Origin of the sequence: Chlorogloeopsis fritschii PCC 6912 (assembly GCF_000317285.1) — a bacterium.
Classification (GTDB): Bacteria; Cyanobacteriota; Cyanobacteriia; order Cyanobacteriales; family Nostocaceae; genus Chlorogloeopsis; species Chlorogloeopsis fritschii.
On record NZ_AJLN01000098.1, the window covers coordinates 1 to 54,703 of the forward strand.

The following is a 54,703-nucleotide window of genomic DNA, read 5'->3' on the forward strand; positions in this document are numbered from 1 at the left end:
TTAAACACAAGAATCTAACAATAAAAAAGCTTTTGCTTGCTTGTCATCTCTGCAAATGGCATAAAACACCTCTGACACCAACCATCAACCCATAAAGCCGGAACCTTAAACCTAGCTCCACAATTAGGACACTCCGACAATAACCTTAACTGATGCTGCTTACACCCCTGCGTTACCTTCAACTGCCATTCAATTTTGTCACAAGGCGACTCGGCATAACAAGCAGCACATAACCGAATTGGCTCCATCTTCATCCCCACCCCAGCAGGTGGTAACATCTGCTCTAACGTATTGGCCTCAACTCCCACTACAATAACCAACGCTTCCAACTGCTGACGTGAGGGAGGCGGATTAAACCGAAACTTTTCCCAACGAGCGATCGCACCCCCAAGTTGCGCCGCTTTACCCAGTTTTACTGCTGCTTATTTGCGCTTGAATAAATTCCTCTATTTCTGGTTTGAGTGTGATATTCATAACTATTACCTCAGCTAAAAGAAAGTAGTTTTGTAGGCTATATTATGCCGCAGGTGCGTTAAAACTAAAGTTTATAACGCACCCTACAAAAACTCAAACTCAAAAATTTATTCATCCTCTTCCTGACCCTCACGGGCTTTTTGAAATCTGTCGAGTATTTGCATCACTACAGTTTCACCATCTAAACCTTCCCCGCGCTCAAGTTCTGCAATTGCGACATCAACTTTTTGCCGAGTTTCTTCTACCCATTCCTGATACTCTTTATCCTGTTCTTCCAGCAATTTCAATGCTTTACTAATCACTTCCTCAGCATTTGCATATCTACCTGTAGCAATTTGCGCTTGAATAAATTGCTCTATTTCTGGCTTGAGTGTGATATTCATAACTTGTACCTCAACTAAAAAATAGGACAGTTTGTGTTTGTTAGCACTCGCGATCTACCAACTTGAGCAGGAATCAGTGAGATAATTACACCTTGGACAAAAAATGGACGATCGCCTTTTTTGATTTTAGGCAGAATGATATTGTGTGCAATGTGCGATCGCTAGCTTCAAATTTCACAAGTTGTTTTGAAAAAGCTCTAGAACGCGTTGCCAAGCATCAGGAGCCGCTTCGGGGTTGTAACTTGGGTGCTGGGCGATGAATGGGTACTCCTCTACAAATAATCCGTGAAAGAATCCGTGTCCTGCATCATATCGGAATACGCGATGATTTATTTGGTGTTTCTTTAATTCTGCTTCAATGTGCTCGTTTTCTTCCTGGGAAACTAATGCATCTCTTGTCCCAAAAAACACATAAATAGTACCTTTAATTTCAGAGGTGCGATCAATGGTTGGAGTATCTTCACCATAACTAGAAGTGGTAATCCCACCACCGTAAAACGAAGCTGTTGCTTTAATATCGGGTAAAGTTGCAGTTATGTAAGCCACATGACCGCCAAAACAAAAACCAATCACCCCGATCGCATTATCATTGACATTGGGTAGAGTTTTTAAGTAGGCGATCATAGCTTGAATATCGCTGAATATTTCTTGATACTTTACTTGTTGATAGTATTCCAAGCCAAGCCGATAGCCTTCTGGACTATAGCCAACATCTTCTGAGCTAAACTCAACCTCAAAACCGGGTGCAATACGTTGATAAAGCGTGGGTGCTACTGCTACATAACCTTGTTTAGCTATGAGTTCGGTGACTTCTCGAATGTGATTGTTGACTCCAAAAATTTCTTGAAAAACTATAACAGCGCCAAATATTCCCTGATGTGCTGGTTGAGCTAGGTAAACATCAATTTCTAACCCGTTGTTAGGGATTTTGACTTTTGTAGTGTTAATTTCAATATTTGGTGTTTGCAGCATCTTTGTTTTGGCTGAACTCGGTGCCATCCCACTGTAGAAAAAATGCTACTTAGAACTCTAGAAAAAATTTGCTGGATTTTAGTAAATTATTGCCATCAGATTTGTAGGAGTTGTTTTGGTGTAACGCCGACAATCCGTTTGAAATATCGAGTCAAGTGACTTTGATCGCAAAAACCTACTCTGACAGCAATATCTGCAATGCTAAGTTGGCTATGTCGCAACAGATATTTGGCTTTATCAATCCGACATTGCAAAATGTATTGGTGGGGCGTTACACCCATACTTTGCTTAAACAGACGCAAAAAGTGATATTGACTCATTTGAGTGATCGCAGCAATCTCACTTAGTTTTATATCTCGATCCAAATGTTCGTTAATATACTCTCTCACCTGTTGCAGCTTCAGAGCAGATAATCCATCTGCATAGCTAGAAAGCTTAGGTTGGGTGGTGCAATAGTTCCGTAATAGGTGAATGGCTAATGTTGTTTTGATACTATCAATTAGTAAATCACCCCCGATTTTATCAGACTCCAATTCTTCTTTTAAAGCACAGAATATGCCTTGGATCAATACATCTTGCCGAGTCATAAAATGGGGGATAAGTTCAATGCGATCGCAATCAACCCAATCTTGACCAACTTGTTTGAGGAGTGCAGACTCAATTGCCAAAATTATAAACTGGACTGAGGTATTCCAATTACAGCGATGGGAAATACCCGCAGGAATAATTGCAATGTCTCCATGATTGCGCGTCTCTCTTTTAAGCTTTCCATCCAACCATCGTTCTCCTGATAAGTCGGAAGGCGATGAACTGACAACTCCTTGCACAATCACGTGCATGGTGTGTTGATGCTCAGTTATCTCAAACTTTGGCTGTTGATGGAGTTCAAAATGGATACTGTCCCATTTTGAGCTTGAGAGAACAGCGGGTTTAGGCACAAACGGATCTGATGCATTCTCTTGGCGGTAATCAATAACTTTAATCGTTTGCCCTGGCGTTCTCATAATAAGTGCTCAAACAAGTTTTATAGGCGATCGCATTCTTCTCACTAGTGCTTAAGGTTTTCAATTGGGCGATCGCTTCCTAGACAGTTTTCTCCACTCGCTCTTACAGCAGAAGTTGGTATTTGTATGTGAGCGATCCAGGTATTGGGGCAATCGCTGATCTATAGCCTAGCTTTGGTAAACTCTCGGTAACAATCAAAGTCAGCTGCGACAGATGTAGCTAAAACGAAGCTAAATGGCTCTATACGTCCGCTCCACTGCATTTTTGGCAATTCTAAAACAATGTCAGCACACCGACTGTTTCAGTGCGATTTAGCTCCTCAATGTCATTGTAATGACTTCGTAAGATTACCTCAATATCTGCTGTCTTGCAGTTTCCTCGCCGAATCTAGATAATCTTGGGTGGGAAACCACGCAATAGAGACAGATCGCCAAAGTCTGCATCCTTGGTGACAATTAAAAAACCTTCCCTTTTGGCGTATTCCCAAATTTCAATATCTGGAAGCCGATCAAGCCCCAAGCAGTAAACGTGGTTTGAATCAGGATAAAGCTCATGCAGACGATTAATTAGGTTCGGGGACAAATTTTGATCGAAGAGCAACTTCATGCTTTGACAACTAGCGATGCTTTTTCTCGATCAGCCGCATAACTAAGGCAAGCGCGAATGTCATCTTCAGTCAAGTACGGGAAATCCTCAAGAATTTCCTGATGAGACATTCCTGCTGCAAGATACTCCAGAATGTCATAGACCGTAATCCTCATTCCCCGAATACAAGGTTTGCCACCACGCTTACCGGGTTCGATAGTGATAATGTCTCGGTAGCTCATAACTTAAAATTTTATATAGATTATGCAGCCACTCTAATTCTAGTCTACAGACTACCAAGCAATTTTCTTTAAACCGTAACGAAGTTACCACTAGTATCAAATAACACTGCTCACAAAGTAGTGATCGCATTCTTCTCAGCAGTGCTTGGGGTTTTCAATCGGGTGATCGCATATATACAGTTTGCTTCACTCGCTCTTTGGGCAGAAGTTGGTATTTGTATGTGAGCGATCGGGTATTGGAGCGATCACTCATCTGTAGAATAGTTTTGGTAAACTTTCGGTAACAGTGAAGTTAGGTAGCGACTGGAATAGCAGAATTCATGGCTCTGGCTCTAATGAAGGTTTTGGACTGTCTAATTCTGCAAGAGCCACCTTGATACAATCCCGAACTCCTTGCCAATCACTCAGCTAACTCCTCATTTTCTGGATAGCTTGTTACAGCATATTGTAAAGAAAAGGCAACTAAATCAAGTTGATCTTGCTCTGTCCACGTATCACTTTGGTCAACAACACCAACATCATGCTGTACCAGATCGTTGAGAATCAGCGTTGCCAAACGTAATCGCTCTGCTGGCGTCAAAGTACGGATAACCTGGGTACAAATTTCCTGGATAGTGGTTGGCATAGTCAATCCTCCTACGACTCATCCTAATCTAAACCTGTAGCTGCTGCCTCGCAGACACTTTGCAAGTTTTTAACCTTGAATACCTAAAAGTAGCTTCTCTATACTCTTCCCACAGATGATCTCAGCCAGCTAACGGCAAGTAGCCTCAAATTCAACACCAGCAGAACTCAACCATCTGCTGCATTTCTTGGATGAAATCCCCAATTGGGCGAGTTTGTCCAGCATTGAGTTCTTCAAAACCTTGCTGGATGCCTGCAATTGTTTCTAATTGATCGATTAGTTGGCGCAGTTTGCTGGCATCGACTTTGTTGGGTTCAATGAAGGTGACTAGAACTTGAGTGCGATCGCTCAAGTTTTGGGGTAGTTCAGCTAGTTCAATTTGCCCGTTGTGATAAACACCTTCGACAGTTCTTAGCATAAGTTGCCATAGAGTTGATACTCCTCCAATTTTACTAGCTACTAAGCGATCGCCTAAAATACGTCCTCAAAGGCGATCGCTTGCTAGACAATTCCTTGTTCTTTGAGCAGACACTGGTATTGGTATGTGAGCGATGGGTATTGCTGCGATCACTCATCTGTAGAATAGTTTTGGTAAACTTTCGGTAATGGCTCAAATGAGCGGCAGTCAGTATTGGGTTATTAGACTTCGCGCTTCAATGCCTGAAACTCGACGATTTTGGAGTATAAACTTGCTACTGACTCTTGAGCAAAAAGCTCATCTTTGAGCTTAAGGTAATCTCCCTTACCAATATTGCACGCTGCCCAAAACCGAGCAACTTTAGACGGTTCCATGTTGGATAGAAGAACCTGCAACCCTTCCTGTAAGACTTGTTGCTCACTCTTAACCTGGATCATCGTTATTCGCCTCCAACACAAAATCGACTGGATTGACCACTTTCATTGTCAACCCTAAGCAGCGATTTATAAGCCGCTTGTCGCAGGTAATGAAATAGTCGCTGCCAACTGCTTCAGCACACGCAACGTGCAATGCATCAATCGCCTTTAATCCATTATGTTCCAGTTCCTCGGCTCTTTGGCGGATCGATTCATTAGCTTCTTGTCTTAACCCAGCCAACTGAAGATACCGATTCATTGCTTTCTGCTTGATGGGGTATGGATTACGGCTATTTTCATACTCTAGAACTGAGGAACTCACCAACTCAACCACTTGTGCCTCAATCATTTGCAAGATGATGGCTACAGCTTGCGATTCGAGAAAAATCTTAGGCTGAGTTTGATCGTCAAATGGACGATTGTAGGCACTAGTATCTAAATATACTCTTGTCATGCGATCGCTCGAAGCAAGACCAAATCATTGTATCTTGCTGCTTGATTAAGCTAAACGCTGAGTGCCGCAACCAAAAGTTTTCAACAATCACCCTAACCTAGATTTGAAGCAGCCCAACGTTATTGAATACACTTTTCTCCTGTTGCTCTTCCAGTAGAAACTGGGATCTATAGATAGGAGCGATTGCGTATTGCTGCGATCGCTCATCTGTAGAATAGTTTTGGTAAACTTTCGGTAACGTTCCCAATCACCCGCCGCTAGTAAACTTTGCTTGCGAAATGACTTTGTGGCACTTGATTTCATGTTTGTGTTGGGAAGACCTCATCAAGTGGAACCGTTTCATCTTTGGCAATTTCCTGACGTACCATTGCAGCCATCCGATCCCATTGATTATCTGTCGTAGTAGCAAAACGAGCTTCCCATTTTTGCTCATCTTGCAACTCTGCCAACAACCGAGATGCGATCGCATCTTGCTGATCTGGGGGGAGTTGTTGGATTTGGGCGATCGCCTGTTGAAGTAATTCAGTCATGTCTCAATAGCAGAAAACACTGCAATGTCTTATGGTTTCTTAATTTTATCCAAAGCTTTCTAGTTTTGTTCATCTGGCACTCTGCCAGAACCAGAGTTGCGATCGCGCATCTGTCTGGTGCAGTTCCCATTCTTCTTACTAGTGCTTGAGGTTTTTAATCGGGCGATCGCTTCCTAGACAGTTTGCTCCCTTTGCTCTTTGGGCAGAAGTTGGTATTTTTATGTGAGCGATCGGGTATTGGGGCGATCGTTCGTCTGTAGAATAGTTTTGGTAAACTTTCGGTAACGACCAAGCTCAAGGGCGGTAAACAGCTTTAGCATCTCCACCAATATCTCGGTTCCGTCCGTTGCAGCGCAGTGTTAACCTGCTCTAGACTTGGATGTAAATGTAAAAAAACTACTTGATATTATGAGCTATCGCGATATCATTACCATTGAGCCTGATAAGCGTGGGGGTAGACCCTGTATTCGTCGGATGCGGATTACGGTTTACGACGTTCTTGGTTGGCTGGCTGCTGGAATGTCTACGGCTGAAATTATTGATGACTTCCCAGAACTAACAGAAGCAGATATTAAAGCCTGTCTAGAGTTTGCGGCCGATCGCGATCATCGTTTAATTGCTTCGGTGAGTGCTGCTTGAAACTACTATTTGATCAAAACCTGAGCCGAAAATTGGTGACTCACTTGGCTGATATTTTTCCCAATGCTAGCCATGTACAATTTCATGAGTTAGCAGAGAAGACAGATACCGAGATTTGGGAATTTGCCAAGTTGAACGATTTCTGTATCGTGACTCAAGATGCAGATTTTGCCGAAAGAAGTCGACTATATGGATCTCCACCGAAAGTAGTCTGGCTAAGATGTGGGAATGTACCAACTAACCAAGTTGAAACTCTCATTCGTTCTGGGCAAGAAGCAATTCAAGAGCTTTTAGGGAATCCTACTCTTCACTGCTTAGAACTTTACTAATTCATCCTGCCTGATTTTTCAACATTCTATATTGTTTGATTTTGTATATTTTGGTCTGGTAGCGATTTAACTGCCCGACAAAGATCAACAATCGATACGATCGCTATCCAAGTTTTTCCCTTGTTATCTTTACCAGAAAGAATCAGGTCATGAAAAACATCGTTTGCAAAAAATCCAGCCTGAGATGGATTTGCATGAGCAATTTTGTTCAAAACCTCTCTCAATCCAAGTTGCTCAAAATCAGATTTTTTGCTGTAAGGCGATCGCTTCCTAGACAGTTTTCTCCCTTCGCTCTTACAGCAGAAACTGGTATTGGTATGTGAGCGATCGGGTGCTGGGGCGATCGTTCGTCTGTAGAATAGTTTTGGTAAACTTTCGGTAACCATCGTGTTGAGCGTTGCCAAAATACTTTGCAATGCACCAGAGGCTTAAGGAAATCCGCTCCAACACGGTTGTTGGGCTGCTAACTTGCACCTGGGGCTACCACAACACGCACATCAAGTCTGTCGTGTAATCCACTGAGATCATCTTCGATTTCAGCCGGATTCCCGATTCGGAATTCCGGATCATATACAAAACAGACAAGCGTGCTACATCCAGGATGCATTTTGTATCTTCCAATATCAATAATGAGTTGATCTCCTAACTCTTTCACACCCAGAGATGCTCTAGTTTTCTTGATTTCAATGACAATATTCTCTCTTTTTAACAAGAAATCTACACGTGCAGACTTTCCTGCATAGCTTGGAGTCCATTCTTCTTTACGAATATCATCGAAATCAAGTCGGAGAAGACTAGCAAATAAATCCTGTACATCATATTCATCTTCGATTACCAGTGTTGAGCGTCCAGCATGTCTGTCTTGTAACTGTCGGGCAACAAGATGAAATCGCCGACAGATTAGCAAAATCTGCTGAAGAGCTTTTATTGTAGTTTTTTGATATTCTATTTGCTGTTCTGTATCCTCTGATTTTTCAAGAAGCTTTTCTAAATATTCAGGGCTTTCCAGAACACCGATCGCCTCATCGATCATATCTACAATGTCTGGAATAAAGGATATCCCATAATAAGATTCCAAAACATTACCAAATGGATCATAATTTCTTAGCATTAGACCACCTACTGCGGGTGGTGGTGCTGCGGTGATGAGTTTAAGACAATCAGTTTCTACAACTATTTTATGAACACGACGGACGGTTCTATTAATGCGAGAGCGAAGAGCATCTTTCTCTAATTGAGAATATTGTCCATCAAACCAACGGCGAATATCTTCCTTAAATAACGAGAGTGCTTGAATCCTTTCTAAAGCAATCTCCTGTGGTGTCTTTACGTTCATCGATACTCTGCATTTATATTTCTCTGATATTAGCAATTCTTAATTGTGGCTACTCTGATTCACTTTCGACTGATGTACTTTGCCGAATTTGCTCGGTGAGAGTCTCTTCCCAATTATTGTCATTTAAGTCTATGCTAATCATCCGCCCAGCAGCTTTTGAACGATCAACATAAGCTTGAAAAGCGATAATATCTTCTCGATGAGCAAGTACATATTGCCTCAACTCATCAAGGCTCATTGCATCGTAATTAGCGGTTGTCATGGCTCGTATCCTCCGGTAGGTTTGATCTCAAAATCTAAATTCTCTCCAGCTAGCACGTATAACCTGCCTGTTTTCTCGTCTATTCAAACAAGCAAGCTAGTTATAAGCTCGTAGTGAGTGAGGACTTTAGTCCTCTTCCTTTAAAGCAACGACTAAAGTCCTTACTACAAACAATTTTTATATACAGGACTTACGCACAAGTTATAGAATAATAAACCGCAGAGGACACAGAGGACACGGAGGAAAGAGGATTTTAGAGGGATTTTGCGTAAGTCCCAATACATGATGTGAAAACTGAGTTTCTACTACTTTACAGCCTTCATCGACAAACCAATCCGCTTCAATTTCTCGTTAACTTCCAAGACTCGCACTTTCACAACTTGTCCTACCTTTACGACTTTCTTGGGATCGTCTACAAATCTGTCTGCAAGTTGGGAGATATGCACTAAACCATCTTGATGAACGCCAATATCAACGAAAGCGCCAAAATTGGCAACATTGGTAACTATCCCCTCTAGTTCCATCCCCACTTTTAAATCAGAAATTTCTTTGATTCCTTCTTTGAAGGTGGCATACTTAAACTCGGCGCGGGGATCTCTACCTGGTTTTTCCAGTTCTTTGAGAATGTCGCGCAGTGTTGGTTCGCCGACGGTATCGGTGACATATTTTTTCAGGTTCGCTTTTTTGAGTTTCTCGGCAATTTGCGTGACTTGTTGTAGGGGTACATTTAAGTCGGTGGCGATCGCTTCCACTACTGAATAACTCTCTGGATGGACGGCGGTATTATCTAAAGGGTTACTACCACCGCGAATTCGCAGAAAACCTGCTGCCTGTTCAAAGGCTTTTGGCCCCAATTTTGGCACTTTCAGGAGTTCCCGGCGATTTTTAAAGGCTCCGTTTTGGTTGCGGTAGGTAACGATGTTATTGGCAACGGTGGGCGTAATTCCAGAAACGAAAGTCAAAAGTTCTTTAGAGGCAGTGTTCAAATCCACGCCGACGTAGTTGACGCAGCTTTCTACTGTTTCATCTAATTTCTTTTTCAGCAATTTCTGATCTACGTCATGCTGATATTGTCCCACACCGATAGATTTGGGATCGATTTTCACTAGTTCTGCCAAGGGATCTTGCAAGCGGCGACCGATGCTAATTGCTCCGCGCACGGTAACATCTAAGTCGGGGAATTCTTGTGCTGCAACTTTACTAGCACTATATATAGATGCACCAGATTCGTTGACTATTACTTTAATTGGTTTGCGCTCCAAAGTCTGCAATACTTCTGCTACAAACTCATCTGTCTCACGAGATGCTGTACCATTGCCAATCGCAATTAACTCAATCTTGTACTTTTCAATCAAATTTTTCAGAGTTTGTGCAGACTTAGCACGTTGTTCTAGTGCTTGATGTGGAAATACTGCTTGATATTCTAAAAACTTTCCTGTTTGATCGAGAATTGCAACTTTACAGCCAGTTCTAAACCCCGGATCTACCGCCATTGTTGGTTTCATCCCCGCAGGTGCAGATAGCAGCAACTCCCGCAAATTCGCTTCAAATGTCTTAATAGACTCAATATCTGCGTAAAGCTTCTTCTCAGAAATTACTTCGCCAATCAAAGAAGATTTCATCAAGCGGTTAAATGCATCTTTGAGCATTTCTTGATAAAAGCTACGGAGGGGGCGGTGTTTGGAGTGAATTTCTTTTGACTCTAAATAGGAAAGCACCACATCCTCATCGAAGGAAATATCAAAACTTAAAATTCCCTCATTTTCACCGCGACACAGTGCCAGCAGGTTGTGAGGTGCAATATTGTTCACCTTTGCCTGATAGTTACGGTACATCTCGAACTTGGTTGTACCTTCGGGATGTTCATCTTTGATGCGGGAGACAAATACCCCTTCCTCTAGAAGATATTCTCTGAGATATGCACGTAACTCTGCTTTTTCTGCTACTTCTTCCGCAAGAATGTCAGCAGCACCTTTGAGTGCTTCCTGTGCTGTTTTGACTTGCTTTTCTTGCGATATGTATTTTGTTGCTTCTGGTTCTAAAGATACAGCGGCAGCATTTTTAGTATTCAGCGACTTGATGAACTCTGCTAATGGTTCTAGCCCTTTTTCTCTGGCGATGGTAGCACGAGTACGGCGCTTGGGACGGTAAGGTAAATATAAATCTTCTAGTTCTGTTTTTTGTAAACAAACTTCAATTTTGGTTTTCAGTTCCTCAGTGAGTTTACCTTGTTCGGCGATCGCATTCAAAATTACTGATTTACGTTCTTCCAATTCAGTTAAGTAAGAATACCTATCTGCTAGTTCGCGCAGTTGAACTTCATTCATTTCCCCCGTGCGCTCTTTACGGTATCGGGAAATGAAGGGAATTGTTGCACCCTCCGCTAGAAGTTCCAGCGCATTTTGCACCTGATAGGGTTTGAGGTTAAGTTCAGTTGCTAGGAGTTGAGGAATGTTCAGCATCGGGCATCAGTAAGAAAAGCTGGTAATATGCAAGATTGATTGCATGAATACAGAATGTTAAGCTAATATATCAGAACGTTTTGAAATCTTTATGATTTACACTGTTGTTAATGATAACGTGTTGTAAATTTAACAGAAACAATTGTAAAATTAAATACACGATTACTTAGCAATAGCCTTTATCCATTTATTAGACGCTTCTGGTTTTGATTCAGAGGTGAGGGAAAATGCCTTTGTTGTTTTTGATTCCGCTTTTTACTGGTTTAGTAACTGGTTATATTTACAAAACAAGTACCGATGAGATCGGGCAACTAACAGGTGTTGTTGCAGCTATTAGCTTGATTTTAAGTTTAGTTTTAGCGCCTTGGCAGATACAGGTGTTAATGCTAGTCGTTGTTTTGGTAGGTACTCAGAAACTTCTACAACAAAATGAGTACAAACTAAGGCTCGATCAAAATAACCAACAGCCAATGAATGATAGTGGTAGCAACGAAGCCATTAGTTCTCAAAGTTCAACTAAGGCAAACGAAATCACCCACAAGTATCGCGGTGGTAATTATCAAATTAATAATGTCAGGCTGGAATTTTCGGAACGAGAGATTGCTGGCAAATATCGCGGTCTTCCTTTAAAAATTCATCAGATAGCAAAAATTCAGTAGTTTGGAAGTTACTCTAAACAAGTTTTTTGATGAAAGCATTATTCTTGTTCGTACATCTGCTTGTGTTTTGCTAAAAGCTGGAGATATTTATCATTTGTCTTGGCTTGTATCCATTTCTCTTTAAATATTGCTGCCGATTCAGCTTTGAGTGGATCTACTTGATAAGGTAGAATATCTTTACGTGCTTGGATTTGTTCTTCTCTAGAACTTGCTTTTTGCGGATTATTCTTATATTTTCTGCCGCTTTTGTGGTTGGCATAACGGCGTGCTCGCGTATAACCCATTTGTAAAAATTTCCGTGCCATATCTGCCCCAGCAAAATCATCTTGCTCAAGATAGGCAAGAAACAATTCATAAATTTTTTGGCTAGACTCTCTGGCAACATCTGGTGTTTTGAAACGCCAATAGGGAAGAATTTCTGATTTATACGGTTCTACCAAAAGTACACCTTGCTCGCCTTTACCAACACGATATAGTTCAGGATGTTTACGTAAATCGAGGTTCTGAAAATCTAAAGAATAATCAAATGCCATAATCAGGAAGAATTTAAAATAAAGAAAATAGAAGTAGAGCAGACATTCTCTGCCTCCGCTTCTAATGAATAACTGCACCGACAAGAGATGAAATTAAAATAATAATATTTCTTCTATTTATTTGGCTTCGGTACGAAGTATTAAATCAATAATTAACCAATAATCCAAAGTACAGATATATTCTGAGGTTTGATTAATTCTTGATAAAATCATTAGTATGAACAGACATACTATAAAAATTTTTCTTCTATCTTAAGAAAGTAAATTGGTCTATACCATGCAATCTAGCTTCTCATCACTCAGTAACGTTCTTGCTCCTGGCGATTTGCGTCGAGTGCATCACATTGCCTTAAATGTTAAAGATATGCAGGCTTCCCGGCATTTTTACGGCACTATCCTGGGCTTACACGAATTAACAGGTGAGGAAGTTCCTACCACCTTGAAAGAATTAGTAGCACAGGGTAAAGTTGCTAACTTTGTCACGCCGGATGGCACGATCTTAGATTTATTTTGGCAACCAGAATTGTTACCTCCCGATCCCGATCCAGAACGTACTTTTACCAGAGCTTATCATTTAGCCTTTGACATAGATCCACAATTATTTGATGCTGCTGTTGAAGTCATCAAACAAAATCATCTAGAAATTGCCCACGGGCCAGTTACTCGTCCTACCGGGCGCGGTGTGTACTTTTACGATCCCGATGGCTTTATGATCGAAATTCGTTGCGATCCAGAGTAGGGGGAGAGTGGGAGACAAGGGGACAGGGGGACAAGGGGACAAGGAGACAAGGAGAGTAATAAACCAACCAACTACTGTACGGGTTTGAACCGAAAGTTAATCCATAAAACCCGCCCCTACCAACCACTAACCACTAACCACTAACCACTAACTAATGACCAATGACCAATGACCAAAATGCAAATTTATCGAGTGATTGAAGAAGCTATTAAAAAACCTCCAGTTCCTCACGATCCAGCCAAGCAATCATTGAAAGCATGGGCAATGTATTGTCTGCGAGACAGAGGTTTCAAAGTGGTATATGCCCAAAATTCTGACTTTGCAATAGAAACCAAAGGTGGGGACAAGCTGTATTTTAAAGTATCAAATACTGCTGATAATTTAGATAATGAATTTGGTTGGATAGTTTGGGATAGCACCACAAAAACTGCAAGTCTGGTTCCACCTCAAGCTTGAATCTGCTTCTCAAAAACCATAAAATGTTGCTGCGGTAAAAAGTTTTTGGTTTCACGCCAAACTAAACCAACCGCTTGCATTTCTTTTTTCACTTGTCTTTGAGTCATTTTATGTAGAGCTTTAATAAGGATAAACGGATTTTCACCCCGATATTCAACTAAAATAACCCTACCGCCTGGTTTTAATGCTTTACTAATTTCTTGCATTACCTCTTGTGGATATTCAAATTCATGATAAGCATCCACTATTAAAGCTACATCAATACTTGCAGGTTCTAGGTTGGGATTGGTAGCTGTTGCTAAAACAGGCTCAACATTAGTAATATTATTCTCTTTTTTCAAGAAATCAATAATATCCAGCATTTCTGGCTGAATATCTATAGCGAAAACCTTCCCTTGTGGTAGTAGGGAAGCAATGCGAAAACTTAAGTAACCTGTACCCGCGCCAATATCAGCGACTACATCAGTGGGTTTGATGTTGAGGGCTGTGACTATTTTACTTGGCTGTTCTTCTGCCTCGCGGCTAGGACGTTCTAGCCAAGCTGCACCAGTATGACTCATGTATTTAGCTATTTCTCTACCCATGTAGAATTTCCCGATCCCATCAGGGCTGTGGACAAGTCTTTGCTCGTAGATTGTAGAAGTTGTAGTATCTGCAATTGCTGTTTTTATAGGAGAGAGCAAGTAAACCCATAGAATGAGTAGGAAAACAAGGGTAAAGCTCAAACAAGTAGATTTTAGTTGATTTTTCATAATCTAGTCTTAGCCCACACAAGTTAAAATTTTAAACTTTGGCGTTGCCAATCAAAAATATGAATTTGTCTCACGCGAAGTCGCAGAATCGCAGAGAATAAGAGTTTCTAATGCCTAATTTTTAAATTTCATACCTCAATTCAGTAAAGCTAAGATTTAATTACTTTCAAAGCTTGAAGGCTTGTATCTGCACAACCACTAATAAATCCACCCATAGTCTGAATTTTTTGCAAATATTCTAAAGCGGATTTGCTGATAGTTTCTCCGGGCATTAATACAGGAATTCCTGGTGGATAAGGACAGATTATTTCTGCACAGATCCTTCCTGTAGCTTCGGGGATAGGTAATGTTTCTGTTTCTGCAAAGAAAGCTTCTCGTGGCGAAATACGCACAGCATTCCCCATATTAATAAAATCATCCCATAAAAAGCAGGACAATTTGAAGTCTGTCCTCTGCAAATTGATATTGTTGGACTTGGGGGGCAAACTCATCTCAGCAAGAGTAGTAAATGCCCTAACCAACTGCTCAATATCTTTTTGGGTATTGCCAAGGCTGATAATAAACGTGAGATGTTGCTGGGAAGCGAATTCTGCTGTGACACCGAACTGTTGGTCAAGAATTTCTTCGGCGGCAAAGCCAGTTAAACCTAAGCCAGAAACGGTGACTGTTAAACGCGTTTTGTCTAAAGCAACAAAATATGATCTCATGCCCGTCTCTAAAGGGTTGGTGGTGGGGTTAAAAACTGATAATCCTGGTATTTGGTCGATCCGGCTTCTGGCTTCGCTTGCAAGTTGCAGTGTGTGAGACATTAACTGTTGACCGTACAGTGCCATTTGCTGCCGTGCTGCATCGAGGGAAGCTAGGAGTAAATAACTAGGACTAGTAGACTGTACTAGTTGCAATGCTTTACTAATACGATCGCTCTCTATCCTCGTTCCTTGAATGTGCAGTATTGAAGCTTGGGTAAAAGCACCAAGGGTTTTGTGAATGGATTGTACGGTTAAGTCAGCGCCTGCGGCTAAGGCTGTGGTAGGCAGTTCGGGATGAAAGGCGAAATGGGCACCGTGGGCTTCGTCTACAAGTAACGGGATATTGTATTTGTGAGTAATTTGAGCGATCGCGCCCACATCTCCACATACGCCGTAATAAGTGGGATAAACCATCATCACGGCTTTGGCGTCGGGATGTTGTTCTAGGGCTGCTGCTACGGTATCGGGAGTGATGCTGTGGGCAATATCTAAAACAGAGTCATATTCTGGATTGAGAAAAATTGGCATCGCGCCAGAGAGAATTAATCCGGCGATCGCTGAAGAATGAACATTGCGCGGCAAAATAATTTTATCGCCAACACCACAGGTAGCCAGAATTGCCGCCTCAATTCCACAGGTAGAACCATTGACTAAAAACCATGTCTTTTCTGCTCCAAAGGCTTGTGCTGCCAGTTCTTGTGCTTGTTGAATTACACCAGTGGCGGCAAAGAGATTATCTAACTCTGTTAACTCTGGTAAATCGACACGAAAAATAGCTTTGCCAAAAACATCAGCTATTTTTTGGGAAATGCCTTGTCCCCGTTTGTGCCCTGGAGTATAAAAAGGTGCGTGAGGACGTTCTGCACAAGCTTTTAAAGTATCTAATAGAGGTGTTTGATTTTGATCGAGCATTTGGATGTAGCCATTTTGGAAGATGGCAACAGAGTTGCCTGTCATTTAGGTTGGTAAGGTCGAATGATTTTACTACACCGATCATGATTTATCCCACATCAGATCCTCTTCCAAACGAGCCACAAATTCCCGATCCAGAACCAACTTTACCGCGTCCCGAACCCACACCAGGGCCAACTAATCCCCCCCAGCCTACACCAGGGCCTGTTCCTGAACCTATACCCAGCCCTGTACCTGAACCTGTACCAGGGCCTATTCCTGAGCCAGTTCCCAGCCCGATTCCGCAAACAGTTCCTGCACCAATTCCTCAAACAATTCCCAATCCGATGTGATATCCTCCCGGCGCTTGTCCACCCCTGAACCCCCAAAAGCTAAAATTAATTTCGTCTAGTTTGCACTCAAAATCCAAAATTAAAAATGCTAAGAGCCGGGATTGTCGGACTTCCCAACGTTGGAAAATCTACGTTATTCAACGCCTTGGTTGCTAATGCTAAGGCAGAGGCTGCTAACTTCCCTTTTTGTACGATTGAACCAAATGTCGGTGTTGTTGCAGTGCCAGACGAGCGGTTAAATGTTTTAGGTAAGATTTCCAATTCGGCACAAATTGTCCCGGCGCGTGTTGAGTTCGTGGATATTGCCGGGTTGGTTAAAGGCGCAAGTAAAGGAGAGGGATTAGGAAACCAATTTTTGTCTCATATCCGAGAAGTTGATGCGATCGTGCATGTAGTACGTTGTTTTGAAAATGATGACATTATTCACGTTGCTGGTTCTGTCGATCCAGCGCGTGATATTGAAACCATTAATTTGGAACTTGTTTTAGCCGATTTAGCACAAGTCGAACGCCGAATAGAGCGCACCCGCAAGCAAGCACGTGCTAGCAAAGAAGCACAATTTGAATTGACAGTACTGGAAAAATTAGCTGGGGCATTAAACGAAGGGCGATCGGTGCGGCAAGTTAGTTTACCAGAAGAAGAAGCTACGGTAATTCAACCATTGGGATTGCTGACTTCTAAGCCCATAATTTATGCTGCCAATGTTTCTGAAGATGACTTGGCAACAGGTAATGAATATGTAGAACAAGTGCGGCAAATTGCAGCATCAGAAAATGCTCAAGTTGTTGTTGTTTCTGCCCAAGTAGAATCAGAATTAATTGAAATACCAGAGGAAGAAAGAGGTGAGTTTCTTGCTTCTTTGGGTGTAGAAGAAGGCGGTTTAAAATCTTTGATTCGTGCTACTTATACATTATTAGGATTGCGTACTTATTTCACTTCTGGTGAGAAAGAAACTCGTGCTTGGACAATTACCGCTGGGATGTTAGCACCACAAGCTGCGGGAGTAATTCACAGTGATTTTGAACGGGGATTTATTCGGGCTGAAACTGTAGCTTATGATGATTTAGTTGCTGCTGGCTCGATGAATGCTGCAAAGGAAAAGGGCTTAGTTCGTAGTGAAGGAAAAGATTACATTGTCAAGGAAGGCGATGTGATGTTATTCCGATTTAATGTGTAGAGCAACCACAATTACACTAAATTCTTTAGCAATATATTTTTCTCGACACTCCTCAAAAAGGGGTGTTATTTTTATAAAAACATCCGCTTGTAATTTGAGCGATACAAGGATACTTAAAAATGATGGGATGGCTGTTTGGGGAGCTTGATCTCTAAAGCTGATGATTGTAGATTTAGAGCGAAAGGAATCCTAATTTCCTACCAACGGATACGCTACTGTCGCGTCTACTGCCTTCTGCCTTTTTATACTATTCCTCACGATTCTAACTTCACCTTCCGAAAGGCTTGTTCCAAAATACTCTTATAGATAGTAGAACTGAAAAAATTTTTTTGCGACTATATTTCTTTATTCACATAAGTAAATTTAGTAGAGTTGTTTATTCCCTAGCTAGGAGTAAGTGCTAGCTATGCTTGGGCTGCATTTAAGATGAAAGATCAAGAAAAGACAAAAGAACAACTGATAGCTGAATTAGTAGCAATACGCCAACAAGTTGATGTTCTTGAAGCTTTACAAATCCAACATCAGCAGACTGAACAAGCACTGCGAGAAACCAACGATCGCTTTCGCTTATTAGTTGAGAATGTTCAGGATTATGCGATTTTTACGCTAGACTCCAACGGTTACATAGATAGTTGGAACATTGGAGCCGAAAAGATTTTAGGCTATCAAGAAGCGGAAATTCTTGGTCAGCACGCTTCGTGTCTTTTTACGCCTGAAGACAGAGAAAAAGGTAAGGACGATCAGGAACTGCAAAAGGCTATAGAAGAAAGCCGATCGCTTGACGAGCGCTGGCATATACGTAAGGATGGCACACGTTTTTGGGCTTGTGGGATTCTAACCGCTTTACGAGACGAGACTGGTTCTCTACGCGGCTTTGCCAAAATTATGCGCGATATGACCGATCGCAAGCGGGCAGAACAGCAGATCCAACAACAAGCAGCCCTGCTCGATGTCACAACAGATGCGATTTTGGTTCAAGATTCAAGCGATCGCGTTTTATTCTGGAACAAAGGAGCCGAGCGTCTGTACGGCTTGCCAGCAGAATCAGTGCTAGGTTTGAATGTCAACGAACTCCTGTATGGGAAAGTTCCACCACCACTAAGAGATATACGCCAGTCCATAGCCAAAAAAGGCTCCTGGCAAGGAGAGTTACATCAAGTTTGCAACAATGGTCAAAAAATCATTGTGGCTAGCCGCTGGATATTAATATCCGATTTTGAAGGGCATTCTCAATCAATCCTAGTTGTCAATACTGACATCACTGAGAAAAAACAACTTGAAACACAGTTTTTACAAGCCCAACGCCTAGAGAGCTTAGGAACGCTCGCCAGTGGTATGGCTCACGATTTAAACAACGTGTTATCTCCAATTTTGATGGCTGTGCAACTGCTGATGATGAAAAACCCTGATGAGCAGAGCCAACGCCTGCTCCAGAGAGTGGAAAACAATGCTAAACGTGGAGCGGCTTTAGTTAGGCAAGTACTCTCGTTTGCCAGGGGTTTTGAAGGCGAGCACACTATCTTACAACTTAAGTCTCTGATTATAGAAATTGAGCAACTAGTAAAGCAGACATTTCCCAAAAATATAAAAGTTTACACTAGTATTCCTGACGATCTTTATCCAGTTTCTGGTAACGCTACCCAACTGTATCAGGTGCTAATAAATCTGGTACTCAATGCGCGTGATGCAATGCCCAATGGCGGCACTCTTAGCATTTGTGCCAAGAATCTGTTGATTGATGATGAATATGCTCGCAAGCATATTAAAGCTTGTGTGGGTTCCTACATTTTGCTTTGTGTCTCAGATACAGGAAGCGGTATGTCATCAGAAATTTTAGAGAGAATTTTCGAGCCTTTTTTTACCACCAAAGAAGTTGGGCAAGGAACAGGATTGGGGTTATCTACGGTAATGGGAATCGTTAAGAGTCACAGTGGTTTTTTGAAGGTTGAGAGTTCCGTAGGACAAGGAACGCAATTTAAGGTGTACTTAAAAGCAGTAGAACAAACCCAAATGCAACCGATACAAGATATCAAACTACCTAGTGGGCAAGGAGAATGGATTTTAGTTGTTGATGACGAAACGCCAATACTTGAGGTCACTCAAACAGCGCTGGAATTATACAATTACAAAGTCTTGACAACTAGTGATGGCAACAGAGCGATCACACTGTATCTCGAACATCGAGATCAAATTAGTGTGGTATTAGTTGATATGACGATGCCGTCTATGGATGGTTCAACCATTATCCGCACTTTGCAAACTATAAACCCGCAAGTCAAGATTATTGCTACAAGTGGACTATCATCAAATCGACACTTAGCTCAGACAACTGGTAACAACGTCAAAACCTTTTTGTCAAAGCCCTTCACAGCAGATGAATTATTAAATACCATCCATTCGGTTTTGCACATGAACTAGTAATTAATGCTGGATTTAGTAATCTTAAATAGATGGTGCTACTTCCTCTAGCTGTGCAGCTTCAGTTTTACTTTCACTAACAGGATGCCATACAGTCAAGACTGAACAAGGGGCATGGTGCAGGACGTAATTGCTGACACTACCTAAAACTAATTCAGACAGACCAGAGCGACCCCGACGCCCGATTACAATTAAGTCATATCTGCCATTACGGGCAAATTCACAGATGGTACGCCCACAACTACCTGGTGTTTGAGTAAATTCAGTACTGACACCATTAGCAGTTGCTTCATCTGCACGCGATCGCAACATCTCTAGCCCCTGATTGACGAACTGTTCCCACCGTTTTTGCTGCATCTCCAAAATTTCGGTACTCATTCCTAGCCCTACGTAGTATTCTGGACTCGACAGAAAAGAAATATCTGGGCTTCCCTCTTCTTCTGGCGATAGTACGTGCAACAACGTCAGGTTAGCTTGTAAAGCCTTCGCCAAGGCAAGTGCTTCATCAAAGACACTTTTACTGCTAGTAGATGTGTCTAATGCAACCAGTATTTTGTGAAACATATTAGTTTGCCTCCAAACTGTTTTGCTCAAGCTTTTAGCTACTCATGACGGGAGCTGTTGCTAATTGCTGATCGCTTTCACTTATGTTTATAAGAAAACAATTTGAGGAAGTTGTGAAGGCATAGTAGGGAGTTGAGAAAATTATAAATTGCACTGCCCAAAAAAGTGATTCATACTATTTCACAAAAAATCTGATACGAACACAAACCGTGTCCAGATGCGATATGTCGCGTCTGGACAAAAGTCATGTGTATCGTAATTAACGTGAAATGGTATTAGTGGCAGCATCTACATAAAAATAGAGCACGGCGGCAGCTTTCTATATATTTATGACTATTAAGCAATTATACGGTATTTATTTGTATATTTTTATAATTTAAATTGATGCCGTATATTATGAATCATGAGTTTTATTTGTACCAACCTACTTAGGGGTTTGATTGGATGGAACTTGTTCAAATATTAGGGGTTTTCCTTGCGAGTGCATTGGGTACAGGTGCTTTTCTCAATTTTTCTGCTCAAAAGGTAATCGAAACAGGACTTCAAAAAGTTCTGCATAAAGAAAAGCTTCTAACTGAGGCAGATCTTGAGTTCAGAAAACGCCAAATAGAGGAGTTTTATGGGCCAATTTATGCATCTTTAAAGTTATGTTCTGAGATTTATCCACTCTGGATTCAGGGAGCACTTAAGGAAGTCAATCCAGATATCATTGCTTTATTCAAAAGTCACAATGATGAAATCACCACAATTCTAAAAACCAAGGCACATTTAATGGATGGAGGAGAATTTCCACCAGAGTTTATAAAATTTATGACATCGGCTACCATATGGGGAATGTATTGTACGCGACCAGATCAACCTTACATTCCTGAACATATTGCAGATATTGAACAAGTAAAATGGCCGAAAGAATTTGAAAGCCATATTTTTACAAAAACAGAAGAATTAAAGAAAACATTAGATATTTTATTAGTGAAATATAGAGCTAAATAATGCAGCCTCACAAATCGCTGAATGGTTTTATGAATAGCCTTCTTCAACTCACCTGTCCAACCGCTAATACTTGGGCTGCGGTTAAATCCAAGATTGGAAAAGTCGCTGACTTAATAATTTCATTTCCCTGAAACACAGATTCTTCATACAGTCCATCTACCAGAGTCATAAACTCCTGACTACAGGATCACTCTAAATAGAGATTTTATCAAATCTACCAGGCAGTCCCCACCTATACAAATTGTTGAGTGGGGTCTTCCCAGCAAAATGATAAAATTAGAGATAGAGCTAAAAGTATTAAATATGTTATTCCCTACTGCTGCCTGTTGTGCCGTAATTCTCAACCAACGACAGGAGCAAAATTTTCACCATCAACAGCAGTATGCTAATACAGCAGTCAACCACGAGCGATGCCCGTCTTCTCAAAACTGTACTGTTGTTGAAAATGGCCGAGTTGTTGTTAAACCAGCACAGAAGAAGAGGACAGGGGGACACGGAGACACGGAGAATTTTGATTCACCATAATTGTGTGGGAGATTGGAAGCCCCCGTTTTTTAAAGGCAGGAGTGGCTCAGGTTCTTACCTCTGTGCTACCTATTTGTATCAACCTTAAAATCAAAACGATATTACTGACGGTGAATCACATCAATAGCTGTCTTTAACCAATCAATATAAGTTTGTTCTCTTCGTAGCACCAATTCTAGTACGAGCCGCTGCATAATCTGCTCGCGAGTAGCAGACTCGTCATCGAGTGTTGGTAACTCAATCTTTTCACACTCAGTCAGCTTTTCGATACGTGCAACTAACTGCTGTTCTAACAGGTGAATAATGGCTTCATTGGGTAATTGTGCTGCAAAAAATAACTGAATCAGTAACGGTTCTCGTAGCGTCGGCAACGGCTGAGGAGATTGAAGCCACCGGATTAATTCGGCTTTGCCTGCTTCAGTTAGACTATAAACTTTGCGGTTGGGGCGATCGTGCTGAATCTCTATGGTGCAAGTAATCCAACCCTGCTCAACCAGTTTATCAAGTGTTCTGTAAATCTGTGCTTGATCCGCAGACCACAAGTGAGCAATGCATCGATCAAAACAATTTGTTTTTAAATCATAGCCCGTCCTCTCTTCTTGTTGAAGGAGACCAAGAATAGTATGTGCTAACGACATAGACGGTTATCCGAAACTAAAGTAGTGGAAGCTCCATAATTGCTTATATATTACTATGCTAATATATGAATAATCATATATAAAAAGAATTTATTAAAGTAATATAGATGACAGTGTGCTGCAACAAAAAACGTCAAGGCTTAGTTTTGAGTTAAATAAACTACCAGTTACTTGCCACTCGGATTTGATAACTTGAACTATAAATACTTCCATCTCCTGCGAGTACTGGTTAAGACTATCCGTTGTTTTTTGCTTGGTGAAGATCAAGCTGAAAACTAGGGCACTAAGGAGGAAAATCATGAAGACTCACACACGAATGATTCGGACTGTTGCAGGAATTATTAGCAGTGTTGAAACGCTGGAAGGAGAGGGCATGGTTGTTCGTCGTCCATTCCCGAAAAGCAGTTTTTCAGAGTTTGACCCGTTTCTCCTCCTTGATGAATTAGGCCCTGTTGATATTGAACCAGGTCAAGCCAAGGGAGCACCAGATCATCCGCACAGGGGCTTTGAAACAGTATCTTATATCCTTGAAGGATGGATTGAGCACAAAGATTCACAAGGACATACAGGAAAACTTGGCCCTGGTGACGTGCAGTGGATGACGGCGGGAGCAGGTGTGATTCACTCGGAAATGCCAGAGCAGGAATTTGCTCGCAGCGGCGGGCGGCTTCATGCACTTCAACTCTGGGTAAATTTGCCTAGTCGTGACAAGATGATGAAGCCTCGTTATCAGGAGGTTCCAGCCCAACGCATACCAACCGCTCAAACAAATGATGGTTCGGTAAGGGTGAAAGCGATCGCAGGAGAAGCGCTGGGAGCTAAAGCTGTGATTGAAACGCAAACTCCAATTATCTATTTGCATTTCACGCTCCAACCGGGTGCGACTGTATCTCAACCTGTGCCAAAAGAATACAACGCCTTTGCATACGTGCTTGATGGAGAAGGCTTGTTTGGTGCAGACAAAGAGCGTGCAACTCAAGGGCAAATGGTGCTGTTTACCCAAGATGGTGAGGAAGTAGCGATCGCCAATCCATTGGATGCAAAATCACCACTGGATGTGTTGCTGATTGCTGGCATACCACTTAACGAACCAGTTGTTCGCTATGGGCCGTTTGTGATGAATACCGAAGCAGAAATTATTCAAGCTATTGAAGACTATCGTAATGGGAGGATGGGTTCCATTGACTTCTAATATACTTCTACAAAGAATCCGTCAACATCAATATTTGCGTGATTTGAGAAACAAATTGCTGTACCTTCACAAGATGTTGCTGGATGCAGAACGTATTACCTATGAAAAGGTACGTGGACGAGTATCGAGTGAAGAACTCCTTCAACTTGTCATCGATCACGAACAATTTGCTTGGCTGCATCGCATTTCTCAGTTGATTGTACATATCGATGAAATGCTTGAAGCCGATACACCTGTATCGCAGCAAGATGTCCAAAATTTGATTGCCAATACCCGCACCCTGCTCACACCATCTGAGTTAGGCAATGGGTTTGCAAGAAAATACTACGCTGCTCTTCAGCGCGATCCTGGCGTTGTATTAGCCCATGCAGAAGTAACAGAGGTTCTTGCATCTAAATAAAAGGCAGATGGCAGATGGCAGAAGTAAAAGGCTTCTTCCATCTGCTTTCTAGAAGTTGCCATTATGTCCACCTACTTAAATCAGTTGAACTGAAGTAAATATATGCACCGCCAAGCACCTAGCGGTGCATTTTTTATAAGTAACTCTTATTAATACTATCCACTATTATTTGTCAATACTAGTTGACGTTTTGTAACAATATTGTTAAATTTATTTACATAAGTTAACAAGGCAAAGAAAAAAGCTATGTATACAACTACAGATGAAAGAGGCATTTTAAATAACTACGCTAACGAACCCAAGATGTACTATGCTGCTTACCCCTCAGTTGAACAGCAGCGTCGTTATGCTTTTCAGGCTGGGGTTGCAATTTTATTTGTCACCACTATAGTTTTGGTTGCCCTTGGAGTGAGCTAAAGATTTTTAGACAGTTCTATCACTTGTATCAAAATCGTCATTCGTATTCTCCCATCAGCCTCAGCCATCAAGCTGGGGTTTTTTGTTGCTGATAGGTATTGAGTTTTGTCCGCGATGGTGCAGTAATTGTGTAATTAACTTCGTCTACCAGCGCCGCTTAGGATACCAGCACCAATTGAAAACAAAATGATTGCCCAAACTATATAAGTAGGAATTGATTTAATTACACCAATTCCTAGCAAGAAATACACTATGGCAGTTAGCAATAAAGCAAGACCGACAGAAACACCTATAATATACAAAAATTTTCTGGTTTCTGGGTTAGGGGACTGGCTCACAAATATCACTCCTCTAGAATCGTGCTATACATCAATCACTTCCCCACTTTTCCACAGCGCGACGCAGCGGCCCTAGTGGTAAAATATCCAGTGCAAAAGATTCACCCCCACCAACACGCTCTAGAGCTTCAAAAAAAGCCTGCACACCTGCTGCCGCACCATCGGGATGATCCATGATGCCAGTACCAGCGTTAAGGATGACATCTTGTCCGTAATCTGCTAAAGCCTTGGGGACAATACCAGGATGAATACCTGCTGAAGGAACGGGAAAAACACTGCGACTACGCAAAATATCCCGGATCTTGCCTTCTTCAACAGAGTCAAAGGGTAAACTGCCATAGTGAGCGGGATACAACACAGCATCAGCACCAGCATGAGCCATTAGAGTTCCCAGTACCACTGAGTATGCCATACCATAATCAGGAGCAGCACACAGTGCTCCGGCAAGGGCTGGATGAGCGAAAATAGGAACGTTAATTTCTGGATCGGCTGCTAAAGCTTCCAGTACTGAAAATCCATAGGAAAGAACGTTTACCAAAAGCGCATTTGCACCTTGACGCACCAAAAGACGCGCTTTCTCTAACAACTTGTCTGCCCTACCTGTGACGTTGACAGCATATAATATTGTGCGTCCAGTTTTTTGCTTGACCTCTTCAATTACTTTGCGACATTCTTGGAGGCGTTCCAAAGTTGGGGCAATATCGAGATCTCCTAAAATTTCATCATCTTTAATAATATCCAGCCCTGCATAAGCAACTTCTGCTAGAATCGCGGCATGATCGCCTGCTGATAATCCTAGTGCTGGTTTAAAAATAGCCATAACCAAGGGACGCTCAAATACCCCAAGGCGCTCTCGAATCCCAGTAATGCCCAGTTTGGGAAGTCGCCCATAACTTTGTGGCAGGCGTACCTCCACTATCTTTGCCGCACCTGCCATTGAGTATTTGCCAAATATCATAGTTAACAGGCTAGCAATATCATTTTCTACATTAGTTTTAGGAAAGCGAATAGTCGCGATACTGTAATCTGTTTGGGCTTCCGTTTGTACTGATATGACTTCTCCTAGATGAGATTGCAAAGCGGCTTCTCGGTGAGCAAAGCGCGCATCCCAAGTTCCTACAGTTTGCCCAATAGCAATGATTTTGGCTTGTTTATGAGGATCTACACCCGCAGGAAAACGATAATCTACTTCAATAGTCATTGGTTATTGGTCATTGGTCATTTGTTAATGGTTAGTAGTTAGTAGGGGAGCCAGTGCGCCCTTGCGGGTTAAGCGCGTTGTTGTTCCCCGTTCCCTGTCCCCTGTCACCTGTCCCCTGTACCCACCTCTCCCACTCCTTCACCTAGAGCGTCTCCAAGTAGCTGAGAAGATCTGCCATTTCTTGGGGATTGGGCTGGAATTTTGGCATGGGAGGGGTATCACCACTAATCACCTGATGAATCAGCCTATAGGAGGATTTACGTTTAGAAACTCCTTGTAGACTAGGGCCAACACGTCCATCTGCTTGCCATCCATGACAACCAGCACAGTTGATTTGAAAGATGGCGTTTCCTTGCACGGGATTGCCTGTTAGGGATAGAACAGACTTGACGTAAGGGTCTGAAGTTCTAATCGCACGAACAGCAAAAATCCCCAAAATGGATGCTAGCAAAATCGCCAGAGCCACTACGACGATTCGCTGAATCAGAATTTTAGGTTGGGTAATTTGGTTATCCAAACGTTTTTGCTGTTAAATCTGGGTGTACAAAAATTTTTCATTTCATACACATAGCTTAAAATTTCTTTGATGTGTCTGCAAGCACAAATAGTATTTTTCTTTTGTCTAATTATTGCTCAAAACCATTTCTAGGCGCGGGATTGATGCTAAATTTGGTAAGATTGGGAACAGGAAACAAATCTTTAAATAATTGCAAAAAGGAGATTTCAAGTGGTTGAGCCTCTACTAGACGGTATTGTGTTAGGTCTAATCTTCGTGACTCTAGGTGGACTGTTCTATGCTGCTTACAAGCAATATAAGCGCGGAAACCAGTTAGGTATTTAAACTAATGAGGAGGGATGGGAGAAAAGTTAAAAATTATTAATTTTTAATTAATAAATTCTCCTACCTCACTCCTTAATTCTGTAAAATGTGACAGATGTATTGCCGTAAGCTTTTTGTCGGCAAATCTCTAAACTCAGAAATTGTGGTGGTGTCGAACTTTGGGAATTGTGTTCCACTGCTAGCTCGCCGTTAGGATCTAAAATCTGATGGTGAGCGATCGCTTCTAATACTGGCTGGTATAAACCACTGGCATAAGGTGGATCGAAGTAAATTTTGTCAAATTGCTGCCCGGAAAGCTTTGGCAGCCATTGCACTACATCTCCTCGCAGTACTTTCCATTCTTGTTCATCCGCAGCTAGCCGCTGCCAGTTTTGTTCAATAATCCTACAAACACGGCTGGATTTTTCTATTCCTACTACAAGACTGGCTCCCCGACACAAAGCCTCTGCACCCATTGAACCTGTACCAGCACACAAATCTAGCCAACGACAACCCTCCACACTTCCCTGCCAAATATTAAAAATTGCTTCCCTCACCCGCGCACTTGTCGGTCTGGTTTCCTTTCCTGGTAAAGTTTTTAACTGTCGATTGCCAGAAATTCTAAGAGCCATGATTCTAGAACAAAACTAGTGAAGGAACTGTTGGCGAATTTGTGAGACATCTATGCAAAGCTAAAGTTTGCGCTCTTAGTACATGGTAGCTGGATTGGATGTAGTCTCAAAAGGTTGGGATTCATGAAATTATCAATTCAACTGAATAAATCAAGTTTTTTATCATTCAAGCCTGCGCAGGCAGGCTTTGTCTGTGTAACCCCAGACTTTAGTCTGCAGGCACGAGCGCAGTTCAAATCGCCCGTGAAAATTGTTGCTCTCGCGTTTTGAGACGAGCATCAAAGAGAATGGCAATATTTCTAACTAATAATCTACCAATATCTGTAATCGCAATTTCGTCTTTTGATAAGCTAACTAATCCGTCTGCTTCAAGGCGCTTTAACCCTTCTAATTCTTTAGAAAAATATTCATCAAAACAGATGTGATATTTTTTTTCTATCTCTTGTTTATGTAATTTTGCGTGTGACATAATTCGCATGATTGCATCCCGTCTGAGAATATCATCCCAAGTTAAATTGATGCCTTTACCGATAGGTAAACTACCTGCATCAATTGCCTCATAATAATCATTTAATCGCTTGTGGTTTTGGGCATATGCTTCTTCCAACATACTGACGGATGTGGCACCAAAACCAAATAGTTCTGCTTGCGCCCAAGTAGTATAGCCTTGAAAGTTGCGCTTCAGGGTGTAATCCCGTTGAGCGATCGCCAGTTCATCATGAAGTTTGGCAAAGTGATCCATACCAATGAATAGATACTTGCTGTTCGTTAACTCCTCAATAGTCATTTTCAAAATCTCTAACTTTTCCTGTGCTGGCGGCAAGGTATCTTTGGAAATATTTTTCTGCACTGGCTTTAACCACGGTACATAGGCAAAGTTAAAGACGGCGATGCGATCGGGATCTAATTCAATAGTTTTTTTGATTGTCTGTTGAAAAGTCTGGCGAGTTTGATACGGTAAACCATAAATCAAGTCTACATTCACACTTTGAAATCCAACTTCCCTAATCCAGCCCATCACCTCAAACAGCATTTCTTCTGGCTGGATGCGATTTACAGCCGCTTGCACTTGAGGATTAAAATCCTGAATGCCAAAACTAATGCGGTTAAAGCCAATCTCTTTGAGAAAGAAAATGTAGTTTTTATCCACGTAGCGAGGGTTAATCTCAAGTGAGACTTCTGCTACTGAATCAAAACTGAAATGACGAGTGATATTGTTCCATAATTGTTCTATCTGTTGCTGACTCAAGTAGTTTGGGGTTCCGCCACCCCAATGCATCTGCACTACTTTGCGATCGCAGTCTATCAAAGCAGCTGTATTCTGAATTTCTTTACCCAAATACTCTAAGTATAATTTGGCAATATTCTTGTTGTTGGAAATGACTACATTACAGCCACAAAAGTAGCAAGCGCTCTGACAAAAAGGAATATGAAAATACAAAGAAAGAGGGGTTTTTCTTTGATTTGAAGCAGCGATCGCACTTTGAAAATCAGCTTCGGTAAATGCTTCGTTTAGCTCCGTTGCTGGTGGATAGCTGGTGTACCTTGGTGTAGGAATATCGTACTTTTTGATGATATCTAAGTCGAATTTGACTCCGGGAATTTGAAACATAATTGAGTTGCTTTCAATTATTAGAGGTAAGAGTAGGGGTGTGTGGTGTTCAGATCCCCGACTTCTTCGAGAAGTCGGGGATCTTGCAATTGCATTTAGTTTGCTGTAGCGATTTCGGTGCTGCCTGGGTTATGGGAGCGAGTCAGGCTATTAAACAAAACCTTACCGATCGCCTTAATTAAATTTCCTTCTAGCTCTTGCGCCATCTGCATATTAAATCTAAAGGCATTGTTAGCTTCTGCAACAATAGATTCTGTTGTGGCATCATCGATGGCGATTGTATCTAATGCTTGACGATACTTTTCTTTAAAAGCCTTCTTATCGGGAATTTGCTCAAAATTATAAAAAGCTGTGCCTTGATAACCTTCTAACTTCAGGGCTGGTTGAGCAATTTTTTGTAACATCTGTCCACCAGAAAGATCACCCATGTAGCGAGTGTAAGCGTGCCCTATCAGTAATTCTGGTGCTGTAGCAGATACTTCCCGAATACGAGCGATATAACTCTGAGCAGCAGGAGAGGGTTTAACTTGCGATCGCCAGTCTTTCCCGTAATAAAACTCCATGTCTTTTTCTAAGGCAGCTTGGCGATTTAGTTCGGGAAAGTAAATCGCGCTGACTGCGGTATGCTCTCGATGGCGCTCTATTTCTGTTTCTAGTTCGCTGTAGACATAGTACAAGTTACCTAAAAACTTGGCAAAACAGCCTCTGTCTACAACCCCTTTGAGAAAGCATTTCATAAATCCCACATTTTCTGCTGCTGTATGAGATTTTTGAGTTCCTGTACGAAGCTTGATGGCTAAATTGCTACTCATGGTTAGTTCCTTCTTGAAACACAAGCACACAACAAGGGAATGAAAAGTGTCTTCCTACTGCCTACTGCCCTCTGCCTTCTTTCCAAGCTAGAGAAAGCCAAACTCTACAACCTGGCTATTCTCTGTTAATGCCAGTTCTAAAGAATCACAATTGAAGCTTAGGAAAGGATCTGCATCACTACCGTTAGCAATACCACCACCGATGCAGATCCAAGCCATGTTGATTTCTACCATCATCATTTAACTATTAATAACTAAATAACCATAGAGTTATTAATATATTTTCATGTTTCTCGATCAAGATAGGCATTTCTGCTTTTTATGAAAATCATTTTTTAAAATCACTTTAAATAATTTAACAGATTATAGCCTTGGATAACAGATTCATGCTTATATAGCTGTAAAACGATTAAATTAGGTTACCCATGATTAAATCCCTCCCCAATTCAGAGCCAGAGTTGCTCAAGCCAGGTGTGAAAGCGCCAGTCAAGGAAACATTGTTAACACCACGGTTCTACATTACTGACTTTGACGCAGTGGCACAGATGGATATTTCGGCGCATAACACTGAGCTGCAAGCAGTTGTAGAGGAGTTGCGGGCAGACTATAACCGCCATCACTTTGTTCGCGATGAAGAGTTTAAGCAGAGTTGGGATTGCATTGACGGGGAGAAGCGTCTGGCTTTTATCGACTTTTTAGAACGTTCTTGCACTTCAGAATTTTCTGGATTTTTGTTGTTCAAAGAGTTATCGCGTCGCATCAAAGACAGAAATCCGCTCTTAGCAGAAGCCTTTAGTTGTATGGCACGGGATGAGGCACGCCATGCTGGATTTTTGAATAAAGCAATGGCAGATTTTAATCTTTCTCTAGATTTGGGCTATTTGACTAAAAGCCGTACTTACACTTTCTTTCCTCCTGAGTGGATTATTTACACTGTTTATCTCTCAGAGAAAATTGGATATTGGCGCTACATTATTATGTATCGTCACTTAGAGAAACATCCAGAAAACCTGTTTTATCCATTGTTCCGCTACTTCGAGAGTTGGTGTCAGGATGAAAACCGACATGGCGACTTCTTTAAAGCCTTGTTGCGATCGCAACCTCAACTATGGAACGATTGGAAAGCGCGGTTGTGGGCACGTTTCTTTTTGTTATCGGTGTTTGCCACTCACACCTTGACAGTATTTGAGCGGGCAAACTTCTATCAATCCATAGGCATAGATCCGCGAGATTACAATATTCAAGTTATCGATAAGACTAACGAAACTTCTGCACGGGCATTTCCAGTAATTTTGAATGTCAATCACCCAGAATTTTTTGAGAGATTGGAGAAGTGTTCGGAAAATAATCTCAAGCTGAGTGAGATTGCAAATAGCGATCGCCCGCAGGTTGTAAAATTTTTCCAAAAATTACCCCTCATACTTTCCACAGTCGGGCATTTACTGAAGCTTTATATGCTTAAACCCATTGATGCGGAATCAGTGCGAGAAACTGTGAGTTAAGCGGCGATCGTTCTCCAGATACATCAGGTTGTTTCTGTCAAAAGCTATGAGTGTAACTCAGACAATAGTTGCACTTATAGCGCTAACGTTAATTATAAAGATCATCTGGAGAGCAACCTTGCCTAATTTGATTCAAAAAGCACAGCCAGGACTGGAGTTTATTCCCCAACACTTTAACCCAGTTGTACAACAGTTTACCAAGTGGTTGCTGCCGTTTTTGCTACGGTTTCGAGTTCGCCCGTGGTTACCCAGCGGAATTTCACGTATTGAAGTTAAGAATGCAGAAGTATTAGCAGAGCTTTATCAGCAATTCCAAGCCGGAAAAATTCGCTTTTTGATGGCATTTCGCCATCCAGAGGTAGACGATCCTCTATGTATGTTCTACCTGCTTTCTCGCGTAATGCCGAAGGTGGCTCGTCAAAAAGGAATTCGGCTGCAATACCCAATTCACAGCCACTTTATCTACGATCGGGGCATGACACTATGGGTTGGAGACTGGCTTGGTTGGTTTTTCTCCCGATTAGGAGGAATTCCAGTTCGTCGAGGGAAACGATTGGATCTGCATGGTGTACACAATGCACGAGATTTGTTTGCGAATGGAAAAATGCCGATCGCTGTTGCTCCAGAAGGTGCAACTAATGGACACAGTGGTATTGTTAGTCCGTTAGAGCCGGGTGTTGCGCAGTTAGGATTTTGGTGTGTAGAAGATCTAGTCAAAGCTAACCGAAGGGAAGAGGTTTTCATTGTGCCCATTGGTATCCAGTATCGCTATGTTGAGCCACCTTGGTTAAAACTGGATTGGTTGTTAAGTAAATTAGAAGCTGATTGTGGCTTGAGTGTGCAGCCCATTGCTGAATCTGAGATGTCTCAAAAAGAAGAGATTTACTATCAACGCCTCTTGTGTATAGCTGATGCTCTTTTAACAGAAATGGAAGATTTTTATCGACGCTTCTATCATCAAGATTTACCCAAACATATTGTTACTGATGAATCTGTTAGTATAAATCAGGCATTGATAACTAGGTTGCAACGCTTACTTAATACAGCTTTAAAAGTTGCCGAGCAGTATTTTGGACTACAGTCACAGGGTAATTTTATTGATCGCTGTCGTCGTTTAGAAGAAGCTGGCTGGAGTTATATTTACCGAGAAGATTTACGAGACTTAAATGCCTTACCACCCTTGCAACGGGGATTAGCAGACTGGGTTGCCGCGGAAGCAGATATGCGAATGCGTCATATGCGTTTAGTAGAAAGTTTTGTAGCTGTAACAGAAAATTACATTCAAGAAAAACCGACTGCTGAAAGGTTCGCAGAAACAGCTCTACTCATATTTGATGTGGTTGCTCGGATTAAAAGTAACACAAAAATACCTGGGCGTCCTCGATTAGGTTGGCGACTGGCACAGATAACAGTTGGTGAACCTATTTCAGTTACAGAACGTTGGTCAAATTATCAAACTAATCGTAACTCCGCAAGACTTGCAGTAACTCAGCTGACACAAGATTTACATGATGCCCTGGAAAAGTTAATCACTTAACGCTCTTTGACTAGCCTGCCACTCTCCAACCCATATACATCTTTTAGATCTACTTTATAAGTCAGTTCTAATATGCTCGGATAACCAATAAAAACTAAGTATACCCACTATAAGCTAGATGGGGCCTAGCTTACAGTGGGATCTCCCCTAATTGTGTGCGCAAATAGGAGATACTAAATGATTTTGTCGAGCAATTCCGATTATCTTCATCTAAAAAATGATAGAAATATTTTTCAGTCTCTGGATGGTTTACGGATACTTGTAGTTGATGATAGTGCCGATAGCTGCTCATTAGTTAGTTTTATTCTTGAAGGCTACGGTGTGAAAGTAATGACAGCAGCAACCGCCCTAGAAGGGCTAGAGGTGATAGAAAAATTTCAACCAAATCTTCTGATCAGTGATATTGTTATGCCAGAAATTGACGGATATTCATTCATTCGTCAAGTCAGAAGTCTTGGCTCTACTTTGGGAAAAATTCCGGCTATTGCTGTAACAGCCATGTGTAGAGAGGAAGATTTTAATCTTGCTATTGAATGCGGGTTTCAGTCATGTCTGAGTAAGCCCATAGACCCTACAAATTTAGCATTAGAAATTGCAAAACTAAGTCAACTACTCCGACCAGCTTACACTGAGATCGGAGCTTGCATCTGGACTTCACCGCAACTCTAAGAATCTTTGCAGATACTTAGCTTTGGTTTCATCATCCGATACATTAGGGGGATGCTGACAAAATCCCCGTACTCATCCAGTCTTGCCGGATGAGCAACGTTCTAAGTGCAATATTTCTACTTCCCAACAAATCAGCGTGCAACTCATAGCCACAACATTCGCATCGGAGTTTCAATTGAATATAATTATCATTACTTCGCGATATAACTTCTTGAATAATCTCTCCTAATTCTGATAGTAATTTCAGTCTGTGGTTAGATGGCAGATAAGCTTTTTCACCCACTGGATGCAGTTGTACTAGTATTTCTACTTTTTGTTCAGGCAATGGTGCGATCGCTATTGTTTGGTTGTCAATCAAATATCTCGCTAGGGCAGTTGGCTTTGTGGTAGGTATAATGCTTTCGTGTGATCGCTTAACTAAAAAGTGGAAGAACAAGACAAAAGAGGCTCATAAGCGCCTGTGTGAGAATCGCCTTAATCGTAGAAAATGCTGTAGTCCAAGGTTTGCATAGAGTCCCTTGGTAAAATACTTCGACTCATTTGTTAGGAGCCAGCAGGATTGTTAGACCTGCTGGCTTTGTATTCAGGGAAAATACGGTATGATTCGTTATTCCTCCTGTGTACAATTTCCTAACTTGGTACCGCCAGAGCAACCGAGAATCGGTCTATCTCTGTGTGTTACCTAAGACAATACGACTTAATGTCGTATCTCCTGGTACATTTTCAAAAGCATGCAACAATTAATACAGTGCCAGAGAGGTTGAGAAACCACTCTGGTTTTTTCATTTGTGTCGCGATCGCGATCAGATGATCAACAATACTCTCTACTGGCTCTTTTGTCCAGATCGTAGAGTTACCGCGCGATCGCTTCCACTCATAACGTATAGAAAGCTTGCACTATGCCACTGATTAGCTTCATTGGTTAGAGTTGGGTGATATGTTCGGTGCAATCTGCTAGAAATTGGCGGATGTGATTGGTGACGTCTAAAGAAAGACAGAACTTGATTCGCCTTTTGCAACTTATAATCTACTAAATGTTGAAAAACCGAGAGATGAAACTGTGGATGCAGTATTAGAGCGATCGCACGCACTCAAACAAGCCTTAATTGATTTTGTCTTGGATGCAGATGGCGAACTAGCAGAAGCGTTGGAAACCTATGCAGCAGCACAGTTGCGTAACGGTTCAGGAGATGCTATCCGGCAGGAACTGATCGTTGACTCTTTTGTCACAGAGGGCAGAGTCGGGGATCAATCACCGTTGGAATTGTTTATCCAAAGTCATCCTGATTTGTCACAGAGCGATCGCAGCTTACTTAACAGTTGGCATGATAGTTTTACTGGTTTATTTGCGATCGTCAAAATTCTACCTGATGGTTTTGAATTGATGAACTGGCTCACAGCCAAAAATTACATCGTCAAACCCAACAATGCCAAAACTCTACAGGAAATGTCTCGCTTCAAAGAAGGAGAAATTTTACTAACTCGTATTTCTCCCGTTACCGAATCCTACTGGACATTTTCTAGTTCCTACACGCAAATGGGAAAATTGGGCAAACCGAAACTTGCAGTTGCGATTGGTAACTTCAAAGAAAACTACAAAAATCAGCTTTACAGTGATGCTCCCGATTTGCTAGAAGAAGCTTGGCAGTCGGTAGCAAAATATCATCAACAATTTGTAGAGTTTTTTGGTAGCGATGAAGTGACAATGCCCGGTTACCAACTCAACAAAAAAATAGCTGAACTTCAAGAAATAATCACAAAAGAAAGCTTAGAAGCCGCGGGCATTGATTCCTCTAAATCACTAGTAGAAATAGCACAAGAAGCAGGAGTTGACGAAGAAGAAATTCAAGCAGCAGCCGAGGAATTTGGTGCTGACTCAAAAGTAGTGTCTCAAATATTTAAAAATAAAAGTGCCACTGCCAAGATGGTAGCGCCAAAAGTTGATTTGCCTGGCGACTTAAAAAAGGCAGAACAAGTTACAGCACTTTCTCATCCCCGTTGGGGACAGATGTTTTTACCAACTTACAGTAAGGCAAAGGCAATTTTAACAGCAGAAGATTGGCAAAGCATTGAAGGTGCCGAAAAATTAATTCGCCACTATCTAGAAGATAGAAAAATAAATGCCTTCATTTGGCATCGTTTAGCTGCAGAGCATCCAAATCAATTAGAAAAAATCTTGCAAACAGTCTTACAACGCCCGCAATTTAATCTTGAAAGTGACTTGGATGTAATTTTACAAGAATTCAATAAGCCCCTAGAACCAGAATTACCAGAAACTGCAAGCGTACCCTTACATCTACATAACTTATTTCAAGACGCTGTTGCAGAAGTCCACAAATCTAAATCTAAGGATAAAGGGCAAAAGAAAACAGCAAAAGGCTTTCAAAAACTGTGAGAAAATATCCGGTGCTGTAGGCTAAAACCTCAGTCCGGATTTACATTATTGTCCTTTAAGTTCTACTTAAAACATCTGCAATAGTGTTCAATAATTTCTTAATCGTGTAGGGCTTCGATAAAAATGCTTGTACGCAAATATCATTAGTTTCTAAAAGTTTTTGGTTAGATGCAATTCCACTAATGGCAATAATTTTGACAGAAGGATTACTTTTTTGCAGAATGCGAATGGTAGTTAACCCATTCATTGCTGGCATTTGTATATCCATTAATACTATACTAATTTCGTTTTTATACTGGATATAGAGTGCTAATCCATCAATACCATCGTTGGCTGTGAGAACTTTGTAATTGTGATTTTCGAGTGAGGTTTTAGTAGCCTCTCGAATGGATGCTTCGTCATCTACAATTAGAATTAATTCGCCGTTTCCTTCTGAAATCTCAAAGTCATTATTTTCCTCTGTTACTGCTGTTTCGCAAGCTGGCAAATACACCTTAAATTGACTGCCCTTGCCTACTTCACTATACACTTCTACAAAACCACCGAGATTTTTGATAATACCAATAACTGTGGAAAGGCCTAATCCTGTACCTTTTCCTGGTTCTTTAGTTGTGAAAAATGGTTCAAAAATTCGCTCTAATAGCTCTGGTGGAATGCCGCATCCTGTATCCGATACAGTTATAAGAACGTAGTAGCCTTGCTTTGCTTCCAGATTCATCCTGGCATAATTTTCATCAACGCAGAAATTTTCGACAATCATACTTAGAGTGCCACCGTTGGGCATGGCATCACGAGCATTTACGCACAGGTTCATCAACACCTGATGTATTTGGGTAGGTTCTGCGGAGACTACCCAGAGATTTTGCGTTGGTATATGGGTGCGGATTTCGATTGATTTTGGAAAAGTACTTGTGACAATCTGTCTAATTTCCTTGAGCAGGTGTTTGAGTTGTAGAGGAAATTTCTTTACTTCTGCTCCACCAGCAAACGATAAAATTTGCTTGACGAGTTCAGCACCACGTTTAGAGTTGTTTTCTAGTATTGTCAGTAGTTCCCGATTTTGCTCATTCAAATTGGGAAGTTTAAATGGCAGCAGTTGAGCAACTACTAGAATCGGTGAGAGTATGTTATTTAAGTCATGGGCAATACCACTTGCTAGGGTGCCAAGGCTCTCTAGGCGTTGGGCGCGGAGAAACTGGGCTTCGAGTTGTTTCTTCTCGGTGATGTCGGTTGAAATACCACAGACAGCATAAACTTCACCTGCTGTGTTAAAAAGGGGAAACTTAACAGCAATGTAAGTGTGCGTACCGTCGTCTAGTGGAACCATTTCCTCGAAGGTTATGGAAGACTTGGCTGCAATTACTTTTTGATCGTTCGCCCAAAATGCTTCTGCTGCTTTTTGGTTAAAAATTTCGTAATCAGTTTTTCCTTGAATCTGTTCGTTAGTCAGATGGCACAGACTTTCGTACTGGTGATTGACTAACAAATATCGCCCTTGGATATCTTTAAGGTAAATGACGGCTGTAGAGTTATTGATAATTGCCTCAAGCTGCTGTTGATTCTGCCGCAGGGCAGCTTCTGCTTTCTTGAGATCGCTAATTTCCTGCACCATCACGTTCACACCCAGCACTTGCTCGTCAGTCTCTTTAAGTGGGTACAGACTAATCAGCCAGTCACGTTCAATACCTGGTTGGGCGAAAGTTGTACATTGGATTTCATAGTTCAAGATCGGTAATCTTGACTGGATAACTTGATGATAGAGTGGCTCTAATTCTTCGCTACAATCTGGCAACACCTCTCGTAGAGTCCGCCCGATATGCTGCGACACTGACAAACCATTAATCTCGGCTAATTGTTCGTTGATGCGGACAAATCTTAACTCTGTGTCAATAAAACACAATCCAATCGGGGCTGTAGCGTAAATTGCTTCAATTTCTGCAAGTTGCCGTCGTGCCGTTTCCTCACTTTGGCGCAGTGCTGCTTCTGCCTGTTTGCGCTCAGTAATGTCTTGAAAATAAACTGACAACCCATCTACTGTAGGATAAGCGTGTACCTCAACCCAAATATTCAGGGGTGGATAAAATTCCTCAAATTCAACATTTAGCTGTTGTGCTACTGCTCGATGATACTCCCGATAAAATGTCAAAGGGATAGCCTCTGGAAATTCTTCCCAAACGTTTCTACCGATGAGTTGATCTGGCGTTCTTTGTAAGATTCGGGTTGCTTGCTGATTTACATAGGTGAATCGCCACTCGCTATCCAAAGCAAAGAAACAATTGGTGATACTTTCCAAAATATTGAAAATCCGATTTTTTGCTGCCTCTGCCTCCGCACGCGCTACCTGCTCTTGAATGAGGAGTTGTTGGCGCTCTTGTTCTGCTTGCTTGCGATGCTCAATTTCTTGCTGTAACTGGGCGTTGACTTGGCAAAGTTCCGTCGTGCGTTCCTGCACCCGTCTTTCTATATCTTCAGTAGCTTGCCTTAATTCGGCTGTTTGCTGTTCCAACTGTTGCTGCAATGCTGCGATCGCATGATCGGAACTGACGAGTCCTAATAATTTACCTTGATCATCCACAATTGGTAAATGGCGAATCTGCTGCTGACGCATCAGTGATAAAACTGTAAAGACATCTTCAGCTTGGGATTGCTTTAGGATGATGATTTTTTGCGTCATTACCTCAGCAACAGTCGCCCTGCCTAAGTCAACTCCTCTAGCAGTAAGCTTTACTACATCATGTTCTGTGACAATTCCCACTAACTGCGATTCATCCACTACTAAGACACAGCTAGATCGCTCTAAATTCGAGTTGGGGAATAGCTCACTGTTGCCTCCTATTTGACTCATTAAAGCAATGGCATCAACGAGGGGGGTATCTGGGGTAACCGTCAAGGGAAAGCAGTCAATTATATGCTCTAAACCAGGCATCTCAAGAAACAAAGAGTAGGCTGTTGGATTAATTTGTATTTCTGATGCCATACTTTGCTTTAATTTGTATATATAAATATATAGCAATATACAATCTATACAGTGTACTAATCATTGAAATTTTAAATTAATATCAATTGTTTTAGTTAACTCATGAAGGCAGTTTGCATCCACGATCAAGACAAAATAGCAGCTTTTCTCCGCCGTCATCCGTTTCTTCATCTATATTCTCTCGGAGATTTAGATGACTTTTTTTGGCACTACACAACTTGGTATGCCTTCACGCAAAACGAAGTTATTAAACAACTTGCTTTACTCTACACCGGAACATCTTTACCCGTGCTGCTAGGGCTTACCGAAGAACCCACAGATTTGATGAAAGATTTAGTGCGTTCCATTATTTATTTTTTGCCAAGACAGTTTTATGCACACTTAAGTGGGGATGTAGCGACTGTGCTTGCAGATGATTACGAAATCAGAACGCACGGTTTGCATTACAAAATGGCTTTGACTAACTTAGTAAATTTGAATGCCTTTGATACTTCAGATGTTATACCTTTGTCAGTAGCAAACAAGGCTGAATTAGAAGAATTTTATCGTGTCAGCTATCCCGGAAATTGGTTTGAACCGCGAATGCTGGAAACCGGATATTACTACGGTATCCGCCGCAAAGAAACTCTGGTGAGTGTAGCTGGTGTACATATCTACTCTGAGTCTTACAAAGTGGCTGCATTGGGAAACATCGCTACGCACCCACTGTTTCGCGGACAAGGGTTGGCAGGTTTAGTGTGTGCTAAACTCTGTCAAGAACTCTCGCAGACGGTGGATTACATCGGTTTGAATGTTAAGGCTGATAACAGCAAAGCGATCGCCTGCTACACCAAACTGGGTTTTGAGTGCATCGCCACATACGAAGAATATTCCTTGAAGTTAAATAGTCTCACACACGCTTTTGAGCATCTTCCGTAACCAAAGATTTGCCCGATCGCGATCTGTAAGTTTGCTCCACAGCATGGAAATCATCCACGGTTCAGTTTGTACAGGAAGTTCAAAAATTTCTAGTGTACCTTGAGCCGCAAATTGTGTCGCCAGTCGTGATGGAATAGCAGTAACCAAGTCACTGGATGAAATGATTGCTGGCAGCACTAGCAAATGGGCGGTTGTCAGAGCAATTCGACGCTGGAGGTTGTTTTGAGCAAGTACTTTATCGAGTTCACCAACGGCATCTCGTCGGAGAGTGAAAAGAGCATGGGGGAGAGCAGCGAAGGCTTCTGGTGAGATCGCCGAAGACGCGATCGCAGGATGTCCGCGACGACAGATGCCAACAAAGTATTCTTGAAATAATGGTATCTGCATAGTTTGTCTGGGTGAATCTGGGAAGACGCCCAAGGCGATGTCAATCTCTCGTTGCTCTAATAGCTTGCCAACACAACTTTTATCAAAGCCAATGAGTCTAAAATTAATACTCGGTGCCGTCTGAGCGCAGACTGACAAGAGTTTAGGCATAATCACATGGCTGGTGTAGTCAGAACTGCCAATTGCGAAGGTGCGTTGAGAAGTTGCTGGATCAAAGGTTTGGCTAGTCTCCAATGTCTGCCGAATTTGTTGCAGGGCAACTGAGATACCCGGAGCAATCTCAAGTGCTTTTGCTGTAGGCTGCATTTCTCTACCAATACGAATAAATAATTCATCCTCGAATAAGACTCGCAATCGCCCCAATGCCGCACTCATAGCAGGTTGTCCGAGATACAATCGACTTGCTGCTGCGGTGACACTTTGTTCTTCAAAAAGCGCTTCAAAGGCAACTAGCAGGTTTAAGTCAATCGATGCTAAATCAATCGATGGCATTGATAAATACTATCTATACAATCAATTTGATTAATTTAATTTACTCCATTATTGTGTAAATAAAGCTGCTAACGGTAAAGTTTTGTAACATAGGGGTCAATTAGATGACCGCAGTATTGGTTATTGTCGGAATGGGAGATGGCAACGGATTGGCGATCGCCCATCGCTTCGCCCAAGAAGGATTTGCGATCGCAATGATTGCTCGCAATCAGAGTAAATTGCAGGGATATCAAGACATATTGCAGGCACAAGGCTTTGAAGCGCATTACTTTATTGCAGACGCAGGTGATGAAACTGCGATGAAATCTGCGTTTGCCGAACTTCGCGAACAGTTGGGTAACCCAGAAGTGCTAGTTTACAATGCAGCAGTTCCCCGGATGGAGAATGTTCTCAATGAGTCATTTGAAGCGCTGCTCGATGATTTTAAGGTGAATGTGGCTGGTGCATTAGTCGCCGCAAAAGCTGTTTTACCAGGAATGCAGGCACAAGGTAAAGGAACAATTTTGTTTACAGGTGGTGGATTTGCTTTGTATCCTAGTCCTGACTTTGCCTCACTCTCTATTGGTAAGTCTGGTATTCGCAGTCTTGCCAACACCCTGGGAGCAGCTTTAAAAGAACAAAACATTCGTGTTGGAACTATTACGATTTGCGGTACTGTTAATCCTGCCGACTCTAAGTACAATCCTAACCAGATTGCACAAAAATACTGGGAATTTTATACTGCTCCAAATCCCGAAATAGAAGTGATTTATTAGTAAACTATTTCAGCGTAGTCATCCGATGGAAAATTCAGCAGGCTTACCCCCGATTTACGCAGATACACCAATTGATTTAGCACCAGCTCAAGTGATTGCTTCGTTTCCAGTCAATACATTTCTAGAAAATTTGGCGATCGCCCCAGATGGAAACATCTTTGTCACGAATCATGAAGTCGGCAAGATTGTTCGCATTACACCAGATGGCAACCAGCAGATTCATGCCAGTGTTGAAGGTAAAGTGAGTGGTATCGCCTTCACTGCCAACGGCAATCTGGTAGTGACTGGATCGAATAGCGATTCTGTACCCGTGGTTTTTCAAGTTGCCTCAGATGGCACGTTAGAAACATTGCTGACACTGCCAGATGCAGTATTCCTCAACGGTATTACACCACTATCCGGTTCTCTATATTTGACAGCAGATTCATATCGAGGTGCAATTTGGCAGATTGATGTTGCTAAACGCCTTGGATCGATTTGGCTAGAACATCCTTTACTAGCTCGCAGTAATCCAGAAAGCATAATTCCTGCTGCCAATGGCTTGAAGCGTTTTGGTAATGTACTCTACGTTTCAAATACAGAAAAAATGTTGTTGTTACGAGTTCCGATTGGCACAGCACATCAACCAGGTGAGCCGGAAATATTTGTGAAGCAGACTAATATTGACGATTTTGCGTTTGATGTGGAAGGCAATCTTTACGGCGCAACTCACATTTATAACAGCGTAGTGCGAATTACACCAGATGGAAATACAACTATTATTGCTGAGGATGTGACGGGCAGTACCGCAGTTGCTTTTGGTGAACGAGAGAGCGATCACACTGCAATTTATGTCGTGACTAATGGCGGAATGTTTTTGCCGCCTTCCACAGGAGTCGTTCCAGCTACAGTAGTCCGGCTTGAAGTTACAAAAGCTGGGTATCCGTTGAGTTGAAAATCGCTCAACAATGACTAGACAACCGCATCAGTAATAAATATGGAACAGGACGAGGAATTTATAACAGTGGTCATTTCGCAACTTGTCAAACCGGGCTATGAAAAAGCTTATGAGGCTTGGGTGAAAGATATTACAAAGGTTGCAAGAACTTATATGGGTCACTTGGGTACAAATGTGATTCGTCCCCAACCAGGCGTGCGATCGGAATATACAATTATCTTTCGGTTTGACAACTATAAAAATTTAAAAACATGGATGGAGTCGCGCGATCGCGAATACTGGCTGACTCAAGCCAAATCTTTTGTTGATTCTGAGCCTCATGTTCAGCAAATCAGTGGACTAGAAGCTTGGTTTTCTATTCCCAGTCAACCATTGCAGACTCCCCCGCGCTATAAAATGGCATTGCTAACCTGGGCAGTTGTGTACGTGTTAATTAATCTGTTGAATACCTTCCTCACGCCCCTGCTTCGCAGCTTACCTGCCTTGATTGTTTCGCTGATCGTCTCCGGCATTATGGTTGCACTGTTAACCTACGTTGTCATGCCAAGGATGAGCCGTCTGTTTAGCAAGTGGCTATATGCCAAATCGCGAAAAATTTAGAAATAGAAACTAATTTGAGTTTGAGATGATACCGATACCGCTTTAATTTTGACTCCAGATACGTCTATTTAAATTCAAGTCATCAACGATACCAAGCATTAATTGTATGGTTTCAAAATATTCCCGCATCGGCGTGAAGCTTAACATATTATTGTACAGTTTTGGCTCAAACAAATCCTCTGAAGACTCTACGGCAATATAAATCATATTTTCTACAAAAGAAACATAGATATTTTTACCTGCTTTTTTTCTAAACTTAACTAACTTCTCCATTAAATTTGTAGATAAGATATACCGTGCTTCTACTTGGTTATCTCCATATACTGTATATAATTTAGAGAATTCCGGATCTTCTAGCTTAATAGCTTGTCCTTTGCCTATGCTTATAGTGTTAATATTTGCTTTATCTAATTTGGGTAACACTACTGTTTTACCAGGAAAAAATTTATTAAATTTAGCTCTAAAAAATAGTCCTTGAAAAATAGTTTTTCGAGAAAATTCATTATTTAATACTTCTTCTTTAAATCTTTGATAATCAATTTTCTGCCCTTTAATAATTCTGCTTGTCACATAAGGAGTTCCTTTAATAAATTGGAAAAGTAAAACAAGAATGTATATCGGCAACATAAAGATAAAAATACGTCTAATGATAAAGCGAGGAACAAATGAATTTAGGGCTTGAAGTTGTTGCACAAAATTTAGGTATCTTGCCCAACCATGACGTACTTCTACTTGAGCAAAAATTTCAGAAAAGAAGATATTCGTCTCACCAATGTCCCCACAAATACAATCTTCTTGCGATATTTTATTAGGTTTTAGTAAACCTTGAAAAATTTGGCTGTGCAGAAAAGCAGACATCGTATCATATGTTTCAATATCCGAGGAAACACTAGAATATTTTAAATTGTGATTAGTATTAATAAAATCAAAGATTTTTTCAATAATAATAGATTTAAAACCTCTAGCATAAGTTTCTGTAGCTGAAGTGTAAAAAGCAACTAAAATCCAAAAACAGCCTAAAATAACAAGCAAAAAACAAAAGAGAACTAAGAATGATGTTTGTAGTACTATTGGAAAAAATTTAAATAAAAAAATGACTGCAACAAATACAGCTACATTGACAAAAATGATAGACTTAAGAACTTCTTTTCTAGTTGTTTCAATAGCTTTTAAATCCCTGAGTAAAGTCTGCTGACAAAAACTTTTAAATTCATGCAAACTTTTAAGCCTAAATTCAACTTTTGTAGTCGTTTCCGATATTGCTATAGTTTGAGATTGCTCTTGAATATTTGATTCAGTAGATTCTACAGTTATTTGTGTCGCTGCTGTTGGCAATAAATCGGAGATAAATCGCCGCGCCCAAATCTGCGTTACTTCTTGCTCACTGGTGGTAAGTTGTTGACACAGTGCGATCGCCTCCTCTAATTGTCCGTTACCCTGATAAGCTTTCACTAGCCACATCTGGGCTTGCGAGTAATCTTTCGTTCCTGGTTGGGCACTTTGACAATATTGTTCGAGCGCTTGAACTGCATCAGCATAGCGTTTGAATTTTAATGCTTTATGCCCAGCTTGTAGTAGTTGGGCTGCTTCTTCTGGTGTCAGAGTTGGTTTTTCGGGGGTGATTTGGGTTTGTGCTGATTCAGACTTAGCAGATAAAGACGGCAGAACCCGCTGTACCCAAGCTTGTATCTGGGGATTGTCAATCGCTGCTAGTTGTTGACATAATGCGATCGCTTTTGGTTGTTGTCCGGTGTAATGATAGGCTTTTACTAAGCCCATTTGTGCTTGGATGTATTCTTTACAATTTGTCTGGGAATTGACTTGACATTGTTGACAAAAGTTTTCTAACAAGTCAATAGCTTCTACATAGCGTCCAGATTGAACAGCATCTAAACCAGATTGAAAATCTCTAGATTCAGCAAACATATATTTTTGAAAAATTATCTTTTATCTATTGCTCAAATAGATTTTTGACATTTACATTTTGTTTTTCTTCTTCTGTGGCTACAAACACTTTTTTGGGACGATAATTCATCGTAGAAGCTATCAAGTTAGTTGGAAACATTTCTAGAGAATTATTGTAATCAGTTACCGCAGAATTGTAGAATCGTCTAGCTGCTGATATCTGTTCTTCAATTTCATTTAAAGATTGTAATAGCTGGAGAAAATAGCGATCAGTTTTTAACTCTGGATATGCTTCTAGAGATATCAGAATATTGCCCAGTGCTCTAGATATTTCATTTTCCAGATCCATGGCGCTATTTCTATTTCCATTTGCTCGTCCGGATATTGCTCTGGATCTGAGCCTGGTTATTTCTGTGAGTATGCTTTCCTCATATTTCATATAATTTTGAGCTACTGCTACCAGATTGGGAATCAAGTCACTCCTTTTTTTGAGAATTACATCTATGCTGGCAAAAGCATTATCAACTTGATTCTTTTTGGCAACTAAACCGTTATACAGCGATATCATAAATAATACAAATATAATCGGCATTAGCAAAAAAATAATCAGGAATATTATTAAGATGATTTTGAGCATATAAAAAAATGCGTAAAGCTAATAATTAAAAAATGTATATAAACCAAATCTGCATATAATCAGCCTTTGCTAACACAGGCTATTTCTAAAGCAAATTTGGTCTATAATTCGCTATCTTTTATATAGCAACAATAAATTGTTGTTAATAGCATAAATAAAATATTTGACTTTTAAAACAGTAAATGTTCGTAAAAATATCTCGATTAATCTAAGAAAGAATTTTATAAAAAAATATGTATCAGTGATTTCTCTATATTGCACCATACCCTACGAGCACTCTTGCTCTAGTTCTCGTTACCAGGTTCAACCTGGTAACGAGGGTTATGAGGCTTTGCCTCCAGACTATTTACTGTTGTATTCAACCTGGTAACGAGGGTTTCGAGGCTTTGCCTCCAGACTATTTACTGTTGTATTCCACTAGGTAAATTGGCACGATTCAATGTCTGAACTGTGAGCACCTGTGGTGGTGTAGCATCTGGTGGATAAAGAAAGTCTACTTGCACCAACCTTTGATCGCCCGGTTTCATATTTAACTTTACTAAAGGTTCGCCAGGTTGCCCCCGCCTTTGCACCAAATGTACAAACTGGGTTTGCGGCTTGCCTCCATCGTCTTTGTAGCGCACCTGCACTGTGCCACGGAAGAATACTTGCTGTGCTGGTGTATTAAAAAAGCGCAGCCCCGGTTTTACTAATTGGTCTTCTTTTATGGGTGTTTGCATTGATATACTTACCGTTTGGGGCGTTTTAGTATTGTTATACAGTGGTAATTTCAGGCTGTATTGAATACCGTAATTTCCGTGGGCACGATATGCAGTATCAGGATAGCGTGCCAGCATCGGTGCGCTTTGAATTTGATTAGTTCCCAGAGTGCCGCGATGCAAAGTACTCAACGCGTAAGAATAAGCTTGACCAGGTTGGGGAATCGTCAAATACTTTACTTTAGGACTATCTGTAATATTTGCTCGCCAGTGGGTGCCTTGCGCTACTCCAGCAACTCGTCCATAAATTATGGGTTTATCGGTTTTTTCTAAAGGAGTAGGTGTTTTATCTCGCGGGCTGGACAAATCACCATTATTAAGTAAATTTTTCCATTCTTCTAAAGTCGGCGCACGTTCACTACCATCAGTATTTGTAGGTGCAAACATCGCCAGACTAGCTGCATAAACTGTGCCGTTACTCTGGAGGCGGATCAATGTAGATCTACCATTCAACGGTGGTGTGAGTCCTTTAACCGGAATCGGTGCATTCAATACCATCTGACTTTGCCCAGGCGGAATGACGATTTGGGCGGGGAAAATGTCTTGACGACGCCCTCGCAAAACATCACTCATGACGCGATCGCCAGGCCCTGCAAAAACTGTTCCGGAAGGGTTTAGAGTAAAAGATGGCAGCTCAATAAACGGTGCATCCGGTTGGCTCAAATAACTTGCCCCTTGCAAGACACTCACCCTGACTGGTTGCTTGCCTGGGTTATGCAGCATTATCCCCAAATAAAGCGATCGCAAATTATCCGGGGTGGGTGCTTCGGCGACGTGATGAGCAAAAATATCAAATCGTCCCTGAAACGGAAAATTCAGATGGGCAGCTGGCACTTTTTTCCCTTGGGGAGGAAAAGTTGAAAGCAAAATTCCTTCTTTGAGAACCTTTTCTGGGCTATTGCTATTAAAAGTTGGCACCCTATTCAGCTTACCTGGTAGAGGACGCACTTGTTGAGTTTGTACTATCTCCTCTTGGGGCGGCAAAGGAGTTGTTTGAGCAATAGGAAGAATAGGAAAAATAGGAAGAATTAGTAAGAATGGCAACATAATACCTACAGATTTTTTCCTCAATCAGACGCAAACAACTTTACCAAAGTGCCAGCCTGTGAATAATTAATAAAAAATCGCTCAGAATTGATGGTAAATTTTCTTCAGTCAAAATAGGAACGTGGATAAAAATACAAGGAACTTTTAGTTGGCACTGCTGCAGGTAATCTAGTACTGAATAATAAAGACCTTCGCAGACAAATTTACCACAGTCGTGACTGATCTCAACTGCTGCTGTTCCCAGCACCAGCTGCTCTAAATTCACCTTTGTGTGCAACACACTTTCCCCACAACTAGCATTCGATTCCACAGATAATAGCGTTCGCTTTTCGGCCATGCCACAGCAGACGATCCTATCTGGCTTAAGTTCTGTGATTTTTTCAAATACCTGAGCGCTGGCAAGTCGCACATCTACAGGTAACAGTCGCAAAAAACTTAAAGTATGAGATATCGAGTCAAGTTTGGCAAGTTCAATCAATAAATCATCAGCAGAATTTGACTGTTGATGAGGTAGCCAAGTATCAAAGGAAGTTAATAGAAAACTTCTCTTCATAAGAAATATTATTTAAAATATAAATACCCTCCATACTAAATTTACAGGGAGCAGGTAAATGGCAGTGATTGCAGTCATAGACTACGACATGGGAAACTTGCACTCAGTCTGTAAAGGCTTGGAAAAAGCTGGGGCAAATCCGAAAGTGACAGATTCTCACAAGGAATTGGAAAAGGCAGATGCTATAGTTTTGCCTGGGGTTGGTGCATTCGATCCGGCTGTACAACATTTGCGATCGCGTGATTTAGAAGAACCAATCAAAGCAGCGATCGGATCTGGCAAACCCTTTTTGGGTATTTGTTTAGGGTTGCAAATTCTGTTTGAATCCAGTGAAGAAGGCGTCGAACCAGGATTGGGAATTATCAAAGGAAAAGTACGCAGGTTTCGCCCAGAACCTGGCATTACCATTCCCCATATGGGTTGGAATCAACTTGAATTTACTCAACCCAAATGTCTTTTGTGGGAATATTTATCACCTCAACCTTGGGTATATTTTGTTCATTCCTATTATGTCGATCCAGTCGATCCGCAAGTCCGTGCTGCAACTGTTACCCACGGTAGTCAAACTGTCACCGCCGCTATTGCCCACGAAAACCTAATGGCAGTTCAATTCCACCCAGAAAAATCCTCTAATATTGGTTTGCAAATCTTGTCAAATTTTGTTGCTCAAGTACGCGAACAAGTTGCTGCTTAAAAGTTCATTCCTGTAATATTAAATTCTTGTAATATTAATTGCCCGCCCTATTTTAATCCACCGCTACACCTTCAATTAAGGTGAATAAAAATTTCTGCTGAAACTGTGGTGGAGGATTGCTAATTTGGGGAAGGGTGGATGACGTATGTACACAATTTACCGTAATTTCCAGTTCAAAGATAGTATCATTGCTTAAGTTTATACCCTGATTTTTAAGTATAGATTTGACTTAAAAAAGTTTATTAAAATTATCTGGCTGTGTAAACGCCACATAATCAGCCACCGCCCTTCTCAATGTAAGTCTTATACTAGTCTCAAATTTTATACTTATCCCTCTTGTGTAGATTTCTATTGTCAATACTTGTGCCTGCTAAAAATAAGAGGCGATCGCTCAAATAAGAAAACTGAAAAAGGAGAAAGAGGATAAGTACTCAAAATCTAACTCCAGTTCCAGTAATTATAAGCTTGGGTATATATTTGCTGAAATCTACCCGCTTTTACCCATTAATAATTTGACTTGTTACAGTGCGAGAATGACCATTTCGAGCAAACTTTTCTGCTAAAATTTGCTGATAGACAGCTTCATAACCGTCTGCCATACTTTTGACACTAAAGTTTTCCTCCACATGAGTGCGACAAGCATAACGGTCAATTTTTTCTAAACGAGCGATCGCATTGACAAAATCATCGATATCATTACACAAAAAGCCTGTTTTTCCATCCATAATAACTTCTGGCACCGATCCCAACGGTTTAGCAAGCACGGGAGTTCCAGCTGCCATTGACTCAATCATCACTAACCCAAAAGGCTCGCGCCAAGTAATTGGGAACAGCATTGCTAAAGCTCCACCCAAAAGCGCATTCTTTTCAGAGTGACTGGCTTCACCCAGAAACTCTATTTGCTTGCCATCAATGTGAGGCTTAATTTGAGTCTCGAAATAGTCTACATCTACCCTATCTACTTTACCTGCCATTTTCAGTGGCATACCTGAGCGCTTGGCAATTTCTATGGCGATGTGCGTTCCTTTTTCTGGAGATATTCGTCCTAAGAATGCTAGATAAGGAGGATCTTGTGGTTGAGGATAGAAACGATGCTTATTTGTATCTATGCCATTGTAAACTGTGGCGGCATAATTTAGCCCTAATCTAGGCTCCCTTTGAGCATTTGAGATACTGACAAATGGTTGTTTACAACCCGCTATGAAGACTTTTTCATTATCTGGGGTGAAAATACCGTGTAGTGTATGAACGGTAGGAGTTGTAACTAAATCTGCGTAAGTTATAGCTGGATAGCCTACATGAGAATGGATGATGTCAAATTCTCCTGCCAGTTGATATGTGCGGCTTAGTTGTAAAGTTTCGTAGACGTTGTACTCTTTAACATTCGAGTCTAAACGCAAAGCTTGGGGATAAACGGACTCTAATTTTGCTAAAGTGATAGAATCTCCTGATGCAAATAGCGTCACTTCATGACCGCGTCGAACTAATTCATCAGTTAATAAACTAACAACCAACTCAACACCACCATATGCAGGAGGAGGAACTCTCTCCCACAGCGGTGCAATTTGAGCAATTCGCATATCAAACTCCTAATTGGTAAGAAATAGCTCAAGGAATTTACCCGATCTAATCTCCGAATGAAGCATTAAGGTTGTGTCTAATATTTAGCAAAAATATTAATTTAGTTGTAAAGACTAGTAAGTACTACACACTAAGTAGCAAGAACCGTACTCAATGCTAAAAGCAAATTTTGTATAATATTAGATTTTATGTGCTTCAAGATTGAATAGTAAAAATAGCCGTTTTTATAACTTTCAATTTCCAGGTGTGAAAAACACCACCACAAAAGTAGTATTCCCTGTATTTTCACTGTTTTGAAGTTTATAGCAAGATTGTAAGTGTCAGCGATGCTTAGATATTCAAAACTACTGAAACTTAAAAAACAGCAATTCAGTTATCAATGCAGAGGTAAATAATACTATGATGATTCGCTACTACCAACCGCTCCGTGAATTAGAAAACTTACGGCGGCAAATGGATTTAGTGTTTGACGAACTGTCAGCACAAACTACTCAAACTAGCGATGCATCAACAGCTTGGACTCCTGCGGTAGAGTTAATTGATGTGGGTGACAGCTTAGTTTTACAAATACAATTACCTGGTGTGACTGCGAAGAACTTAGATGTGCAAGTAACTCGCGATACTGTAGCGATCGCAGGAGAAAATCAGCGCCAACATCAGTCTGAAAATGCTAATTACCTGCATTCAGAATTCCGCTATGGTAAATTCCAACGAGTTGTAAATCTACCAGTTGCTGTGCAAAATGACAAGGTACAAGCAGACTTCCATGATGGCATTCTTACTCTTGTGCTACCCAAAGTTGAAGAAGTTCGCAATCGAGTTGTGAAAATAAACTTGGGCTAATTTGAAAAACTAGATTCCCGACTTCTTTGAGAAGTCGGGAATCTGTGAATTTAATAAATTCTTAACATCAACCAAAACGCCCACTGACATAATCTGCTGTCTGCTTTTTCGAGGGCTGATTAAAAATCATCTCTGTTTTATCAAATTCAACCAATTCACCTAAATACATAAAAGCTGTATAGTCTGAAACGCGGGCTGCTTGCTGCATACTGTGAGTGACAATTAAAATTGTTACCTGCTGCTTTAACTCCTCGATCAACTCTTCAATGCTAGTGGTAGCGATCGGATCGAGGGCTGATGTCGGCTCATCAAACAATACAATTTCTGGCTCTGTAGCTAAAGCACGAGCAATACATAAGCGCTGTTGTTGTCCGCCAGAGAGGTTAGTACCCAAATCCTGCAAACGGTCTTTAACTTCATCCCACAAGGCAGCACTACGCAAGGCTTTCTCTACCTTATCATCAATAATTCTACGCCTATTTTCACCCCGCACCCTCAAACCATAAGCAACATTTTCGTAAATTGATTTCGGAAAAGGATTTGGTCTTTGAAACACCATCCCTATCCGCATCCGAACTTCTATCGGATCGACTTTCTTATCTAAGAGGTTAATTCCATCAGGTTCTAGGGAAATTTCTCCTCGGTATTTATTGCCTGGATAGAGATCATGCATTCGATTGAAGCAGCGTAGCAATGTAGTTTTACCACATCCAGAAGGGCCTATTAATGCCGTTACTTGTTTTTCGTACACTGGCATCATAATGTCCTTAAGGGCATGGACTTTGCCCCCATAGTAGAAATTAAGATAATTCACCGCAGCTTTGATGCGTTTTTCAAGAGTGGGAGATGTTGTTTCTACCATTTGATGTTCTTACGTAGACGATAACGAAAATAAATTGCTACAGCGTTCATTACTAAAGTCAAGCCAATTAGCACCACTCCTGCTGCGGCTGCATTCACCTGAAATTCTTCTTGAGGACGAGATACCCAATCAAACATTTGGATTGGCAGAACTGTGAATGGTGCTAGTAACCATGCAAAAGAAATGTAGGGAAATTGTGCTTGGATGGGAGGATCTGGTAAAAAGGCGATAAAGGTGAGCGCACCAATGGTAACTAAAGGTGCAGTTTCACCAATAGCTCGTGCCAAAGCGACAATAATGCCAGTTAGAATCGTACCTGTTGAGTAACGTAAGACGTGATCCCAAATCATCTGCCACTTACTTGCTCCACACGCATAAGCAGCTTCACGAATGCTACTAGGAACTGCGCGCAAGGCTTCACGGGTAGCTACAATTACTACTGGTAAAACCAATAGAGCTAAAGTCAATCCAGCAGTGACAATACTTTGTCCTAACTTTAATCCATAGACAAATAAGCCGAGAGCCAAAAGTCCATAAATAATTGATGGCACACCCGCTAAATTGGTGACATTAATTTCGATTAAATCTGACAGCCAATTTTTTTTGGCATATTCTTCTAAGTAAATTCCTGAAGCAACACCGACAGGAATTGCTACTGCAGCTGTTACTAACATTACTAAAATACTTCCCACCCATGCAGAGAAAATGCCTGCTTGTTGTGGTTTGCGACTGGGAAAGGAAGTAAAAAATTGCCAATCTAAACGAGGCAAACCATCGCTAATTAAGTCAACCACCAGTACCATGAGGGCGATAATTCCAATTAGCATCGCCAACAAACCAATGATGCTAAAAATAAATTCTGCTCGCTTGTTGCGATTGATAATATTGCGAATCTTATGAATATTTGCAGATGTCATATCAATAAATTTCTCGATAGCGCTTGGTGAGAAAATGACCAATGATGTTAAAGCTTAAAGTAATCAGCAGTAAGGTTAGTCCGACTGCAAATATAGTTTCGTACTCCAAACTGCCATGGGGTAAGTCACCAAGACTTACAGATACAATATAGGCTGTCATTGTCTGGGCGGGTTCCATGGGGTTCCAAGTTAAATTTGGTTGCCCACCAGCAGCGATCGCTACTACCATTGTTTCACCGACAGCGCGAGAAATCGCTAAAATGTAAGCCGCCGATATGCCAGAAATTGATGCTGGTAGCACTACTCTTAAAGCAGTTTGCAAGCGAGTCGCCCCTGTTGCATAGGAACCCTCGCGCAGATAACTGGGAACTGCACGCATCGCATCTTCACTGAGCGAACTAACATAAGGAATAATCATAATGCCTATGATTATCCCTGCGCTCAACATATTAAAACCAGGTAAATCAGGCAGAAATATTTGTAATAAAGGTGTGACGAACAACAGTGCAAAGTAACCGTACACCACAGTTGGAATGCCTGCCAGTAACTCTAAAGCTGGCTTAACTACTTCTCGTACCACAACAGGTGCGAATTCACTCAGATAAATGGCGGCGATTGTTCCTGTAGGCACTGCAACTAACAATGCCACGACGGTAGTTACCAAAGTTCCCGAAATGAGTGGCAAAATTCCGTAGTGTTTATCGTCAAATAAAGGTGTCCATTGGGTATCTGTAATAAACTTCCACAAGGGTACTTGCCGAAAAAAAAGTATGGATTCGTAAAGCAAGATGGCGAGAATTGCAATTGTAGTCGCCACAGAAGTCAATGCTGCAAGAAACAAGACACTCTCAACTGCTCGTTCTCGCAAATCACGCATTACCTTAGAAGAGGGTTTGGAAAAGAGTAGAGTTTTTTTGGCAACAGTCATGCTGGGCTTGGCGATCGCTATTTCTGAATAGACAAAGAGAGGTGCAACACCTCCCTTGTATTATTTTTAAATTTTGATTGGAGAACTAAGTTGACTATTGTGCTTCACGACTTAGTAGTTCTTCAATTTTCAATCCAACAGCCTCTTTACCACCAAATACTGTACCAAACCTCTTATTATTGAAGTGGTTTAAGGCTGTGTTGTATGCCGAAGGTGGCAAAGCAACATATTTTACCTCTGTTGCAAATTTACCTGCATTCTGCAAGTAATATTGAACAAACTGTTTCACCTCTGGCTTCTCCATGCTCTTGGAACTCACATAAATAAATATGGGGCGAGACAGAGGATTATAAGTGCCATTTTTCACTGTAGTTTCTGATGGCAATACACCGTTAACTGCTACTGCCTTCAGTTTATCTTTATTTTCTTCATAGTAGGCATAACCAAAGTAGCCAAGGGCATTTTTATCACGGCTTACACCCTGTACCAAGACGTTATCATCTTCACTAGCAGTGAAATCACCGCGACTAGATTTTGACTTGCCTACAACGGCTTCAGTAAAATAATCAAAGGTTCCGGAGTTTGTACCAGGGCCAAATAGTTTTAAAGGTGCATTGGGAAAACCTTGGCGAACTTGGCTCCAATTGTTTACTTTGCTTTGTGCTGCTGGTTCCCAAACCTTCTTTAATTCTGCAACTGTTAGATTCTTAGCCCAAGTGTTTTGAGGGTTAACAACTACAGTCAAAGCATCATAAGCTACTGGCAATTCAATATAACGAATACCAGCTGCTTTGCAAGCTTCGATT

Annotated in this window: 66 protein-coding genes (1 of these 66 cut by a window edge); 25 read left to right on the plus strand and 41 right to left on the minus strand. The window is 41.2% G+C overall.

Annotated features, from left to right (window positions below):
• Nucleotides 1-14: 14 nt before the first annotated feature.
• The 11 genes from UYC_RS0118675 to UYC_RS0118725 form a co-directional block, all read right to left on the minus strand.
• On the minus strand, nt 15-308 hold the full coding sequence (locus UYC_RS0118675; RefSeq protein ID WP_235181624.1) for a TniQ family protein: 294 nt from the start codon (nt 306-308) through the stop codon (nt 15-17).
• Nucleotides 309-581: 273 nt separating this feature from the next.
• Nucleotides 582-857, minus strand: a complete 276-nt coding sequence (locus UYC_RS0118680) for a type II toxin-antitoxin system ParD family antitoxin (RefSeq protein ID WP_016875798.1) — start codon at nt 855-857, stop codon at nt 582-584.
• A 174-nt stretch (nt 858-1,031) separates the two neighbouring features.
• Nucleotides 1,032-1,829, minus strand: a complete 798-nt coding sequence (locus UYC_RS0118685; RefSeq protein ID WP_026087532.1) for a dienelactone hydrolase family protein — start codon at nt 1,827-1,829, stop codon at nt 1,032-1,034.
• A gap of 95 nt (nt 1,830-1,924) precedes the next feature.
• Nucleotides 1,925-2,833 (minus strand): helix-turn-helix domain-containing protein, encoded by a 909-nt coding sequence (locus UYC_RS0118690; RefSeq protein ID WP_016875796.1) that lies wholly within the window; start codon nt 2,831-2,833, stop codon nt 1,925-1,927.
• 388 nt (nt 2,834-3,221) lie between these two features.
• Nucleotides 3,222-3,440, minus strand: a complete 219-nt coding sequence (locus UYC_RS0118695; RefSeq protein ID WP_016875795.1) for a DUF5615 family PIN-like protein — start codon at nt 3,438-3,440, stop codon at nt 3,222-3,224.
• On the minus strand, nt 3,437-3,661 hold the full coding sequence (locus UYC_RS0118700) for a DUF433 domain-containing protein (RefSeq protein WP_016875794.1): 225 nt from the start codon (nt 3,659-3,661) through the stop codon (nt 3,437-3,439). Before UYC_RS0118700 ends, UYC_RS0118695 begins: the two co-directional genes overlap by 4 nt.
• A gap of 400 nt (nt 3,662-4,061) precedes the next feature.
• Nucleotides 4,062-4,286, minus strand: a complete 225-nt coding sequence (locus UYC_RS0118705) for a hypothetical protein (RefSeq protein ID WP_016875793.1) — start codon at nt 4,284-4,286, stop codon at nt 4,062-4,064.
• Nucleotides 4,287-4,437: 151 nt separating this feature from the next.
• Nucleotides 4,438-4,704 carry a hypothetical protein gene (locus UYC_RS0118710; RefSeq protein ID WP_016875792.1) on the minus strand — a complete coding sequence of 89 codons (267 nt, stop codon included), beginning with the start codon at nt 4,702-4,704 and terminating at the stop codon, nt 4,438-4,440.
• A 221-nt stretch (nt 4,705-4,925) separates the two neighbouring features.
• Nucleotides 4,926-5,141, minus strand: a complete 216-nt coding sequence (locus UYC_RS0118715) for a hypothetical protein (protein ID WP_016875791.1) — start codon at nt 5,139-5,141, stop codon at nt 4,926-4,928.
• Nucleotides 5,128-5,574: a PIN domain-containing protein gene (locus UYC_RS0118720; RefSeq protein WP_016875790.1), complete on the minus strand. Its 447-nt coding sequence runs from the start codon at nt 5,572-5,574 to the stop codon at nt 5,128-5,130. The genes UYC_RS0118715 and UYC_RS0118720 overlap by 14 nt, the downstream gene beginning before the upstream one ends.
• 299 nt (nt 5,575-5,873) lie before the next feature.
• On the minus strand, nt 5,874-6,104 hold the full coding sequence (locus tag UYC_RS0118725) for a hypothetical protein (RefSeq protein ID WP_016875789.1): 231 nt from the start codon (nt 6,102-6,104) through the stop codon (nt 5,874-5,876).
• Between the two features lie 408 nt (nt 6,105-6,512).
• Between UYC_RS0118725 and UYC_RS0118730 the strand changes: the two genes are divergently transcribed.
• Nucleotides 6,513-6,743 (plus strand): DUF433 domain-containing protein, encoded by a 231-nt coding sequence (locus tag UYC_RS0118730; protein ID WP_016875788.1) that lies wholly within the window; start codon nt 6,513-6,515, stop codon nt 6,741-6,743.
• Complete coding sequence (locus UYC_RS0118735; protein ID WP_016875787.1) at nt 6,740-7,072, plus strand: DUF5615 family PIN-like protein; 333 nt, start codon at nt 6,740-6,742, stop codon at nt 7,070-7,072. The genes UYC_RS0118730 and UYC_RS0118735 overlap by 4 nt, the downstream gene beginning before the upstream one ends.
• Nucleotides 7,073-7,098: 26 nt before the next feature.
• Here UYC_RS0118735 and UYC_RS0118740 read toward each other — a convergent pair whose 3' ends face one another.
• From UYC_RS0118740 to UYC_RS0118755, 5 genes are all read right to left on the minus strand, one after another.
• Entirely contained in the window at nt 7,099-7,476 is a 378-nt protein-coding gene (locus UYC_RS0118740; RefSeq protein WP_235082981.1) for a hypothetical protein, read from the minus strand.
• Nucleotides 7,477-7,535: 59 nt separating this feature from the next.
• Complete coding sequence (locus tag UYC_RS0118745) at nt 7,536-8,408, minus strand: PD-(D/E)XK nuclease domain-containing protein (RefSeq protein WP_016875785.1); 873 nt, start codon at nt 8,406-8,408, stop codon at nt 7,536-7,538.
• Nucleotides 8,409-8,457: 49 nt separating this feature from the next.
• Nucleotides 8,458-8,670, minus strand: coding sequence for a DUF6887 family protein (locus tag UYC_RS0118750; RefSeq protein WP_016875784.1), 213 nt, complete (start codon nt 8,668-8,670; stop codon nt 8,458-8,460).
• Complete coding sequence (locus tag UYC_RS40360; RefSeq protein WP_412093824.1) at nt 8,667-8,753, minus strand: DUF6888 family protein; 87 nt, start codon at nt 8,751-8,753, stop codon at nt 8,667-8,669. Before UYC_RS40360 ends, UYC_RS0118750 begins: the two co-directional genes overlap by 4 nt.
• Nucleotides 8,754-8,975: 222 nt before the next feature.
• Nucleotides 8,976-11,132, minus strand: a complete 2,157-nt coding sequence (locus UYC_RS0118755) for a Tex family protein (protein WP_016875783.1) — start codon at nt 11,130-11,132, stop codon at nt 8,976-8,978.
• Nucleotides 11,133-11,359: 227 nt separating this feature from the next.
• On the opposite strand from UYC_RS0118755, the gene UYC_RS0118760 reads away from it, so the two are divergent.
• Nucleotides 11,360-11,791 carry a DUF4278 domain-containing protein gene (locus UYC_RS0118760; protein ID WP_016875782.1) on the plus strand — a complete coding sequence of 144 codons (432 nt, stop codon included), beginning with the start codon at nt 11,360-11,362 and terminating at the stop codon, nt 11,789-11,791.
• Nucleotides 11,792-11,829: 38 nt separating this feature from the next.
• On the opposite strand, the gene UYC_RS0118765 is transcribed toward UYC_RS0118760, so the two are convergent.
• Complete coding sequence (locus UYC_RS0118765; protein ID WP_016875781.1) at nt 11,830-12,324, minus strand: DUF4385 domain-containing protein; 495 nt, start codon at nt 12,322-12,324, stop codon at nt 11,830-11,832.
• 277 nt (nt 12,325-12,601) lie between these two features.
• Here UYC_RS0118765 and UYC_RS0118770 point away from each other — a divergent pair, with 277 nt between their 5' ends.
• Nucleotides 12,602-13,063, plus strand: coding sequence for a VOC family protein (locus tag UYC_RS0118770; protein ID WP_016875780.1), 462 nt, complete (start codon nt 12,602-12,604; stop codon nt 13,061-13,063).
• A gap of 168 nt (nt 13,064-13,231) precedes the next feature.
• Nucleotides 13,232-13,519: a hypothetical protein gene (locus UYC_RS0118775; RefSeq protein WP_016875779.1), complete on the plus strand. Its 288-nt coding sequence runs from the start codon at nt 13,232-13,234 to the stop codon at nt 13,517-13,519.
• Here the strand turns inward: UYC_RS0118775 and UYC_RS0118780 are convergent.
• Both UYC_RS0118780 and UYC_RS0118785 read right to left on the minus strand, forming a co-directional pair.
• The gene (locus UYC_RS0118780; protein WP_016875778.1) at nt 13,510-14,271 is read right to left on the minus strand and encodes a class I SAM-dependent methyltransferase; all 762 of its coding nucleotides are present in this window, start codon (nt 14,269-14,271) and stop codon (nt 13,510-13,512) included. The genes UYC_RS0118775 and UYC_RS0118780 overlap by 10 nt on opposite strands.
• A gap of 149 nt (nt 14,272-14,420) precedes the next feature.
• The gene (locus tag UYC_RS0118785) at nt 14,421-15,932 is read right to left on the minus strand and encodes an aminotransferase class I/II-fold pyridoxal phosphate-dependent enzyme (protein ID WP_026087531.1); all 1,512 of its coding nucleotides are present in this window, start codon (nt 15,930-15,932) and stop codon (nt 14,421-14,423) included.
• A gap of 83 nt (nt 15,933-16,015) precedes the next feature.
• On the opposite strand from UYC_RS0118785, the gene UYC_RS0118790 reads away from it, so the two are divergent.
• From UYC_RS0118790 to UYC_RS0118800, 3 genes are all read left to right on the plus strand, one after another.
• Nucleotides 16,016-16,264, plus strand: a complete 249-nt coding sequence (locus tag UYC_RS0118790) for a hypothetical protein (RefSeq protein ID WP_016875776.1) — start codon at nt 16,016-16,018, stop codon at nt 16,262-16,264.
• 85 nt (nt 16,265-16,349) lie between these two features.
• Nucleotides 16,350-17,441: a redox-regulated ATPase YchF gene (gene ychF / locus UYC_RS0118795; protein WP_016875775.1), complete on the plus strand. Its 1,092-nt coding sequence runs from the start codon at nt 16,350-16,352 to the stop codon at nt 17,439-17,441.
• 426 nt (nt 17,442-17,867) lie between these two features.
• On the plus strand, nt 17,868-19,859 hold the full coding sequence (locus tag UYC_RS0118800; RefSeq protein ID WP_016875774.1) for a PAS domain-containing hybrid sensor histidine kinase/response regulator: 1,992 nt from the start codon (nt 17,868-17,870) through the stop codon (nt 19,857-19,859).
• Nucleotides 19,860-19,883: 24 nt separating this feature from the next.
• Here UYC_RS0118800 and UYC_RS0118805 read toward each other — a convergent pair whose 3' ends face one another.
• Nucleotides 19,884-20,423 carry a universal stress protein gene (locus tag UYC_RS0118805; RefSeq protein ID WP_016875773.1) on the minus strand — a complete coding sequence of 180 codons (540 nt, stop codon included), beginning with the start codon at nt 20,421-20,423 and terminating at the stop codon, nt 19,884-19,886.
• A 444-nt stretch (nt 20,424-20,867) separates the two neighbouring features.
• Here UYC_RS0118805 and UYC_RS0118810 point away from each other — a divergent pair, with 444 nt between their 5' ends.
• Nucleotides 20,868-21,416: a hypothetical protein gene (locus UYC_RS0118810; RefSeq protein ID WP_016875772.1), complete on the plus strand. Its 549-nt coding sequence runs from the start codon at nt 20,868-20,870 to the stop codon at nt 21,414-21,416.
• A 43-nt stretch (nt 21,417-21,459) separates the two neighbouring features.
• Here UYC_RS0118810 and UYC_RS39950 read toward each other — a convergent pair whose 3' ends face one another.
• Nucleotides 21,460-21,585 (minus strand): hypothetical protein, encoded by a 126-nt coding sequence (locus UYC_RS39950; RefSeq protein WP_016875771.1) that lies wholly within the window; start codon nt 21,583-21,585, stop codon nt 21,460-21,462.
• Nucleotides 21,586-21,719: 134 nt separating this feature from the next.
• Between UYC_RS39950 and UYC_RS0118820 the strand changes: the two genes are divergently transcribed.
• On the plus strand, nt 21,720-21,941 hold the full coding sequence (locus UYC_RS0118820; RefSeq protein WP_235082980.1) for a hypothetical protein: 222 nt from the start codon (nt 21,720-21,722) through the stop codon (nt 21,939-21,941).
• 101 nt (nt 21,942-22,042) lie between these two features.
• On the opposite strand, the gene UYC_RS0118825 is transcribed toward UYC_RS0118820, so the two are convergent.
• A complete protein-coding gene (locus tag UYC_RS0118825; RefSeq protein ID WP_016875769.1) occupies nt 22,043-22,579 on the minus strand; it encodes a PadR family transcriptional regulator in 537 nt (178 codons plus the stop codon).
• A 298-nt stretch (nt 22,580-22,877) separates the two neighbouring features.
• On the opposite strand from UYC_RS0118825, the gene UYC_RS0118830 reads away from it, so the two are divergent.
• The 3 genes from UYC_RS0118830 to psb34 all read left to right on the plus strand — a co-directional run bounded on the left by UYC_RS0118830 (nt 22,878) and on the right by psb34 (nt 24,588).
• Nucleotides 22,878-23,771 (plus strand): pirin family protein, encoded by an 894-nt coding sequence (locus UYC_RS0118830; RefSeq protein ID WP_026087530.1) that lies wholly within the window; start codon nt 22,878-22,880, stop codon nt 23,769-23,771.
• On the plus strand, nt 23,761-24,171 hold the full coding sequence (locus UYC_RS0118835) for a hypothetical protein (protein ID WP_235082979.1): 411 nt from the start codon (nt 23,761-23,763) through the stop codon (nt 24,169-24,171). Before UYC_RS0118830 ends, UYC_RS0118835 begins: the two co-directional genes overlap by 11 nt.
• Before the next feature lie 246 nt (nt 24,172-24,417).
• The gene (gene psb34, locus UYC_RS37915) at nt 24,418-24,588 is read left to right on the plus strand and encodes a photosystem II assembly protein Psb34 (RefSeq protein WP_016875766.1); all 171 of its coding nucleotides are present in this window, start codon (nt 24,418-24,420) and stop codon (nt 24,586-24,588) included.
• A gap of 134 nt (nt 24,589-24,722) precedes the next feature.
• Here psb34 and UYC_RS0118845 read toward each other — a convergent pair whose 3' ends face one another.
• The 3 genes from UYC_RS0118845 to UYC_RS0118855 all read right to left on the minus strand — a co-directional run bounded on the left by UYC_RS0118845 (nt 24,723) and on the right by UYC_RS0118855 (nt 26,644).
• Nucleotides 24,723-24,926 (minus strand): hypothetical protein, encoded by a 204-nt coding sequence (locus tag UYC_RS0118845; RefSeq protein ID WP_016875765.1) that lies wholly within the window; start codon nt 24,924-24,926, stop codon nt 24,723-24,725.
• 31 nt (nt 24,927-24,957) lie between these two features.
• Entirely contained in the window at nt 24,958-26,127 is a 1,170-nt protein-coding gene (locus UYC_RS0118850) for a RuBisCO large subunit C-terminal-like domain-containing protein (RefSeq protein ID WP_016875764.1), read from the minus strand.
• Between the two features lie 142 nt (nt 26,128-26,269).
• Nucleotides 26,270-26,644 carry a c-type cytochrome gene (locus UYC_RS0118855; RefSeq protein WP_016875763.1) on the minus strand — a complete coding sequence of 125 codons (375 nt, stop codon included), beginning with the start codon at nt 26,642-26,644 and terminating at the stop codon, nt 26,270-26,272.
• A 210-nt stretch (nt 26,645-26,854) separates the two neighbouring features.
• Between UYC_RS0118855 and petG the strand changes: the two genes are divergently transcribed.
• Entirely contained in the window at nt 26,855-26,968 is a 114-nt protein-coding gene (gene petG, locus UYC_RS36655) for a cytochrome b6-f complex subunit V (protein WP_071588450.1), read from the plus strand.
• Nucleotides 26,969-27,033: 65 nt separating this feature from the next.
• Here petG and rsmD read toward each other — a convergent pair whose 3' ends face one another.
• The 4 genes from rsmD to UYC_RS37920 form a co-directional block, all read right to left on the minus strand.
• Nucleotides 27,034-27,579, minus strand: a complete 546-nt coding sequence (gene rsmD, locus UYC_RS0118860; protein WP_016875762.1) for a 16S rRNA (guanine(966)-N(2))-methyltransferase RsmD — start codon at nt 27,577-27,579, stop codon at nt 27,034-27,036.
• A gap of 232 nt (nt 27,580-27,811) precedes the next feature.
• Nucleotides 27,812-29,194, minus strand: coding sequence for an oxygen-independent coproporphyrinogen III oxidase (gene hemN, locus UYC_RS0118865; protein ID WP_026087529.1), 1,383 nt, complete (start codon nt 29,192-29,194; stop codon nt 27,812-27,814).
• A 92-nt stretch (nt 29,195-29,286) separates the two neighbouring features.
• The gene (locus UYC_RS0118870; protein WP_016875760.1) at nt 29,287-30,003 is read right to left on the minus strand and encodes a biliverdin-producing heme oxygenase; all 717 of its coding nucleotides are present in this window, start codon (nt 30,001-30,003) and stop codon (nt 29,287-29,289) included.
• Between the two features lie 87 nt (nt 30,004-30,090).
• On the minus strand, nt 30,091-30,243 hold the full coding sequence (locus UYC_RS37920; protein WP_157171256.1) for a hypothetical protein: 153 nt from the start codon (nt 30,241-30,243) through the stop codon (nt 30,091-30,093).
• A gap of 185 nt (nt 30,244-30,428) precedes the next feature.
• On the opposite strand from UYC_RS37920, the gene acsF reads away from it, so the two are divergent.
• The 3 genes from acsF (at nt 30,429) to UYC_RS0118890 (ending at nt 33,711) form a co-directional block, all read left to right on the plus strand.
• A complete protein-coding gene (gene acsF / locus UYC_RS0118880) occupies nt 30,429-31,505 on the plus strand; it encodes a magnesium-protoporphyrin IX monomethyl ester (oxidative) cyclase (RefSeq protein ID WP_016875758.1) in 1,077 nt (358 codons plus the stop codon).
• A gap of 118 nt (nt 31,506-31,623) precedes the next feature.
• Entirely contained in the window at nt 31,624-33,042 is a 1,419-nt protein-coding gene (locus UYC_RS0118885; protein ID WP_016879612.1) for a lysophospholipid acyltransferase family protein, read from the plus strand.
• A gap of 177 nt (nt 33,043-33,219) precedes the next feature.
• Nucleotides 33,220-33,711 carry a response regulator gene (locus tag UYC_RS0118890; protein WP_016875756.1) on the plus strand — a complete coding sequence of 164 codons (492 nt, stop codon included), beginning with the start codon at nt 33,220-33,222 and terminating at the stop codon, nt 33,709-33,711.
• A 43-nt stretch (nt 33,712-33,754) separates the two neighbouring features.
• Here the strand turns inward: UYC_RS0118890 and UYC_RS0118895 are convergent, their stop codons facing one another.
• Nucleotides 33,755-34,069 (minus strand): DUF1822 family protein, encoded by a 315-nt coding sequence (locus UYC_RS0118895; protein WP_016875755.1) that lies wholly within the window; start codon nt 34,067-34,069, stop codon nt 33,755-33,757.
• A gap of 702 nt (nt 34,070-34,771) precedes the next feature.
• On the opposite strand from UYC_RS0118895, the gene UYC_RS0118900 reads away from it, so the two are divergent.
• Nucleotides 34,772-36,106: a hypothetical protein gene (locus UYC_RS0118900; protein WP_016875754.1), complete on the plus strand. Its 1,335-nt coding sequence runs from the start codon at nt 34,772-34,774 to the stop codon at nt 36,104-36,106.
• Between the two features lie 55 nt (nt 36,107-36,161).
• Here the strand turns inward: UYC_RS0118900 and UYC_RS0118905 are convergent, their stop codons facing one another.
• Nucleotides 36,162-39,083 carry a PAS domain-containing protein gene (locus UYC_RS0118905; protein WP_016875753.1) on the minus strand — a complete coding sequence of 974 codons (2,922 nt, stop codon included), beginning with the start codon at nt 39,081-39,083 and terminating at the stop codon, nt 36,162-36,164.
• A gap of 102 nt (nt 39,084-39,185) precedes the next feature.
• On the opposite strand from UYC_RS0118905, the gene UYC_RS0118910 reads away from it, so the two are divergent.
• On the plus strand, nt 39,186-40,001 hold the full coding sequence (locus UYC_RS0118910) for a GNAT family N-acetyltransferase (RefSeq protein WP_016875752.1): 816 nt from the start codon (nt 39,186-39,188) through the stop codon (nt 39,999-40,001).
• Here the strand turns inward: UYC_RS0118910 and UYC_RS0118915 are convergent.
• Nucleotides 39,963-40,880 (minus strand): LysR family transcriptional regulator, encoded by a 918-nt coding sequence (locus tag UYC_RS0118915; RefSeq protein WP_016875751.1) that lies wholly within the window; start codon nt 40,878-40,880, stop codon nt 39,963-39,965. The two genes, UYC_RS0118910 and UYC_RS0118915, sit on opposite strands and share 39 nt — an antisense overlap.
• 104 nt (nt 40,881-40,984) lie before the next feature.
• Between UYC_RS0118915 and UYC_RS0118920 the strand changes: the two genes are divergently transcribed.
• The 3 genes from UYC_RS0118920 to UYC_RS0118930 are packed head-to-tail and all read left to right on the plus strand — an operon-like array spanning nt 40,985 to nt 43,172.
• Nucleotides 40,985-41,635: an SDR family NAD(P)-dependent oxidoreductase gene (locus UYC_RS0118920; RefSeq protein WP_016875750.1), complete on the plus strand. Its 651-nt coding sequence runs from the start codon at nt 40,985-40,987 to the stop codon at nt 41,633-41,635.
• Nucleotides 41,636-41,660: 25 nt separating this feature from the next.
• The gene (locus UYC_RS0118925; protein ID WP_016875749.1) at nt 41,661-42,569 is read left to right on the plus strand and encodes an SMP-30/gluconolactonase/LRE family protein; all 909 of its coding nucleotides are present in this window, start codon (nt 41,661-41,663) and stop codon (nt 42,567-42,569) included.
• 42 nt (nt 42,570-42,611) lie between these two features.
• Nucleotides 42,612-43,172, plus strand: coding sequence for a putative antibiotic biosynthesis monooxygenase (locus UYC_RS0118930; protein ID WP_016875748.1), 561 nt, complete (start codon nt 42,612-42,614; stop codon nt 43,170-43,172).
• Between the two features lie 42 nt (nt 43,173-43,214).
• Here UYC_RS0118930 and UYC_RS0118935 read toward each other — a convergent pair whose 3' ends face one another.
• From UYC_RS0118935 to UYC_RS0118950, 4 genes are all read right to left on the minus strand, one after another.
• Entirely contained in the window at nt 43,215-45,098 is a 1,884-nt protein-coding gene (locus UYC_RS0118935) for a DUF3137 domain-containing protein (RefSeq protein ID WP_016875747.1), read from the minus strand.
• Between the two features lie 25 nt (nt 45,099-45,123).
• Nucleotides 45,124-45,669, minus strand: a complete 546-nt coding sequence (locus tag UYC_RS0118940; RefSeq protein ID WP_026087528.1) for a LemA family protein — start codon at nt 45,667-45,669, stop codon at nt 45,124-45,126.
• Between the two features lie 446 nt (nt 45,670-46,115).
• Complete coding sequence (locus UYC_RS0118945) at nt 46,116-47,519, minus strand: DUF3370 domain-containing protein (protein ID WP_016875745.1); 1,404 nt, start codon at nt 47,517-47,519, stop codon at nt 46,116-46,118.
• A 40-nt stretch (nt 47,520-47,559) separates the two neighbouring features.
• Nucleotides 47,560-48,072 carry a pyroglutamyl-peptidase I family protein gene (locus tag UYC_RS0118950; RefSeq protein ID WP_016875744.1) on the minus strand — a complete coding sequence of 171 codons (513 nt, stop codon included), beginning with the start codon at nt 48,070-48,072 and terminating at the stop codon, nt 47,560-47,562.
• A 58-nt stretch (nt 48,073-48,130) separates the two neighbouring features.
• Between UYC_RS0118950 and hisH the strand changes: the two genes are divergently transcribed.
• On the plus strand, nt 48,131-48,766 hold the full coding sequence (gene hisH, locus UYC_RS0118955; protein ID WP_016875743.1) for an imidazole glycerol phosphate synthase subunit HisH: 636 nt from the start codon (nt 48,131-48,133) through the stop codon (nt 48,764-48,766).
• 497 nt (nt 48,767-49,263) lie between these two features.
• Here the strand turns inward: hisH and UYC_RS0118960 are convergent, their stop codons facing one another.
• Nucleotides 49,264-50,346 (minus strand): glycosyltransferase family 4 protein, encoded by a 1,083-nt coding sequence (locus tag UYC_RS0118960; RefSeq protein WP_016875742.1) that lies wholly within the window; start codon nt 50,344-50,346, stop codon nt 49,264-49,266.
• Between the two features lie 400 nt (nt 50,347-50,746).
• Here UYC_RS0118960 and UYC_RS0118965 point away from each other — a divergent pair, with 400 nt between their 5' ends.
• Entirely contained in the window at nt 50,747-51,190 is a 444-nt protein-coding gene (locus UYC_RS0118965; RefSeq protein ID WP_016875741.1) for an Hsp20/alpha crystallin family protein, read from the plus strand.
• A 67-nt stretch (nt 51,191-51,257) separates the two neighbouring features.
• Here the strand turns inward: UYC_RS0118965 and pstB are convergent, their stop codons facing one another.
• From pstB to pstC, 3 genes are read right to left on the minus strand one after another with little or no spacing between them, the layout of a single operon-like run.
• Nucleotides 51,258-52,052: a phosphate ABC transporter ATP-binding protein PstB gene (pstB, locus tag UYC_RS0118970; protein ID WP_016875740.1), complete on the minus strand. Its 795-nt coding sequence runs from the start codon at nt 52,050-52,052 to the stop codon at nt 51,258-51,260.
• Entirely contained in the window at nt 52,046-52,969 is a 924-nt protein-coding gene (pstA, locus tag UYC_RS0118975) for a phosphate ABC transporter permease PstA (RefSeq protein WP_016875739.1), read from the minus strand. The genes pstB and pstA overlap by 7 nt, the downstream gene beginning before the upstream one ends.
• A 1-nt stretch (nt 52,970) precedes the next feature.
• The gene (pstC, locus tag UYC_RS0118980; RefSeq protein ID WP_392407362.1) at nt 52,971-53,786 is read right to left on the minus strand and encodes a phosphate ABC transporter permease subunit PstC; all 816 of its coding nucleotides are present in this window, start codon (nt 53,784-53,786) and stop codon (nt 52,971-52,973) included.
• Between pstC and UYC_RS39525 the strand changes: the two genes are divergently transcribed.
• On the plus strand, nt 53,758-53,928 hold the full coding sequence (locus UYC_RS39525; protein ID WP_235082983.1) for a hypothetical protein: 171 nt from the start codon (nt 53,758-53,760) through the stop codon (nt 53,926-53,928). The two genes, pstC and UYC_RS39525, sit on opposite strands and share 29 nt — an antisense overlap.
• 63 nt (nt 53,929-53,991) lie before the next feature.
• Here UYC_RS39525 and UYC_RS0118985 read toward each other — a convergent pair whose 3' ends face one another.
• Nucleotides 53,992-54,703, minus strand: the 3' portion of a protein-coding gene (locus UYC_RS0118985; protein ID WP_016875737.1) for a PstS family phosphate ABC transporter substrate-binding protein. 299 nt of this gene lie beyond the right edge of the window; 712 of the gene's 1,011 nt are visible here — the last part of the coding sequence; its start codon lies beyond the right edge, outside the window; the stop codon is at nt 53,992-53,994.

What these genes read in the sequence shown, in the direction of transcription:
- UYC_RS0118680 (WP_016875798.1), bottom strand. Translation starts at nt 857, where the DNA reads ATGAATATCACACTCAAGCCAGAAATAGAGCAATTTATTCAAGCGCAA.
- UYC_RS0118685 (WP_026087532.1), bottom strand. Translation starts at nt 1,829, where the DNA reads ATGCTGCAAACACCAAATATTGAAATTAACACTACAAAAGTCAAAATC.
- UYC_RS0118690 (WP_016875796.1), bottom strand. Translation starts at nt 2,833, where the DNA reads ATGAGAACGCCAGGGCAAACGATTAAAGTTATTGATTACCGCCAAGAG.
- UYC_RS0118695 (WP_016875795.1), bottom strand. Translation starts at nt 3,440, where the DNA reads ATGAAGTTGCTCTTCGATCAAAATTTGTCCCCGAACCTAATTAATCGT.
- UYC_RS0118700 (WP_016875794.1), bottom strand. Translation starts at nt 3,661, where the DNA reads ATGAGCTACCGAGACATTATCACTATCGAACCCGGTAAGCGTGGTGGC.
- UYC_RS0118705 (WP_016875793.1), bottom strand. Translation starts at nt 4,286, where the DNA reads ATGCCAACCACTATCCAGGAAATTTGTACCCAGGTTATCCGTACTTTG.
- UYC_RS0118710 (WP_016875792.1), bottom strand. Translation starts at nt 4,704, where the DNA reads ATGCTAAGAACTGTCGAAGGTGTTTATCACAACGGGCAAATTGAACTA.
- UYC_RS0118715 (WP_016875791.1), bottom strand. Translation starts at nt 5,141, where the DNA reads ATGATCCAGGTTAAGAGTGAGCAACAAGTCTTACAGGAAGGGTTGCAG.
- UYC_RS0118720 (WP_016875790.1), bottom strand. Translation starts at nt 5,574, where the DNA reads ATGACAAGAGTATATTTAGATACTAGTGCCTACAATCGTCCATTTGAC.
- UYC_RS0118725 (WP_016875789.1), bottom strand. Translation starts at nt 6,104, where the DNA reads ATGACTGAATTACTTCAACAGGCGATCGCCCAAATCCAACAACTCCCC.
- UYC_RS0118730 (WP_016875788.1), top strand. Translation starts at nt 6,513, where the DNA reads ATGAGCTATCGCGATATCATTACCATTGAGCCTGATAAGCGTGGGGGT.
- UYC_RS0118745 (WP_016875785.1), bottom strand. Translation starts at nt 8,408, where the DNA reads ATGAACGTAAAGACACCACAGGAGATTGCTTTAGAAAGGATTCAAGCA.
- UYC_RS0118750 (WP_016875784.1), bottom strand. Translation starts at nt 8,670, where the DNA reads ATGACAACCGCTAATTACGATGCAATGAGCCTTGATGAGTTGAGGCAA.
- UYC_RS0118755 (WP_016875783.1), bottom strand. Translation starts at nt 11,132, where the DNA reads ATGCTGAACATTCCTCAACTCCTAGCAACTGAACTTAACCTCAAACCC.
- UYC_RS0118760 (WP_016875782.1), top strand. Translation starts at nt 11,360, where the DNA reads ATGCCTTTGTTGTTTTTGATTCCGCTTTTTACTGGTTTAGTAACTGGT.
- UYC_RS0118765 (WP_016875781.1), bottom strand. Translation starts at nt 12,324, where the DNA reads ATGGCATTTGATTATTCTTTAGATTTTCAGAACCTCGATTTACGTAAA.
- UYC_RS0118770 (WP_016875780.1), top strand. Translation starts at nt 12,602, where the DNA reads ATGCAATCTAGCTTCTCATCACTCAGTAACGTTCTTGCTCCTGGCGAT.
- UYC_RS0118775 (WP_016875779.1), top strand. Translation starts at nt 13,232, where the DNA reads ATGACCAAAATGCAAATTTATCGAGTGATTGAAGAAGCTATTAAAAAA.
- UYC_RS0118780 (WP_016875778.1), bottom strand. Translation starts at nt 14,271, where the DNA reads ATGAAAAATCAACTAAAATCTACTTGTTTGAGCTTTACCCTTGTTTTC.
- UYC_RS0118785 (WP_026087531.1), bottom strand. Translation starts at nt 15,932, where the DNA reads ATGCTCGATCAAAATCAAACACCTCTATTAGATACTTTAAAAGCTTGT.
- UYC_RS0118790 (WP_016875776.1), top strand. Translation starts at nt 16,016, where the DNA reads ATGATTTATCCCACATCAGATCCTCTTCCAAACGAGCCACAAATTCCC.
- ychF (WP_016875775.1), top strand. Translation starts at nt 16,350, where the DNA reads ATGCTAAGAGCCGGGATTGTCGGACTTCCCAACGTTGGAAAATCTACG.
- UYC_RS0118800 (WP_016875774.1), top strand. Translation starts at nt 17,868, where the DNA reads ATGAAAGATCAAGAAAAGACAAAAGAACAACTGATAGCTGAATTAGTA.
- UYC_RS0118805 (WP_016875773.1), bottom strand. Translation starts at nt 20,423, where the DNA reads ATGTTTCACAAAATACTGGTTGCATTAGACACATCTACTAGCAGTAAA.
- UYC_RS0118810 (WP_016875772.1), top strand. Translation starts at nt 20,868, where the DNA reads ATGGAACTTGTTCAAATATTAGGGGTTTTCCTTGCGAGTGCATTGGGT.
- UYC_RS39950 (WP_016875771.1), bottom strand. Translation starts at nt 21,585, where the DNA reads ATGACTCTGGTAGATGGACTGTATGAAGAATCTGTGTTTCAGGGAAAT.
- UYC_RS0118820 (WP_235082980.1), top strand. Translation starts at nt 21,720, where the DNA reads ATGTTATTCCCTACTGCTGCCTGTTGTGCCGTAATTCTCAACCAACGA.
- UYC_RS0118825 (WP_016875769.1), bottom strand. Translation starts at nt 22,579, where the DNA reads ATGTCGTTAGCACATACTATTCTTGGTCTCCTTCAACAAGAAGAGAGG.
- UYC_RS0118830 (WP_026087530.1), top strand. Translation starts at nt 22,878, where the DNA reads ATGAAGACTCACACACGAATGATTCGGACTGTTGCAGGAATTATTAGC.
- psb34 (WP_016875766.1), top strand. Translation starts at nt 24,418, where the DNA reads ATGTATACAACTACAGATGAAAGAGGCATTTTAAATAACTACGCTAAC.
- UYC_RS0118850 (WP_016875764.1), bottom strand. Translation starts at nt 26,127, where the DNA reads ATGACTATTGAAGTAGATTATCGTTTTCCTGCGGGTGTAGATCCTCAT.
- rsmD (WP_016875762.1), bottom strand. Translation starts at nt 27,579, where the DNA reads ATGGCTCTTAGAATTTCTGGCAATCGACAGTTAAAAACTTTACCAGGA.
- UYC_RS0118870 (WP_016875760.1), bottom strand. Translation starts at nt 30,003, where the DNA reads ATGAGTAGCAATTTAGCCATCAAGCTTCGTACAGGAACTCAAAAATCT.
- UYC_RS37920 (WP_157171256.1), bottom strand. Translation starts at nt 30,243, where the DNA reads ATGATGATGGTAGAAATCAACATGGCTTGGATCTGCATCGGTGGTGGT.
- acsF (WP_016875758.1), top strand. Translation starts at nt 30,429, where the DNA reads ATGATTAAATCCCTCCCCAATTCAGAGCCAGAGTTGCTCAAGCCAGGT.
- UYC_RS0118890 (WP_016875756.1), top strand. Translation starts at nt 33,220, where the DNA reads ATGATTTTGTCGAGCAATTCCGATTATCTTCATCTAAAAAATGATAGA.
- UYC_RS0118905 (WP_016875753.1), bottom strand. Translation starts at nt 39,083, where the DNA reads ATGGCATCAGAAATACAAATTAATCCAACAGCCTACTCTTTGTTTCTT.
- UYC_RS0118910 (WP_016875752.1), top strand. Translation starts at nt 39,186, where the DNA reads ATGAAGGCAGTTTGCATCCACGATCAAGACAAAATAGCAGCTTTTCTC.
- UYC_RS0118915 (WP_016875751.1), bottom strand. Translation starts at nt 40,880, where the DNA reads ATGCCATCGATTGATTTAGCATCGATTGACTTAAACCTGCTAGTTGCC.
- UYC_RS0118920 (WP_016875750.1), top strand. Translation starts at nt 40,985, where the DNA reads ATGACCGCAGTATTGGTTATTGTCGGAATGGGAGATGGCAACGGATTG.
- UYC_RS0118925 (WP_016875749.1), top strand. Translation starts at nt 41,661, where the DNA reads ATGGAAAATTCAGCAGGCTTACCCCCGATTTACGCAGATACACCAATT.
- UYC_RS0118930 (WP_016875748.1), top strand. Translation starts at nt 42,612, where the DNA reads ATGGAACAGGACGAGGAATTTATAACAGTGGTCATTTCGCAACTTGTC.
- UYC_RS0118935 (WP_016875747.1), bottom strand. Translation starts at nt 45,098, where the DNA reads ATGTTTGCTGAATCTAGAGATTTTCAATCTGGTTTAGATGCTGTTCAA.
- UYC_RS0118940 (WP_026087528.1), bottom strand. Translation starts at nt 45,669, where the DNA reads ATGCCGATTATATTTGTATTATTTATGATATCGCTGTATAACGGTTTA.
- UYC_RS0118945 (WP_016875745.1), bottom strand. Translation starts at nt 47,519, where the DNA reads ATGTTGCCATTCTTACTAATTCTTCCTATTTTTCCTATTCTTCCTATT.
- UYC_RS0118950 (WP_016875744.1), bottom strand. Translation starts at nt 48,072, where the DNA reads ATGAAGAGAAGTTTTCTATTAACTTCCTTTGATACTTGGCTACCTCAT.
- hisH (WP_016875743.1), top strand. Translation starts at nt 48,131, where the DNA reads ATGGCAGTGATTGCAGTCATAGACTACGACATGGGAAACTTGCACTCA.
- UYC_RS0118960 (WP_016875742.1), bottom strand. Translation starts at nt 50,346, where the DNA reads ATGCGAATTGCTCAAATTGCACCGCTGTGGGAGAGAGTTCCTCCTCCT.
- UYC_RS0118965 (WP_016875741.1), top strand. Translation starts at nt 50,747, where the DNA reads ATGATGATTCGCTACTACCAACCGCTCCGTGAATTAGAAAACTTACGG.
- pstB (WP_016875740.1), bottom strand. Translation starts at nt 52,052, where the DNA reads ATGGTAGAAACAACATCTCCCACTCTTGAAAAACGCATCAAAGCTGCG.
- pstA (WP_016875739.1), bottom strand. Translation starts at nt 52,969, where the DNA reads ATGACATCTGCAAATATTCATAAGATTCGCAATATTATCAATCGCAAC.
- UYC_RS39525 (WP_235082983.1), top strand. Translation starts at nt 53,758, where the DNA reads ATGGCGAGAATTGCAATTGTAGTCGCCACAGAAGTCAATGCTGCAAGA.